Below are 41,836 nucleotides of genomic sequence, written 5' to 3'. Positions count from 1 at the left end.
CGAAGCATTCATAAAGAAATTACATCAGCGTTATGCGCCAAGTACAGATTTGGCCGAAGTGCCGCGTGCCCAACGACGTGTTCCCGCTAAGCAGTTAGAACACTACGCGCGATCGTCGGATCCGAAGCAGGCCATGCAGAATGCCTATGCAACGGGCCATTACACATTGTCCGAGATCGCCCGCTATTTCGGGGTGCACTACAGTACGGTGAGTCGGGTGGTGGGGCGGAGGACGGCGTGATGTGTTATTGCAAGGCCTGGCCCTTTTTGCCTGTGCCACTGCCTCTTTGCCTTGCCCTTTGCTGCCATTGCCACTGTGCCACTGCGATTCGATTAGTGCCACTGCGATTAGGGCTCAATTCGAAATTGAAACTTAAGATCGCTCGTTAGTCCTTCAAGATCGGGGAAAATTGTAGAGTATGTAATTCCAGCCAAAGCAAGATCGTCTGCCAGCTCGGGCTTCTTGTCTCGCGGTACTAAATATTCGATCAACGTTTCCGCTGCCGTCCATCCCTTTTCGTGAAAAATTGTACGCATGTCCCGATGATCGGCACCATGAAGCGTAAAGCACGCCTTCTGCGCCCGCATGCGGCCGTGGACTGTGGACGGAAAAATGGCGGCGGGGAGTTGAAGATAAGGGATATGGATAACGTTGCCTTTAGGATCAAGAACGGGTTCATCCTGCGTACCGAAAGCAAACTTGATGGTTTGTAGCACCTGACCTTGAGTCCAAGTAACAGGAAAACCGTTAACGTCGAGTACGTGCTCATTGAGAAATATCGGATTTAACGCAAATACTGTTCCGTCTGAACATTTTTCGACATCGCGTTTCGTAATCCAGTCGAGACACGAAAAGAAGACAGCTGTGTTCAGGCTTTCTGACCAGTCGAGAAGTCGTGTAGGGGCCAAATTGTGCTGCATGACGAAGAGCCATTGATCCAGACGATCAGTCGGAATATCTGCACCAAATCCTGGCGCCAATAGTCGGAAACGCGCCGTCAGCTCAAATTCATGTCGTTGATTGCCGTTACGGAGAATTGAGGGGACTAACTGCCAACTGGTCTTCTCATGTCCCCGGAACCACGGTCTTGCTATGAGTGGAAGATTCCATCGCTTGGTTTTGGTTACGAAATTTTCTTGAATTGTCGCTAGCAGAGATGTCTTCATTGCGCTCCTTGCTCACTCCGGAATTTCCGTTTCGTTAATCGTTGCTAGCTACTAAAAGCGTCATCCAGTCATTTTCCCGATGCTTGACCGCTTTACCAACGTGGACTTCACTTTAAGCAGCAACCGTGACGGCGATTGGTTCTCGCATGGGTATTTTCGAGAAACTGTAATGTTCTTGCCGCTGACTCTGGTATCTAGAAGAAAATGATTTCAGTCCATACAACTTAACTTTTCCTTCCGAAGAATCGCACTACAACAAGGAGGTTTGATTGATGAACCAATATTTCAGTTGTTTCCTTCGCTGTTGGAACATAGTAATTAAATATCTCTCAGGTGAACGACTCCTAACTTGTACGAAACGCCCGAATGGGGGCGACATCGTCACGCTACGTGCACTTCTTGTGAGCTCGTGGATGACTCCTGTAGCAATTTATCTTGATTGCCTATTCGGCAATAGTCACCAGATAGACATCATCCCTACTCTCGGAACAATTTTCGCTGCAAGTTACTTTGGTCTGTACGCACGCTTCGCGTCTCAATGGTCATACCTTGCCAACTTGTACAATCAAATCAAAGCAACCGAGACGGTAATAGCCGACGGCGATACGAAAGGATTGCGAGTAATCGCTGAGTGGAAGGCAGGGTTCATGGAAGACGCCCAAGACTTGCATCTCGCCACGAAAAAGAACGTTGTATCGACCATATTGATATGGGGAAGCGATAAAGCGGTTAGCAAAGCATTTGCCGATCATACGCCAGGCGGGAAAGAAAGGTTTAATGCACTAATAAAAGATGTCAAAGCTGCATACGACCTCCATGAAAAAGCGCTAGTAAAAAAAATCGGATCGGGCACGACGGCGGCATCCTAGATTAGATAGCAATGCAACGACGAACGCTGCCAGTCGAGGGCACGCATCAGATGGCCGTGCTCAAATTAACGGCTCGGAGTAATTAAAAAATAATCACTCCGACCCTTATCGACCCTGGGAGGGAAGTCAGAGTGTTCTTTCACATCGACGAAACCGGCAACTCCGGCAACAATCTTTTCGACCAAAACCAGCCGGTCCTCAGCTACGGCGTTATTTCCAGCTCGTTGAACGTAGATGTGCTGGGCCTGGAGCAACACAGGCGGATTCTGCACGCTCTTGGCACCGAGTCGTTGCATGCGAACGAAGTTGGCTGCCGGGGATTAGCGCAGATTGCAAGCAATCTAAACGAGCTACAACGCAGATTTGACTTCCGATTCGACTATTACTTCATCCATAAACCGTCCTTTGCGGTAGTCACGCTCTTCAATGCTGTATTTGATGCAGGCATCAATGAGGCAATGAAATGGGATTGGTATTGGACGCCGCTACGGTTCCTGCTGCTTGCCGCCCTTGACTACGTGTTGGACGAGGCACTCCTTCGAGAATCCTGGCGTTTGTGCCTGATAGGTCACGCACACAAAGAACGAGAGGCGGGTAACATTTCAGCGATGCTGGCGGAAATTCTAAAACGTGTGGACAGCAGCGACATCGACAAACGCATGAAGGAGGTGATATCGGACGCTCTGCGATTCGGAATCGCGCGTCCCGCGGAAATGGATTTTGGGATCTTCGACCAGACGGCGTTGGCACCCAACTCGATCGGATTTCAATTCGTGGTTGGTGCCATTGCGCATCGCCAGAAGAAGGCTGATCGTAAGGCCCTAGGGATCACCGTAGATAGGCAGTCACAGTTCAATCCGGCTCAACAGCGAACATTCCATTTTCACTCGAAAATCGCTGCATACTTCAAGGGTAAGGAAGGGGAGCGTGACCGATACTTGCGCCATCCATTCTTCGAGGGTGCCCGCGAGGGAGCGATGAGTATGATGACGCACTTTCCTGAGAGGCAATTGCACGTGTCCGAGAGCGGAAAGAGTATCGGCCTGCAGTTAGCGGACACATATCTTTGGCTTACCAGCCGCGTGATAAATGGAAAGGAAGTTCCGGATGAGCTGTCTCCCATACTCCAGGCGATATTCAGTAAGGGACAGCTCGATGGAATCTCGCTGCAAGCGATGATGAGAAGATGGACAGAGTTCGAGAAGAAGCTCCCGCCGTTCACTGCGCTTACGCCACAACAGCACTCTTTGGCCGCTGAAATGGTTGACGCGTACCGCCAGAAAGTGAAGTCGCTCAAGCTTTGACCATGTGCTCGGTTCAGTTGCGTAGCTAACCTGGAGAAGAGCCGCGGGGAAAGCTGTGCGTCATGTGACCCTCTGCCAAAGACACCTCCGCTTCGGGTCGAAAGCCGCCTTATTGGCCCGCGTACCTTGATCAATTAGATCTGTCCCCTTACTTAATACCGCAGTAGCCTGTCGCGATGGACTCCCTGATCGCCGCCGCTGCGCGAGCGCTTGCCGTTGGCGACGCGCTCGGCGCTCTTAAGCGTGTTGCCCTACGCGATGATCCGCCGGCGCTCGCCTTGCGTGGCATCGCGATGGCGCAGCTCGGCGAGTATTCGCGCGCTCGTGAGTTGCTTCGACGCGCGGCTCGCGGCTTTGGCGCGCACGAGGAGTTGGCGCGTGCGCGCTGTGTCGTCGCTGAGGCGGAGGTTGCGCTCGCGATGCGCGACCTGCGTGGCTCGCCGGGCACACTGGCGGCGGCGTCGGTCACGCTCGAGGCGCGCGCCGATCGCGCCAATGCGTTGCATGCGCGTTTGATCATGGTGCGCCGGTTGCTTCTGCTTGGTCGACTCGACGAAGCTGCGTCCGTGCTGGTTCGGCTCGATGCGCATGGTCTGTCACCGTCGTTGCTGGCGGTGGCCGAGTTGGCCGCGGCCGAAGTGGCGCTGCGCTCGCTGCGGACAGCACCGGCGCAGGCGGCGCTCGCGCGCGCCTTTGATGCGGCCGAACGTGCGCGGGTGCCGGCGCTGCTCGCGGAAGTTGCCGAGGCGCGCGCTGCGCTCGATCGTCCCGCGGCGCGGCGCGTCCATGCTGGGCGCGAGGAGTTGTTGCGCCTCGACGAAGTTGAAGCGCTCATCGCCTCGGGCGCGCTGGTGGTCGACGCTTGTCGTCGCGGGTTGCGCGTTGGCTCGACGTGGTTGCCGCTGGCGCGCCGGCCGGTGTTGTTCGCGTTGGCGCGTGCGCTCGCCGAGGCGTGGCCCGGCGATGTTGATCGGAGCGCGCTGATCACTTGCGCGTTTCGCACGCGCCGCGCCAACGAGTCGCACCGGGCGCGCCTGCGTGTTGAGATCGGCCGATTGCGTGCGCTCGCGGCGCCGTTGGCGCGCATCGACGCGAGCGCGGATGGCTTCGCGCTTACGCCGCGCGGCGAATGCGCCGTCGTCGTGTTAGTGCCGCCGATCGATGGCGATCAGGCGTCGTTGCTGGCGTTGCTCGGTGATGGCGCGGCGTGGTCCACCTCGGCACTCGCGCTGGCGCTCGGTGCCAGCCAGCGCACGGTGCAACGCGCGCTCGTCGAGTTGCAGGCCGAGGGACGGGTGCGCTCGATCGGGCGGGCACGCGCGCAGCGCTGGCTTTCGCCGCCGCTGACGGGATTCACTACGAACTTGTTACTCCCTGCGGCGCTGCCACTTGGGTAGATTGTTGTCACGGCGCCGTTACGAGCGCGCCAACATGAGGAACCAAGCGATGACCGCTTCCCGAAGTAAGACAAGTAACACAACACCGGAGCTACCCGCGCGCGCGGCCGAGATCGTGCGTGAGTACGGACCGTTCGCCGGCGTCGACAAGATCAACGGTATCACCCACGACGGTCGCCACGTTTGGGCGGCAACCGGGCCCAAGCTCATCGCCTTCGATCCCGCGAGCGGCGCGGTGGCGCGCACGCTCGACTGCGCCAGCGATGCCGGCACCGCCTTCGACGGCACGCACCTTTACCAAATCGCCGAAGCGCGCATCGACAAGATCGATCCCGCGACCGGCGCCATTCTGCGCACCATCGAGTCCAACCGCTTCGTCACTGGTGTGAGTTGGGTCGATGGTGAGTTATGGCACGGCACTTGGGAAGGCGACGAGAGCGAAGTCCGCCGCATCGATCCGCAGAGCGGCGCGGTGCTTGAGCGGTTGGAGATGCCGCGCGGTGTCGGCGTCAGCGGGCTCGAGTCTGACGGTGCGGAGCTGTTCTATTGCGGCGGTGGATCGAGCGGAAGGGTGCGCGCGGTGCGGCGTCCGAAACGAGAGAGATCGTGAACGGCGCCAACATTGGTTACGACAGGATTGGGCGGGTGAATGGCTCGCCCTCTTCCCTCACCCCAACCCCTCTCCCGGAGGGAGAGGGGTAATAATTAAGTCAGATGTCTCGGGGAGATCCTTGGATAGCAATTTGATGGGCCCGGCAGGGCTCGAACCTGCGACCAGGGATTCACTGTTTCCAGCTGGAGTGGACTATCTCACCGCCCCTGACTCTTGCGAGCCGTTGGGGCGCTCGAGACTGTGATTAAGGACGCTTTAGGCCTCAGGTAATCTCCGCACCGTACGCATGGGCGAGTAAAATGCCGAAGGAAGGTTCGCCATTCACCTAGCGCTCCGAGAAATTAGCTCCGTATGACGACCGTCAGTCTTCTGAATATCGGCTTTTCCATCCTAAGCGCGATGATCCTGTTCATCGCCTACGTTTTCTTCTTCAAAAACGTCAATAAGTCGTGGTACGCCATCAGCTCCTGCGCCGGATTGTTGATTAGCTTGAGCTTCCTGCAACTGGGGCACTTGGAGTTTTTTTTGAAGGGTGCCGACGTGTTACTGACACCAAGTTATCGCTTCTGGCTGTTTCTGGCACCCCCCATGTTTTTTTATTTCAGTCGGGCAACCCTGCTGCCCGAAGCACCGGCGCACCCGCTGCTGTTGTTGCACTTGGCCCCGGTATCGCTGAACTACTTGCTGCGATACGAGATCGCGGTGCCAATGATCTTCTTGGTGGGCATGGGTTACAGTTTCTGGTTGTCGAGTTTGATTTACGGACTGCGCACGCAACGCCAACGTTTCAAAATCGAGATGTTTTTCTTTGCTCTGTTTTCCATCTTCGCGTTGTTCGTGCTGCTGCTTGGCTTGTCCGTGCCTTATATCGATCACGGCTATTTCTATACGTTCTACACCAACAGTATCGGTCTGTCCTTCGTGTTGATCGTTGCCGCGCTGATGGTGTTTCCGGGCCTGCTGACGGAATTGGCCGAACTGTCTAAGCTGAGTTACGCGGCATCGACATTGAATGACGTCGACGTCCAGGCCAGTCTGAACAAGCTCGATACGTTGATGAAACAGGACAAGCTGTACCAGAACGAAAACCTGAATCTCGCCATCACCGCCGACGCGATGAATCTGACGCCGCACCAATTATCCGAATTGGTGAATCGGCAGTTTGGCGTTAATTTTTCCAGATACGTACGCGAAAAGCGGGTTGAGGCCGCCAAGGCCTTGCTGATCAACGAACCGAAGTCTTCGGTGCTGTCCATTGGCCTGGAAACCGGGTTCAGCACGCAATCTAACTTCTATGCCGCGTTCAAGGAAATCACCGGCATATCCCCCGGTGCCTTCCGTAAGTCTCCCGCCAAATAATCTCTGCCCCTGATGTTCCAGAATCATAATTCTGGAACCCCCGAATACCCTGTTTTTCTAGCAAAAAGAAAAATTTTTGGTCCAGTTTTATCAATCCGGAGTATCTAACCGGATTGTGTCCGTACGCTTGCCATTATTCCGGTAATGACGAAGGTCGTCGTTTCGACCATCGATACTTTTCAAGACCAGCGAGGCAATGCGTGAAAACCGCCAGAACCGTCAATGACGGCATTCGAATTTACAGCACGCTATTACTAGCGTCTTACGACTTTCTAATTATGCAAATACTGTCGCCGTATGTCTGGCGTTGCCATCCCAGACATTATCAAGATCTGTATCGCGCCTATATGTCTCGCAACCATGCCGACGTGGGTGTCGGTACGGGCTACATCCTGAATCGCTGTCAGTACCAACCGGGCGAGGTCAGGATCGGGTTGTTCGACCTACAGCAAAACTGTCTCAACTACACCGCCAAGCGTCTCGCGCGCTTTCGTCCCGAAACCTATCTCTGCAACGCGCTCGAACCGATTCGGCACGCTACTGATCGCTTCGACTCGGTCGCACTCGGCGGAATTCTGCATTGCATCCCTGGAGACATGGCGACGAAGAGCGCGGTATTTGACGTGCTCCGTCCGCTCATGAATCCCCGCGCCCAGGTTTTCGGTTACACGATTTTGAATAAAGACGTAACGAAGACGTTACTCAGCAGGTTCGTGTATTTCGTTTTACAGAAATTGAAGGTGATCAACGGCACGGAGGACTCCGCCAGCCAATTAGCGCGGGAACTCAGAAAGCGATTCCAAACCAGCGAAGTCAGTATCGTCGGATGTATAGCGATCTTCGTCGCGCAATCCCCCCTATCCGCCGCAAACCAACTTTAACCACAACATCGCACACACAGGAAAAAATTATGAAACAGCAAAACATCAGCAGTATCGCCACCCGCATGAATGTTGCGGCGACCCAGGCCGAGGTATGGCGCAAGGTAGGCTTTTACGAGCACGTTAAGAAAAAGCCGTCGTGGCTACTGCAGTTGAGCTTGCCAACGCCACAGGAGGTCGACGGTCGGCACGACAAAGTCGGCGATACCTGTCGCTGCCGATACAGCGACGGCGGTTATCTGACAAAGAAAATCACGCATATCATTGAACGGAGCCGCATCGAATTCGAGATCATCGAGCAAAGTATCCGCTATTGGAATAATGTGAAGCTGCTGGGTGGGTACATCGAAGTCGAGGGACGCGGCGAATCCGACAGCGTCGTTCACATGGTGACCTATTACGAAAATCGCATTCGGCCAAACTGGATTTCGTCATTTTTGATCAACTGGGTGATCAAAACCATGCATAAATTCGTAATCCGCGACCTGCAATGGCAATTGCAAAACAACCTAGTACTGGCGGGCGTAAGCGCCGATTGAACCAGGCATCACTGGGATAAATTTATGGCTGCCTTTTGTTACCAGACTAAACCCCTAGAAGTGAGCTCATGGGCAAGATAAAGGTCTACTACAACAGCGCCTGTCCCGTCTGCAAAGCGGGCATCGAAGATCAGCAGTGCCGCATGGCGGCGCAAGGCGTGACCGATCTTGAGTGGCTAGATGTTCATACACGTCCAGAATTGGCAAATGAACTCGGCGCCGATTTGGAGTCGGTACGAGAGCGGCTGCACGTGAAGAACACGGATGGATCGATCCGCGTGGGTGCCGATGCGATCACGACACTATTCGAGCAAACTCGCGGACAAAAGTGGTTGGCCAAGTTGCTGAAGCTTCCGGTCCTTCATTGGCTTATGGCCCGTGCTTATAACGGATTTGCTCGGCGGCTCTATCGCTGGAACCGGTCGAAGGGTCATTGGTGAGAATCTCGCCATGCTGAGGCAGACCTCAACCGACGGTTTGCCGCCACACGAAACAGTCGTCACTCGCTGGTTCGGTCCACAGTTCGATCGACTGCATCCGTTGTTGCAAGATCTTCACCGCCACGGTGGAACGTTGCGCGGTATTGTGACGATAGATCTGGGCCGAGGCGTGGCGGGATGGATAGGCCGGCGTTTGGCAAACAGACTCGGCATTCCTGCGGATGTATCCAAACGCGGTTTCGAAGTCGACATCCGTCACACCGCTGATGCGTTGCATTGGAACCGACGTTTCGATAACGGCGATCGGGTGTCTACCGTGTTTTATCCCGTCGGCACCTGGCCTAGCGGCCACTGGATCGAACGCACCGGCAAACTCCACATGACATTAACCGTCGATGTCATCAACGGCGGCTGGCATTGGCGCGCGCTTGGCTTCGATCTCGGTGGTTTGCGCTTGCCGATATGGCTGTTTCCGCGCTCTCGCGCCTACAAGCAAATCAAGGACGGTAAATATTTCTTTTCCGTCGCGTTTGTTGTGCCAGTGCTGGGCACCGTCTTGCGCTATGAAGGATTGCTTGCACCTGAAATCCACTCCGCACTGAGGAGCACTTCGTGATGGTGACACCAGAACAGATCCACGCCGGCCAGGCCGCCTTCACGAAATCCACGTTGGCCCTCTATGACCAACTGGTGCTGGGCGCGACTTGCCGCCTGATATGGCGCTGTCCCATCGAACGGACGCTGGAATTTTATCAACAACAACTGTCAGCGAATCATCTAGAGGTAGGTGTCGGTACCGGCTTTTTTTTGGATCGCAGCCGTTTTCCCAAGCCGACCCCAAGGCTGGCGCTGCTCGATCTCAACACCCACTGTTTGGCGCACACCGCCAAACGACTGACGCACTATTCACCGGAAATCTACCAAGCCAACATCCTGGCGCCGATTCAAATCAATATGCCTGGTTTTGATTCAATCGGCTTGAACTACGTACTCCACTGTCTACCAGGCGCGTTTCCGGAAAAAGGAATCGCGTTTGCAAATCTAAAGGCGTTACTTAATCCCGGCGGCGTCCTCTTCGGTTCAACAGTGTTGCACGGCGGCGTATCGCGCAGTCTATCGGCCAAAGCGTTGATGCGTCTGTGCAACGCTCGCCGTGTATTTTCCAACGAGCGCGACGACCTGAACGGACTGGTGCAGGCACTGGAACAACATTTAAAAGACGTACGTGTGGACGTCGTCGGCTGTGTCGCGCAGTTTTCCGGCCGAGCATAGTTCGGAAATCAAAGACTCGACGTGCGATTCAAACGAAGCGATACACGCAACGGTGAGGCGATTACACCAGCGACATGGAGACGAATCGATGGGACGATGGTCGTTGGTAGATTAGCCCACGCAGTAAGCACATTATGCATCGCGCGAAAAATTGCGTGCGTTCACCCGCGGAAGACCGCATGCACGTGTCGCAGCAACCACTATTATGATTTCCGGAAACCATAAAGTGGCCGCGGTTGGCGACCATAAGTTGGCCAGTCTAAATCGTCGTGGGCATACAGATACAGAATGCGGAGTCCCCGCCCACCCAGGTAACACGTTTTCTCTCGAATCCTACGGAATTTTATCGTCCTACTTAGGCGCCTTGATCGCAAACGGCTTGTCCTTTTCTCCCATAAAAACGACGACGAGAGTCACCGGTTCCGAACCTGGATTTTTTCCGTTATGCAGCGCGTTTACTACTTCGGCGAATCCTTGGCCGGCGCTGAACTGAAGCTGTTTGCCGCCTTCGTATTCAACCGTCAACGTGCCGGATATCACATACGCAAAACCCGGCACGGGATGCATGTGCCAGCCGGTTTCTGAGCCCGGCGGGAGTTGGACGCGAAGCATCGTCACTCCGGGTTGCGCAACCTGTGGATAGTGGATCGGCTGACCCAGTGAATCCACGGAGGTGGTGAGGAGCGGTAAGGCCTTAACCGTGTTGTTATAGGCGTTATCGCCACTGACGATCGTAGCCGTCAAGCCACAACCTGCAATGATTGCGATCAGCATTTGCTTCTTTTTCATGACGCGTGCGTTCCTCGCTAGTTACTTCGTGGTTCTTGATTCCTTTCTTTACAACGCGGCATTAGCGCGCGTGCGGCGTAAAGTCGTCACCGGTGTTTCTCCAAATACCTCCCGATAATAAGCGCTGAACTGTGGAAGATGGAAAAAACCATTTTCCAGTGCGGCGGCGGTTACCGATAAACTCCACCGACAACTTTTCTGACCTCCTCTATAGAGGAAGCGTGAATCACGGTATTTCTACCAGTAGACATGGAATTCGATTCAACCGGTTGCGGAAAATGGATAGTGTGACGGAAAGTGGATTTTTCGACAAACGCGGGATGGGCACAATGTTGCTGTCACGCGAGTAAAGCGGACGTTAACTTAAAGGAGATTACTATGGTTAATATCGCAACATCAGCCGTTTCGATTGTTCTCGTTCATGGCGGATTTGTCGACGGTTCTGGATGGGAAGACGTGTATCGTCTGCTTAAGAAAGATGGATACAACGTGGCTGTCGTACAAAATCCAACCATATCTTTAAAAGATGACGTCGCCGTAACCAAGCATACGTTAGAGGCGCAGGCTGGGCGGGTAGTTCTCGTTGGGCACTCATACGGTGGCGTCGTCATTACGGAAGCGGGCAACGACCCGAAAGTGGGCGCGCTGGTTTACATCGCGGCGTTCGCGCCCGACAAAGATGAATCGGTATCGGCCTTGACTAAAAATCCAGCACCCGGTGCACCCGTGCCGCCGATTCTACCGCCGAAGGATGGATTTTTATCCCTCGATACCGCGAAGTTTGCCGATAGCTTCGCGGCAGACCTTCCGCGCGACAAGTCTGAGTTCATGGCCCATTCTCAGATCCCTTGGGGAATAGATGCTTTGAATGGCGCTGTGAGTATTCCTGCGTGGAAATCTAAGCCAAGTTTCTATCTGGTGGCGACTGAGGATCGGATGATCCCACCGGACGCTCAACGCTCAATGGCCAAACGAGCGGGCGCGACTACGACAGAAGCAGCCGGCAGCCATGCCATCTATATTTCCAAACCAAAAGACGTAGTGGATTTGATCGAGAAAGCGGCGAAGGCAATAAATTAATCTAACGTCGCTTACCTTGGCAAATTCAGTCCTTGCCATCCCAAAAGATGGCAAGGACATTTGTATTCTGTGAATTAAAGTGCACTCACTATATTTGAATTTGCTCTCAGTCAATTTATTTCTGAAGCGTAATCCTATTTGGAACAACGTCGAATAAAAAATCAGTACGCGGCAAAAACGCGGAATGCCGATTGCATTCCGCGCTGGTTCTCAAACTAAGATTTTTGACGACGAGCGCGGTGCATCAATACTCAGCGGCTCCGCGCCATTCGCTTACATGCGTGGCCAACTTATGGTCGCATGCACAATAGTTATAACAGCGCGAGGAATTGGTGGGCCCGGCAGGACTCGAACCTGCGACCTAGGGATTCACTGTGTCCAACTGTTTCCAGTCGGAGTGGACTATCTCACCGCCCGTGACTCTTGCGAGCCGTTTGGGCGCGGGACGCTCGACGCCTGTTATTAAGGACACTGAAGTCCTCAGGTAGTCTCTGCACCTTCCGGAAGTGTACTTCCGGCTTGGCTCAGGATTGCCGTCGACCGAATCGTTACGGGTTCCCTGAATTCATCCCGTTCATCTCACACCTTTCGGTATGAGCGCACCGTTGTGATGAGTCCCCAGCTCTAACCAACTGAGCTACAGGCCCAAAAGAGGCGTTGATTCTACGCGTGGGCTCTCGTGAGGCAAATGTCTTGGGCAAGATTTTTTCGGGTTGCTTGGGTTGGGATAGAAATAACCCGAATAGGTAGCCCGGATGGAGGTGCGTAGCGCCGCAATCCGGGGAATGGAGTCCCCCGGATTGCGCTTCGCTCTATCCGGGCTACGAAAAAGAGACTCACTCCTACCACACAGGCGCGGATCCCTAGGGAAGCTAGCACTGCTGATGTTGAACATCATTCGCTCGGAAAGGACAAAGGGCCCTTGAAGGCCCTTTGGTACATCTTTACCTCTGCATGGCTCGACTAGTCGAGGAAACTCCGCAGATGCTCCGACCGGCTCGGGTGCCGTAGCTTACGCAGCGCCTTGGCTTCAATCTGACGAATGCGCTCGCGCGTTACGTCAAACTGCTTGCCGACTTCTTCCAAGGTGTGGTCGGTGTTCATACCGATGCCGAAGCGCATGCGTAGGACCTTCGCCTCACGTGGCGTCAGCGTATTCAAGATTTCCGTCGTCGCATACTTCAAGCCGGTGCCGGTAGCCGCATCGGGCGGCGCAACGGTGTTCACGTCTTCGACAAAGTCGCCAAGATGCGAATCCTCGTCGTCGCCGATCGGCGTCTCCATCGAGATCGGTTCCTTGGCGATCTTCAGCACCTTGCGGATCTTGTCTTCCGGCATTTCCATGCGCTCGGCCAGCTCTTCCGGCGTCGCTTCGCGACCCATCTCTTGCAGCATCTGCCGCGAGATACGGTTGAGCTTGTTGATCGTTTCGATCATGTGCACCGGAATACGAATGGTGCGAGCTTGATCGGCGATCGAGCGCGTGATGGCCTGACGAATCCACCAGGTCGCATACGTCGAGAACTTGTAACCGCGGCGGTATTCAAACTTGTCGACCGCTTTCATCAGGCCGATGTTGCCTTCCTGAATCAGGTCGAGGAACTGCAGGCCGCGGTTGGTGTATTTCTTGGCGATCGAGATCACGAGACGCAAGTTCGCCTCGACCATCTCTTTCTTCGCGCGCCGCGCTTTCGCTTCGCCGATCGACATGCGCCGATTGACTTCTTTCAACGCGCCGATCGGCAGGCCGGTACGCTCTTCGATCTGCCCCAACTTGTCTTGCGCCGACATGATTTCGTCGGCGTGGCTTTCGAGCACGGCTTCGTTAACATCGCCCGACTTCGCCGCTTTCTTGACCCAACGCTTGTTGGTCTCGTTACCGGGGAAGCTCTTAATAAAGTTCTTACGCGGCATCCGCGCTTTGCCGACGCAGATATCCATCACTACTTTTTCTTGCGCACGCGCTTGATCGACCAACGAACGCACATACTCGACCAGACGGTTAATCTGCTTCGAGACGAATTTGATCTGCATGAACTCTTCGGCGAGCTTCTTCTGCGTGCGCCGCAGCTCGGGGCTATCATGGCCATGCTTCTGCATGGTCTTGAGCAGGCCGGCATGCAGCTTGCGAATACGACCAAAGCGCTCGATCGCCTCTTCGCGATTCGGGCCGCCTTCTTCTTCGGTTTCACCGGTACCGCCGCCGGCGGCTTCGGCTGCTTCGTCGTCTTCTTCTTCGTTGCCGGTCTTCACCACCACTTCCGGCAACGGCATATCGGGCGCGTTCGGATCGACGAAGTCGACGACGAGATCGGTCAACCGCATTTGATCGGCTTCGACCAAGTCCATCATGCGCACGACTTCGGCAATCGCTGCCGGACATGCGGCAATGGCTTCGGTCGTTTGACGAACGCCGTCTTCGATACGCTTGGCGAGTTCGATCTCGCCTTCGCGCGTTAGCAATTCGACCGTGCCCATCTCGCGCATGTACATGCGCACGGGATCGGTTGTGCGACCGAATTCGCTGTCGACCGCCGATACCAATACTTGCTCGGCTTCTTCGACGGCCTCTTCATCTTCTTCGGCCGGCGCTTGTTCGGTTTTGAGCAGCAACGCATCCGGATCCGGTGCTTCGTCGAACACCTGGATACCCATGTCGTTGATCATATTCACGACCGCTTCGATCTGATCGGTGTCGTGAACTTCTTCCGGAAGATGGTCGTTAATCTCCCGATAGGTGAGGAACCCTTGTTCCTTACCCTGAATGATCAACTTCTTAAGTTGGGAGCGTTGTGTCTCTTGATCCATGTCTTGGCCTGTCTATGGGAACTATGTCGATTCGCGGATACAAAGCCGGAAAGTATAGCTTAAGTTTTACGACTACCCTAAATCTCTCGAGTGCTACGTATCTGAAACTGGTTCGGGCTTCTCCGCCAGCAAACGCGCCAATTCCACCTCTTCTGCCGACGTTAGACCATAAATTGGCTGTTTTTGCAGCAAATGGTCTACTTTCGCCTTCGTCGCCGCTTTTCGCAACTGTGCTAACACGCCACGGAATTCGGCGGCCACATCCTGCGACAACGCTGGATGCGTCCACATGGCCAGTCGAGCGACGCTTTGTTGGTGCTCACTATCACGAAAATGCTCGACAAGAGCCGCCGTATTAATGCTTGGCCGGTCACACACGACCCCGACAAGGGCTCGGAATACGGGCATACCCGGCAAATCCAGCTCTTGAAACGCCGTGCTGTCCTGAATCTGCGCCCCTAACTCCGGGTGCTGCACCAATAATGCTGCCGCTACCCGCACCACCGACGCTGGCTGCTTCGGCTGAGCCCCGTAGGCCGGTGCCCGTTGTCGCGCCGAGAAAGTCGGCGCAACCGGGTTACGTGCACCACCAAAAACTACCGCCAACTCAGCGACCGGAACCCGACTATATTCGCCCAGCCGATCGATCATCATCTGGCGAAATACACCCGCCGGTAGGTTAGACAACAGAGGTCGCGCGAGTTCTACCAAACGCGCGCGCCCGTCGAGCCGCGTAAGATCGACCTGCTTGGCGAGCGACTGAAAAAGGAAATCCGGTAACGGCATCGCTCGGCCCATACGTGCCGTAAATGCCTCACCGCCTTCCTGACGAACCAATGTATCCGGGTCCTCGCCGTCGGGCAGAAACAAGAAACTAACTTGGCGACCTTCGTGCAGCACCGGCATCGTCGTTTCCAGCGCCCGCCAGGCAGCTTCGCGTCCGGCACGGTCACCATCGAAACAAAATACAACCTCGGGCACGAACCGAAATAGCCGCTCCATATGCTCGCGGGTGGTCGCGGTTCCCAACGTCGCGACGGCATTGTCGATGCCCGCTTGGGCAAGGCCGACGACGTCCATATAACCTTCGACAACCAACGCACATCCGACACGCCGAATCGCATCACGCGCGCGAAATAGGCCGTAGAGCTCGCGGCCTTTGTGAAACAACGGCGTTTCCGGCGAGTTCAAATACTTCGGCTCGCCCTTATCGATGATGCGACCGCCGAAACCGACGATGCGACCGCGATAATCGTGAATCGGAAACATCACCCGGTCGCGAAACCGGTCGTATCCGCCGCCACCGTCCTTACGTACCGCGAGCCCGGCCTGAATCAGGATTTCGCGCGCCTCGGGCGTTTGGCCCAGATGGCGAATCAAGTGATCCCAACCGTCGGGCGCAAAACCGAGACCGAAAGCCGCGGCGGTTTCGCCGCTGATACCGCGACCCTTGAGATAGGCAATTGCCCGTGGCGCTTCGCGCAGTTGCGCGCGGTAGTAACGCGTCGCTTCTTCCAGCGCCTTCAACGACGCGGCGGTGTTGTCCGATTTAGCGCCAGCGTTCGCTACAACACTTTCCTTCGGCAACTGCAGTCCCACCCGGCCGGCCAATTCTTCGACCGCCTCGGGAAAGCTCATGTGTTCGTATTCCATGAGAAAGCCGATGGCCGTCCCATGCGCACCGCAACCGAAGCAGTGGTAAAACTGTTTAACTGGACTGACGGTAAAAGACGGGCCCTTTTCGTCGTGGAACGGGCAGCAGGCCTTATAGTCCTTGCCGGCCTTCTTAAGCGGCACGCGACTGTCGATCACCTCGACGATGTCTGCGCGGAGCAGCACTTCGTCGATAAACTGCTTGGGGATTCGGCCGGTCATCGACCTATTTTAACGCCGCCTCCGAACCAGTGAGACGGCGGATGAGAAAGGAATTTATCCGCCGAGGCGGGTACGAACGTTGGCGCTGACTTGGCCAACGTCGGCTCGGCCCTGGAGCTTGGGCTTCAGCACGCCCATCACTTTGCCCATGTCCTTCACGGAGGCGGCGCCGGTCGCGGCAATCGCCTCCTGAACCAACTGTTCGATCTCGGCAGGGCTCAATGCCTGCGGCAGGTAAACCTGCCAGATGGCGATATCGGCCTGCTCTTTTGCCACCAGGTCGGCGCGACTGCCCTTTTCGTACTGCTCGATCGACTCGCGCGACTTCCTGACCAGCTTGTCGACGGCTGCCAGCACTTGCGTATCGTCGAGGGTGATGCGCTCGTCGACCTCACGCTGCTTAATGGCCGCCGTCAGCAACCGCAACGTATCAACGCGCGACTGATTTTTGTCGCGCATGGCCTGCTTCAGATCGTCTTGAATGCGGTCTTTTAAGCTCAAGCGAGAACGCGGGGACGGACAGGAGCGTTCATACGCATCACCTTCTTCTGCTCGCGCTTGCGAGCGGCAGCGGCTTTGCGCTTACGGATTTCGGTCGGCTTTTCGTAATGTTCGCGACGGCGCATTTCGGTAAACACGCCTGCCTTTTCACAGGAGCGGCGGAAGCGACGCAGCGCGAGCTCGAACGGCTCGTTCTCTTTAACGCGGACGGAAGGCATCGAGTTCAATCACCTCGAAAAATGGGTTTTAGTCGGGAAACACTGCCGGGAAACGCGGGGCACCAAAAAGCAAAGCCCTGAATTGGCCGGAAGGGGCGCGATTCTAAGCCGTCCGATTGAGTTTGTACATTGGGGGGAGTCGAGTATTCGAGTACCCGCCAACGGACGTGTGCCGCTCCCTTCCCCCCAGAGGCAAGGGACCTGCTAAGTAAGTTCGGGGCGAGTAAATTTAGTGACATAGTTCAGTTAAGTTCAGTGCCATTGGCACCTAACAGATTAAGATGCACGGCATGCGTGTATTAGGTATCGAGACATCCTGCGACGACACCGGAGTCGCTGTTTATGACAGCCGCCGTGGCCTACTGGCGCACCTGCGTTATTCGCAAACCACGTTACACCTCGATTACGGCGGCGTCGTCCCGGAGCTGGCCTCGCGCGACCATATTCGCAAGGCTTTACCGCTAATCCGGCAGGTCCTGGAACAGGCCGGATCGGGGCAAAACGATATCGACGCGGTTGCTTACACCGCTGGACCCGGCTTGGCCGGCGCACTTTTGGTGGGAGCCGCTGTCGGGCGATCGCTGGCTTTCGCCTGGGGGGTCCCGGCGCTCGGGGTCCATCATATGGAAGGGCATTTACTGTCGCCGCTGCTGGAATCGAACCCACCATCGTTCCCGTTCCTGGCGCTACTGGTTTCCGGCGGTCATACGCTGCTGGCCGATGTGCGCGGGATCGGCGATTACACCCTCCTCGGTGAATCGATCGACGATGCTGTCGGCGAGGCTTTCGACAAGACCGCCAAGCTTCTCCGCCTCGATTATCCCGGTGGGCCGGCGATCGAGCAGGCGGCCAAGACCGGAAATCCGGGGCGATTCCGACTGCCGCGACCGATGACTGACCGTCCCGGTCTCGATTTCAGCTTCAGCGGCCTAAAGACCGCCTGTGTGCAAGCGGCCGCGGCGCAACCGCTCGATGCCCAATGTATCGCCGATATCGCCGCCAGTTTTCAGCAAGCGGCCATCGATACGCTGGCGATCAAGGTCGAGCGCGCCCTCGGGCAAACGCGGCATACGCGACTGGTAGTTGCGGGCGGCGTCAGCGCCAATCAGGTATTGCGGACACGTCTCGACGAGCTTAGCGGACGCCTTGGGATTCGCTGTTATTTCCCGCGGTTTGAATTCTGTACCGACAACGGCGCCATGATTGCTTATGCCGGTTGCGCCCGTCTTGCCGCCGGCCAACATGACGGACTCGAATTCCGGGCAAAACCGCGCTGGCGCATCAACGAGCTGGCGCCGATTTAATTCGCTGTCTTATCCTTCGGTCGACCGATCTTGCCCTCGGTGCCGTCCATTAGCTTCGTAATATTGGAACGATGGCGCCACAGCAACAGCACCGTCATCGCCACGCTCAGCACCATGAACCCTGCCACCGGCACAAACCAGGCGACATATAGCGGTAACAGTACGGCAGCGACCAGCGCCGCTAACGACGAATAACGAAACAAATAGGCCACCACGAACCAGGTCAGCAACAGCATCACGCCGACCGGCCACCACAGCGCCAGCCAAACGCCAAGCCCGGTGGCAACACCCTTACCGCCGCGAAAGCCGAAAAAGATCGGATAAAGATGACCGAGAAAAGCGCCGAGGCCGCAAAGCGCTAACACCATCGTATCGGTCGTCAGCCAGCGCGCCAGCAACACCGCCAACGCGCCCTTACCGAGATCGCCCAACAACGTCAGTATTGCCGCCTTCTTGCCGCCATAGCGCAGTACGTTAGTTGCGCCAGGATTACCGGAACCCACCGTACGCGGATCGGCCAGGCCCAGCGCACGTGTGACGATGATGGCCATCGGCATCGAGCCGATAAGATAGGCAATAACGGGATATAGATATTCCACGGGCGCGTATTGGAAGCGGCGACGGGCTCGCCGTCAAGACAGCGGGGCGAATTTTTGGCTATAGTGCGGCCACTATGGATCTCATCTATGTCCGCGACTTCAAAGTCGATTGCGTTATCGGCGTGTTCGATTGGGAACGCCGTATCCGTCAAACCATCACGCTCGATCTCGACCTCGCCGCCGACGTCGCCCGCGCCGCGCGCACCGACCGGCTGGAAGATACGCTCGACTACAAGGCGATCACTCAGCGATTGCATCAGTACGTCAGCGCCAGCGAGTTCCAACTGATTGAGACATTAGCCGAACGTATCGCCGAAATCTTGCTCAACGAATTTCACGTGCCATGGGTGCGCCTACGGCTCAATAAAAAAGGCGCGCTGCGCCAAGCCACCGACGTCGGCATCGTAATCGAGCGCGGCCGCCAACCCTAATGCCGCGCGTGTACGTTAGCATCGGTTCCAATGTCGACCGAGAAAAAAATATACGCGGCGCAATCCGCGCATTGCGTGCGCAATTCGGCGACGTCGCGTTGTCGCCTGTCTACGAAACGCCGGCGGAAGGTTTTACCGGCGACAACTTTTATAACTTAGTGGCCGCCTTCGACAGCGGCCTGTCGGTTGAACAACTGCGCGATGCACTGAGCACGATCGAGGCGGCGCACGGTCGCCATCGCGGCGACGAACGCTATGCCCCGCGCACGCTCGATATCGACCTGCTGCTATACGGCGACCTGATTCGTCACGAACACCGGCTCGACATTCCGCGCCGTGAAATTACCCAATATTCCTACATCCTCGGCCCCCTCGCCGAGTTGGCACCGGCACTGCGCCATCCGGAAACGGGCGAACGGTTTGCCGATCTGTGGCAACGTTACGACCCTAAAAACGGCCTGCGCCAAGTGGCGTTCGACACGGCCGGCGACAAATAGACGGCGCCCTTCCGTAAGCGAACGGCGGCGCCTACCCTAACCTTTATCGGCTGCAATTCGCAGCCGGGGTGAATATGGCCAGCCGTATAACAACCTGAGGAGGCGCCCTAGTGAGCACGAATCCGAACGTCTATGCCGCACCGACTGCCAAGCTGGACTCGAACCAGAAGCAGTGCCAAGAATGCAACGCGCTCATTAGCAAGAAAGCGGAGATCTGCCCAAAGTGCGGCGTGCGGCAGAAGGGTGCCGGCGGTGCGGTTAGCAAGGTCGCGTTACTGTTGATCACTTTCTTTTTCGGCGGCTGGGGTTTACACAAATTTTATCTGCGCAAGCCGGTTCAGGGCGTCTTCTATGTTCTATTTTGCTGGACCTTCATTCCAGGTTTGATCGCGCTTGTCGAATTCATCGTGTACGCCTGCACCAGCGAGGAAGCGCTAAACGAGAAATACCAAACGGCATCTTCCGGGGTGATGATCGCCGTCATCGGTGTCGTGGTGATGTTCGTCTTCATCGCGATTCTCGGGATCCTAGCGGCCATCGCCATCCCGGCGTACCAGGACTACACCTATCGCGCCAAAATTGCCGGTGTCATGGCGCAGGTCGAGCCGATGCGAGCGCAACTGCAGGAGCGCATTTTAAAATCCGGCGCGATACCGGCCAGCGCCGCCGACGCACCCGACATCGCGCCGGTAACAGTGCCGAATGTCGCGACCGCCACGCTCGGCGACCACGGCATCATCGTTATCAGCTTCGAATCGACGATGGGTCGGCAGATCGCCGGCAACACCATCGAGCTCGAACCGTATGCGGAGAACAATCAGCTTTACTGGCGCTGCACCGGCGGCACATTGCCGAACAAATTCCGAACGCAGAATTGTCGCAAGTAGGGCGGAACCGCTGACCGGGCGGGTGCATACCCGCCCGGTATTATTTTGCTTTCAACATTTGTTCGAGCGCGTCGGCGCTGAAACCATTCATGCGCTGTTTACCGACGAGGATGATCGGCACACCGGTCCCGTTGAGACGCCGATACTCGGCCATGCCAACTTCGCTCTTCTCGACATCGTGCTCGGTGAAGGGAATCCCTTTCTGACTCAGCCACGCACGCGCACGCTTGCACACACCGCACCACGTCGTCGATAACATCACCACTTGGCCGGCACCGACATCGCCCGGGTCGACGCCTGCAACCTCGGCGGCTCCGCTGAACGTGCGAATTTTTACCGACTCGGCGTTGGCCTCGACCGGTGGGTTATCGGAAAAATGGGTACGGCCGGCGGGGTCTTTCCATTTGTAAACGCCGGCATCAGCGACGGAAACGATCGCTATCGCAGCGCCGACGATTAATGGTGACCACTTCATCCGACAACCGAACGACCGCCGTCGACGGCAATAACTTGGCCGGTAATGTAACCGGCATCGCGGATTAAAAATAAAACGGTACGGGCGATATCGTCGGGATCGCCCAGACGCTTGAGCGGTGTGCGCGAGATCATGCGCTGCTTGGACATTTCGTCGGCGCCGCCCTGCGGCCAGAGAATAGCGCCCGGGGAAATGGCGTTGGCCCGCACCTCGGGCGCGGCATCGCGCGCGAGCGCCTTGGTCAACGTGATGAGCCCGGCCTTAGCGATGCTGTAAATCGGATGATCCGGCAACGGCCGCTCGCCGTAGATGTCGGTGATGTTGATGATCGAGCCGGCGTATCTTTTCAAATGCGGCAACGCCGCTTGCGCCAAAAAAAACGGCGCCTTGAGGTTGGTGGCAACGATGTTGTCCCACTGGTCTTCGGTCGCTGCGCCGAACGGCGTCGGATAGAAGCGCGAAGCATTATTGATCAGCGCATCTAAGCGGCCGAACGCTTCGACCGTCTCGTACACCAAATTCTTCAGCAACTTCTCGCTGTTACTCAAATCGCCGCGCACCAACATCACTGATTCCGGACGTTGTCGGTGCAGCTCGGCTTGCAACGCGTGGGCTTCGGCCTCGGACGAGTGGTAATGAATCACGAGCCGCATACCTTGCGCATGCAGCAGTCGAGCGACGGCGGCACCGATGCGATGGGCACCACCGGTAATGAGCGCAACCTTATCTTGCAATGCAGCCTGTGCCATGCGTCGCTCACACGCCATTCGGTTATACTTGCCGCGGCCTGCCGCACCGCGCACGCCGTCATTCCACAATACTCGTCCGATCCCTAAACGCCAACAGAAATGTCACACCGGTCACGCGGTCCTATCGAACTGTCGTCCCCCAGCCGCGAAGAGCAGGAAATCAGCGCGCGACTGACTGCCGTCATCGAGCAAGAGATCGCCCTGAGCGGATCGATCTCATTTGCCCGCTTCATGGAGCTGGCGCTCTACACGCCGGGGCTCGGCTACTACGCCGGCGGTAAATCGAAACTCGGTGCCGCCGGCGATTTTATCACCGCACCGGAGTCGTACCCGCTGTTCGCGCGCTGCCTAGCGCACACGGCAATCGACGTACTACAAGCGCTCGGCGGTGGCGACATTCTTGAAGTCGGCGCCGGTAGCGGCAAGCTCGCCGCCAGTTTGTTAGCGGAACTCGCCGCGCGAAATGCGCTGCCCGACACTTATTATATTCTAGACATCAGCGCCGACTTGCGCGCGTTGCAGGCGCAAACCTTGCGCGCGCAGGTGCCACAGCTATTCGAGCGCGTGCGCTGGCTCGATAGTTTGCCGACGGCGGGATTTCGCGGATTGGTTATCGGCAATGAGCTACTCGATGCAATGCCGGTGGAGCGCTTTCGCGTTGACGCGGATCAAATTCGACAATTACGCGTCGCCCGGCAAGGCGGTCAATTCGTCTGGACCGACGGCATCGCCAGCGAGGCGATTCGCGAACGTGTCGCACCGCTCGCGCTGGCATCGGATTATGAATCGGAAATTTCCTTGGCCGCCGAAGCCTGGGTTCGTAGCATCGCCGATGTGCTCACCGCTGGTGTCCTGCTGTTGATCGACTACGGCTTTCCACGCGCTGAGTATTATCATGCGCAACGCAACGCCGGCACACTCATGTGTCACTACCGGCACCACGCGCATGCCGACCCACTGATCTTGGTTGGCCTACAAGACATCACCGCGCATGTCGACTTCACTGGCATTGCCGAGGCGGCGCATGACAGCGGCCTCGGTGTGCTCGGTTACACATCACAAGCGGCGTTTCTCATTGCCAGCGGTATTGGCGAATTGATAACAGCGCCGGACACCGACGTGCGCGCGCATTTAGCGCTGACGGATCAGATTAAGAAGCTGACGCTGCCGCATGAAATGGGCGAGCTGTTCAAGGTGATTGCATTGGGGCGTGGGCTGGAGCGTCCGCTGCGTGCGTTCGCATTACAGGATCGGCGCGGGCGCTTGTAAACATCCCCAGCGAATTCATAGCGGGCTCCCCTCCCCCCTTGCGGGGGAGGGGTCGGGGGAGAGGGGTAACATTACCTCCCCTCTCCCTTGTTCTGTTCCCGCCTCACCCCCGCAAGGGGGGGAGGGAGACGCCCGAATTAGCCTTCGTAGAACTCTTTACTACTGAACCTTCACTACTGCACCTTCAACAACTCGATCTCGAACAACAGCGTTTCGTCCGGGCCGATATTGCCGCCGGCGCCGCGCTCGCCATAGGCCAAGCTCGCCGGAATTGCGACTTCCCACTTGGCGCCTTCCTTCATCAGCGGCAGCACTTCCTGCCAGCCCTTGATCACCCCGTTAACCGGGAACGTCGCCGGCTCGTTGCGCTTGTAGGAGCTATCGAATTCGGTGCCGTTGATCAGCGTGCCGCGATAATGCACCGACACGGTGTCGGTCGGTTTCGGCGACTTACCGCTGCCTTCCTTCACGACTTTGTATTGCAAGCCGCTGTCGAGCGTCTTCACGCCCTTCTTCTTTTTGTTATCGGCGAGGTACGCATCACCGCGTTTCTTGTTTTCCTCGGCGGCGACCTTTTGCTTCGCCATCGCCTGCTCACGATATTTCGTCATTGCTGCCTCGCGTTCTTCCGGCGTCAACGCCGACTTGTTGCCGCTCATAGCGTCTTCGATACCGCGGGCGAACGCCGACGGGTCGATTTCTTTGGCGCCGGCCTTCATGTTCTCGCCCATCTGATAGCCGAACGAATAACTGCTCTTTGCTTTGTCGTCCGGCAACTTCACCGGATCGGCGGCAAATGCACCGACACTGACGGTTAACAGCACGGTGCCTATCACTAACGATTTCATAAAGTTCTCCTGGTTATTTAACGTTTTGATCCTGTCGTTACCTATTTTCATACGGCTACCGCAAAAAGATCGTGCTCGTCGGCACGCGTCACCCGCACCGTGGCAAACGCACCGACGCTCAAGTTGCCAGCATTCTCGACGTAAACACGCCCATCGATCTCCGGTGCGTCGGCGCTGGAACGGGCAATGGCTGTGCCTTCGGGCGCAATCTCGTCGACCAACACCGTCAGCGTCTTACCAATTTTGCGCTGCAACTTCTCCGCCGAAATGCGCGCCTGTACTTCCATGAAGCGCGCCAAGCGTTCTTGCTTTAGCGCTTCCGGCACTGGGTCGGCCAAGGCATTGGCGGTCGCACCGTCGACCGGCGAATAGGCGAAGCAACCGACGCGATCGAGCTGCGCCTCTGCGAGAAAATCGAGCAACTGCGTGAAATCGGCATCGGTCTCGCCCGGAAACCCGACGATAAACGTCGAGCGCACAGTAATTTCCGGGCAGATCGAACGCCAGCGCTGGAGCCGTTCGAGCGTATCTTCGGTCGCGGCCGGGCGCTTCATCAGTTTCAAGATGCGCGGGCTCGCATGCTGGAACGGCACATCGAGATATGGCAACAGTTTGCCGTCGGCCATCAACGGCACGACTTCATCGACGTGCGGATACGGATAGACGTAATGCAACCGCACCCACACGCCGAAACTAGCGAGCGCCTGCGTGAGCTCGATCATGCGTGTCTTCAGCGGCCGACCTTGCCAGAAACCGGTGCGGTATTTGAGATCGACACCGTACGCGCTGGTGTCTTGCGAAATCACCAACAGCTCTTTGACACCGGCCTTAACCAGATGCTCCGCTTCTTGCATAACCTCGCCGACCGGCCGGCTGACGAGATCGCCGCGCATCGATGGGATGATGCAGAACGTGCAGCGGTGATTGCAACCTTCGGAGATTTTAAGATAAGCGAAGTGCTTGGGCGTGAGCTTGATGCCTTGCGCTGGAATGAGGTCGGTGTAGGGATCGTGCGGCTTCGGCAAGTGCTTGTGCACATGCGCCATGACTTCGTCGGTCGCGTGCGGCCCGGTGACCGCCAGCACTTTTGGATGCGTGCGCTGCACCACATCGCCTTTAGCACCGAGACAACCGGTAACGATGACGCGGCCGTTTTGTTCGAGCGCTTCGCCGATCGCGCCTAACGATTCGTCAACCGCGGCGTCGATGAATCCGCAAGTGTTGACGACCACAAGGTCGGCGCCTTCATACGACGGCGAGATTTCATAACCCTCGGCGCGCAACTGCGTCAGGATCCGCTCGGAATCGACCAATGCCTTCGGGCAGCCGAGGCTGACGAAACCGACGCGGGGAGTCGCGCGCGTACGCGTTTTTCGGGATGTCTTCATGGGTGTGATTGGGTAGCGCAACTCAGAACGAGTAAGAAAGTGATTTCCAGCTTCAGTTCCCCTCTGCTTTCAGGAGAGGAGTTTACGTGCCGGCGATCGTTTGTTACCGGCTCCAAAGGCCAAAGGCGTGCGGCAGCGCGTGATTCTACTCCGGGCGCGGCGATATTGCCGCTTTAATGGCACCGATCCGACGTTCGCGGATGCGCTCGCCGATGGCCGGACCGGCCAAACCCAGGCTTAGCGCCTCGGCCGCGACCGCGGCGGTATCCACCGCCTGCGCCGCGGCAAACGCCTGCGCCAATAGTGCCCGCTGCGGATACGGCCGGTTTTCCAAGCCGGTACGGCCGCGGGCGTCGGCCTCGCAGGCGGTGGCAAACTGGTCGACCCGCTCCGGCCGGCGGAATGCATCGAGCGCTTCCAGCAGTTCGAGCACGGTTCCCGGGCGCAGCTCGGCAAACCGATGGCACTTGCCATGGTGGCGCGCGACCAGCACCGCCAAGTCGCGATAGTCGTTCGGCACGCGAAAACGCTGGCAGAAATCGACGATCAGATGGGTACCGCGTTCTTCATGGCCGTGATGGCGCGGCAGAATGTCGGCCGGCGTGGTCGCTTTGCCGAGATCATGCAGCAACGCGGCGAAGCGAATGCGGGTGTCGTCCGTGAGCGCAGCCGCCTGATCGATGACCAACATAACGTGCACACCGGTATCGATCTCCGGATGATGCTGTGGCGGTTGCGGCACGCCGTACAACGCCTCGATCTCCGGAAACAAACGCGCGAGTGCGCCACCGTCGCGCAGCACGGTAAAAAATTGTGCCGGTCTCGATTCAGCCAACGCGCGCTCCAATTCCTGCCACACGCGCTCGGGCACGAGATGATCGAGTTCGCCGGATTCGCTGATGCGGCGCATGAGCGCCAGCGTTTCATCAGCCACGCGGAAACCGCGATCGGCGAAGCGTGCGGCAAAACGCGCGACGCGCAAAACGCGCAACGGATCTTCGACGAACGCCGGCGACACGTGCCGCAGAATGCCGGCCTCGAGATCGGCGGCACCGCCGAACGGATCGATCAATCGACCGCTACTGTCTTCGGCCATCGCATTGACCGTGAGATCGCGCCGCTGCAGATCGTCTTCCAGCCGCACGTCTGGCGCGGAATAAACCGTGAAGCCTTTATAACCGCGCCCCTGCTTACGCTCGGTGCGCGCCAGCGCGTATTCCTCTTTGGTCGTCGGATGCAGAAACACCGGAAAATCGGCGCCGACCGGCTTAAAACCGCGCGCGACCATCTCTTCGGGCGTGCTGCCGACGACCACATAATCGCGGTCGACCACCGGCAAACCGAGCAACCGATCACGCACGGCGCCGCCCACTAAATAAATTTCCATTGCCTGCCTCACCCTTCGTCGGCGCACCAACACCATGCGCGACATTCGTCGGAAAATTGTCCGCGTTGTTCGGACGCAACCGCCGATTTGTCAATGTCTATGGGAAACTGCGCGCACCTCGCCATCTGCGCCTCGCCGTCTAAACTCAGTAGTAACGAATTGTGGCATAGCACCTACTCAAAGGTCATTCATGTCCAAACTCCGCTTGCTGCCCATCGCTCTGATCGCGCTATCGATACTCGGCTGCGCCAATTTTGGCTACTACGCTCAAGCCGTGAACGGCCACTTCGATATGTACCTGCAAACACGGCGGATCGACGATCTGTTACTCGATCCGAACGTCGATCCGGCGCTCAAGCGCAAACTTTCGGAGGTGTTGCGCATCCGCGAATTCGCCAGCCGTGAGCTCGGACTGCCGGATAACGACAGCTATCGCGCCTACGCCGATCTCAAACGGCCATACGTGATTTGGAACGTATTTGCCACACCCGAACTGTCGATGAAGCCCAAAGAGTGGTGCTTCCTGGTCGCCGGTTGCAACGCGTATCGCGGCTATTTCTCCGAGCACGAGGCCGAAGCGTTTGCGGCAAAATTGCGCGCTGAAGGTTTCGATGTGCATGTCGGTGGCATTACCGCCTACTCGACGCTTGGCTGGTTCCGCGACCCGCTGCTGAACACCACCATCAATCGGCCGCTGATCGATATCGCCGGCCTGATCTTTCACGAGCTCGCCCATCAAAAATACTTCGTCGCCGGCGATACCGCCTTCAGCGAATCGTTCGCCATGACCGTCGAGCTCGAAGGCATGCGTCGCTGGTTGCAAACCAATGCCAGCGGCGGCGAATATGAAAAATACGAAACCCGTTTGAAGCGCCGCCAGGAATTCGCCACGCTGGTGCTAAAACACCGCGATCGGTTGGAAGCGGTGTACGAATCCGATCTCAGCGTAGCTAAAAAGCGCGCCGGCAAGGCGCAGGTGTTCGCCGATCTGCGCACCGAGTATGAACAACTGAAGGCAAGCTGGAACGGCTATAACGGTTACGACGGCTGGTTCGCCGATGATTTGAACAACGCGCACCTGGTGTCGATCGGCATGTACCACCGCCACATTCCCGCGTTCCAGGCAATCCTGGCGCGGCAGCAAGGCGACCTCAACGCGTTTTACGAAGCGGTGAAAGTGCTCGGTCACTTGCCGAAGACCGAACGCACGGCAGCGCTGGATGCGTATGTACCGATTACCACCGTAGAAAAGTCGGAGTTGTTGCCGGCGAGCGGACAGTAAATCGATATAGGCGACCCCCGCGGTTTCAAAAAGGCGCGTGGGTGGTTGAAGCTAACTATCCTAAATTTTTTAAATAGCTCGGCACGACGCTTTCAAACGTCTTCGGCTCGATGTCGAACACCGAGCGCAGTACGCTTCCTCCCGCGCAAATTCCATCGACCGTGAGCGATCTATAGTTATCGAGCGAGAACGGTTTGCCCGGCGCATAGTCGAGCAACGCCGCCTGCCAGCGCGACAATCGATCGCCTATGCCAACAACGCACACACGCCGACCACGCACCTCGGCAATGTATTCCACCAACTCGCGCAGCCGGTAAATCTTGGGGCCACACAAGTCGTAGCGCTGGCCGTAGGTGCCGTATGCGTCGATGGCGATTTCGAAAGCGCGCGCGACGTCGTCGACGTACACCGGTTGCAAGCGCGCATCGGCGCAAGCGAGCGGAAACACGCCCGGCGCCAACTTGAGCAAACCGGCGAAACGATTGGTGAAGCTGTCGTGCGGACCGAAGATGACTGCCGGCCGAAAACTGGTGACGCGCACATCGGGCGCCGCCGCATGCGCGGCGTCCTCACCGCGCGCTTTAGTGCGCAGGTAATGGCTCGGCGCGTCGACCGCGGCACCGAGCGCGCTCATATGCAATAAGCGCGCGACCCCGGCTTCGCGACACGCCTCGGCCACGGTCGCCGGCAAGTCGACATGCGCGCGCACGAAGCCGGCGCCGGAATGGCCGCGCTCATTGAGAATGCCGACGAGATTGACGACGACGTCCATACCATCGAACTGGCGACGCAGAAACACCGGGTTATGCACGTCGCCATCGACCAGTACCAAACTGGGCAATACCAGCAAATCGCGGTGGGCCGCGCTGTTGCGCGTGAGCACGCGCAACCGATGACCTGCCGGCGCCAGCCGCTGCGCCAGCGCGTGGCCGACGAATCCGCTACCGCCGAGGAGGCAAATGTTGAGCGGAGTCACCAAAGAATGATACCCGGGGTTTTCATTTTGTTATCTGCGGAAAGGCGATCACAGAAATGAACGCGCCACCCTGACGCGCGTCGCCAAAGAGTCAATGAAAGAGAGTGATGGCGCGAATCCATTTGGTGTCTGCTCCTAAAAGACGGTAACAAAATGAAACAAGCATCGAGCCAACCACTTCCCTCACCCCAACCCCTCTCCCGGGGGAGAGGGGTTTTAAGCCCTTCTCCCTCCGGGAGAAGGGTGGGGATGAGGGAAACGTGGCACCGTATTTTCATTTTGTTACTGTCTCTAAGAAGAACCGGCGCGTCCCGCTGCAATCGTCGGCATGCGTGTGGTGAGTCGCGTCGGGTGGCGGCCGAGGCGATGATCGTAGACGACAGCATAAGCCAATACGTTCTTCACATAGCCGCGGGTTTCGTTGTACGGAATGGTCTCGACCCAAATATCGGCGTCGACCGAGGCGGTCGGCATCCAGCTGTCAACACGATTCGGACCGGCATTATAGGCGGCCGTTGCTAACAACTGATGGCCTTGATAGCGCTCGAGCACTTGCTTCAGATAACCGATGCCGAGACGCAAATTCTGCTCGACATTGAGCAATGCGTCCGGCACCGAACCGCCGAGCTTCAACCGTTGTAACGTCGCCCGGCCGGTCGCCGGCATCAGCTGCATCAGCCCGAGCGCGCCGGCGGGCGAACGCGCGTCGACTACGAACGCGCTTTCTTGACGAACGACGCCGTAAATCCAGCCGGCATCGACGCCGTACTCGTTGGCATTGGCCTCGATGATGCTGCGATACAGCAGCGGAAAACGCAGATCGAGATCGTTGGTTTGGCCACTCAAGACGGCGGCTTGAATCGCCCGATCGTGCCAACCCCACTCGCGGGCAATGACGGCGGCGACTTCGAGTTGGCGCTTATTGAAATCGCGAATGGCGAAATTCCACTGCCGGCGGGCATCGACAATCTGGCCTAAGGTGTATAGCTCCTTGGCGGCTTTAATCGAGGCGCGCGATAGTAGCGGCGTAACTTCTTCCGGCGTCGGATTGGCGGCAACGTGCTGCATGGCGTAGGGCGCTTCCGCCCGGTCGGCGGCGAGGAAGCCGTAGTAATCGCGCTCGCCCGCTAACGCCAGATACATCTCACTGGATTGTTGCTTGTCGCCCTTCTGCTCGGTGGCGCGCGCGGTCCAATAGCGCCAACGCGATTCGTGCTGCACTTCTTCCGGCAACGCGGCGATGAAACGGCGCACCGTATCCCATTCGCCGGCGCGCAGCGCCGAGTACACGCGCCACTGCTGCAGCGCCGCATCGTCCGGGCGCACCGACACCGCCGATAACCACTGCAACGCCGACGGCGAATGACGCTGCGCTGCCAGCAAAGCGATGTAGCGCAGCACGTAATCGTCGTCCTCGCCGAAGAATTGATACTTGGCCTTCAACCGCTGCCATTGCCGCATCGCTTCGTCTTCGTCGCGATAGGCGAGCCGAACGACACCATGCGTCACCACCATGCGCGCCACCGGTGTCTCGACAAAATAGTCGATATTTTCCAGCCCGCGTACCGGATCGCGGTGCATCGATTGCCAACGATCGAGCCATACCCGCTCTTTCGGCGGCAGATACGAAGCGAGCTCGGCGGCAACGCTGACGTTACCGGCCGCCATCGCTAGTCGAGCGCGTTCCCACACTTTGTCGCTCGTCATGTAACCGGCTTTCTTCCAAGCGGCGAATATCGGCTCGCAGGCCGGCGACAAACGTTTACCCGTGGTCCATAAACGTTCGATGCGACCCATGACGGTTGCCGTCTGCTCACCGCTTTTCAAGCGTTGCGTCAGCTGCCAGCACAATAGTTCGGTGTCGCCGGGGACATCGGCGTATTCCTTAATAAATGTTTTCCAGTCGCCGCGCTCGGCCAACACCCGCAGCCAGCGTTCGCGCAGCCACTCGGCGAGCGGGGTATGGGCATTTTCGTCGAGGAATTTGCGGATCACCGGCGCGCGTGTTTGTGGCAGATGCTCCTTCAGGTATTCGTATTGCACATAGCCATGCAACACATAACCGTCGAGCTGACGATCCAATGCTTGATAGCGCGCATCGTTGCCCGCACGCAACGCATCGAGCGCCGCCAGAAAGACTTGTCGTTGTTTTTCTACATCGACCGCGGCTGGCTCGGCAGCAAATACCGTACCGGCAAACAACAAGAAAAAAGAAGTAATGACGATTCGAGGCATCATGAAAATATAATAGCCGATCCCCTCGCGAGCCCCTAAAGAGAACCCCATGGAATCGATCAATCCTGCGACAGGAGAACGAATTCAACAGTTCCCGACACTCGATCCGGCCGCTATCGAACGCGCGATCGCCGAAACCGCCGCGGCGGCGGCATGGCAGGCGACCTCGTTCGCCGAGCGTGCCCAGATCCTGCGCAATGCCGCGGTCGAGCTGCGCGCGCACGCAACCGATCATGCCCGGCTGATCACGCTCGAAATGGGCAAGCTTATTAAGTTTGAGCAATATATAAGGTCGTCGCCAAGATGAAGGAGTTACCGACCGACGATCCGCTATTCGGCAAGGATTCGATTCGCCAGGAGGGCCGTAAGATTCATCCGATGTATTTGCACGAGGTGAAGAATCCGAGCGAGTCGCAAAACGTAGGGTTCCCCTCCCCCGCAAGGGGGGAGGGGAACGCTTCGTTAAGCTCTCGCTATGAACACAATCTTCGGCGTCCCCACCCAAGCGCTCTTCGGCCAATTACTAATAAGGTATAAGGACAGGCGCGCACCTCGCTCATTGTTTTTTGATCGGCGCACTTCCTGCTCGACCGGTGCTGCCATTGTCCTGGCTGACAAACGCATACTCTTGATCTGTCAGCGGCATCCGCTGTAACACCATCCGCGCAAATCCTTTCCACCGTCGCCACCCAGCTCATAGGCTTCTCAGGCAATGCGTCCGCCGAAACGGATTCGCCGTGACTGGCCGCCCGCGGCAAGACGGCTGTCGTTTCCGGCATGGCCACATGCGCTGCGGGCTGCACATTGCCGGTACTTGCCGCTAATTTCGGAACCGGCGGATAAAGCAGACGCGCGCCGCCCCAACCGCCGAGAAAACCGAACGCCGGCAACGCAAATGAGCGCAACAGAGAAGTTCGCGAAACGAGGATTGCCATATAAATTGCTCCGATACGGTTGGCATTGCTTCAATTCGTGCTGGCGTTCGTCGAAATTAATTTTTTAGTAGCAGGCACCTGACTCGCTACATTGCCAATACACAATCATGGTTTCGTAATCGTGCACACGAACCCATTCACCTTCACCCTGCCAACGACGATCGACGATATCGGTACCATCCCAGGTCGAGGCAAAGCCATATTCCCAACCCGGATCAACCCGGAACGTATCCCAATCCTGGTCTGGCGGAGTGTTATCCCACGGCGCCAGCCATTTTGTCTCATAGATTCCTGCGCAATCATTCGGCGGATCGTTCTGAATCCGCCATTCACCATCACCGCACCACTTGCGCGAAGTCCAGACCCAGGCGTCCGAACAGAGGTCGGTAATAGCGATACCAGGATCGGGGTGAAGGGCCAATAAATAATTAGAGAAGGTAAACGGAAACGATTTATTTTTTTGTCGTACCAGAAGCACAACGCATAAATGCGAACGGCGCCTTGCCGTTAAGCAAGACGCCGTTCTTGTGCAACTTACTGCAAAATTAACAACGCACGGAACCGGTGCCGCGGTTATTTATACGACGGTAACTCCACGATATAAGTATCCACGGCGCCGGAATTGCCCCAGTCACTTCCAAAAATAACGCGCGTCCCGCTCGGGCTGATCGATGCATGCGCCTCGGCCCAATAATCCATCTGCCCTTCCTTACCGAAAGTGCGCGAGTGCGCGATGCGGCAAATGCTGCCGCCAGGATTAGTGTTGGCGAGCAAAATCTCATTGTCGAGCACGCCTGAACCGCTGGCGGTGCCGGTGGCAGAGACCGCGACCCAACCCGGCGTAGCGAGCTTGAAGCCAACGGTCGACACATGCGTGCCGCTCATGGGATACGGATAGCCGGTGTCGGGACCGATGACGACGCGACCACTGCCATCGGTCATGTCGTGCGTGACCAACGAGCCGACGTAGGTTCCGTCAAAAGCGACGGCGTTATACGTGTCGTGTCCGTTCGCCAAGCGACCGAGCGAGGCATGCTCGGCGTTATACGCAAGGTTGAGGTCGAGCTTCAACACCAGCTTGTTGTCGTACACCTTGCCGTTCCAATAGGCGAGATTACCGCTGGCCGAGGCCAAGGGCGCATTCGAATCGGTCGGCAACGTTGCAGTACTCAGCGTATTAGTATCGATACGGTAGAGATGTGCTTGATTACTGCTGTTGCACTTGAGCCCGATCACATTCGAGTCCCACGACATCGTGCCGTGCGAGTCGGCCGAGATATTCTCTCCACAAGAAAACGTATGCACGACATCTTTCGCGCCGCTCGAAACGTGATAACGAATCAAGTTGGTACCGGACGGATAAAAGAACACATCCGGATCCGACGTATGCCAATACACCTGTTCGATGTCCGCCGGTGCGATGTCGAGTATCTTGATGAAGCCGTACGGCGCTTTACCTTGATACAGCTCATGCCGGCCACTGACGTTGCTGGTGTGATACAGGATCAGATATGACTCGTCGGCATTCCATGCTTGCGTCGTCGAGTACAGCGGCTTCAATACGCCGCCGCTGCCGACAGCGGTAATGCGTCGCACGGTCGTGCCGAACTGCGGATCGAGGTAAGCGGAGCCTTTGCTCGGCTGGGTAACGGTCGTCATCGGGTGCGGCGCTTTGTCGGTCACGAGGCCGCTACAAAAATCACCACTGCTGGACGTAGTGGCGGCGAAAGTCGCGGCCACACTACGCGCTGCTGCCATCGACACCACGCAGTTGCCGGTACCTGTACAAGCGATGCCGCTGCCGCTCCAACCGCTGAAGGTATAGCCACTCGCCGCGACAGCCGTCAGCGTTACCGATGTATCGGCGGTGTAACTCTCGCTGCAATCGCTACCGCAATTGATGCCGGCCGGAGTCGACGTGACTGTGCCGGAGCCGGTACGGGTGACGTTCAAATTGTAGGTAGACGCACTGTTCTGCGCGAAGGTCGCCGTTACTGTGCGCGCCGCGCTCATCGCTACTGTGCACGTTGTTGTTGCCGGGCATGAAATCCCACTGCCGCTCCAACCGCTGAAGGTATAACCCGTTGCCGCGGCGGCGGTCAGCGTCACTGATGTGCCAGCGGCATAGTTCTCGCTGCAGTCGCTGCCGCAGTTAATACCGGCGGGCGCTGACGTCACTGTGCCGGAGCCGGCGCGATTCACATTAAGTGTGTAGTTAGCGGTCGGCGGAGGCGGCGGCGTGCCCTGCACGAACGTTGCCGTCACTGTGCGCGCCGATGTCATCAACACTTGGCAAGTCCCGGTTCCCGGGCACGAGATACCAGCGCCGCTCCAGCCTTGGAAGGTGTAACCGGTTGCCGGCTTTGCGGTCAATGTGAATACGGTGCCTGCGGGATAAGTGTCATCGCAGTCGGTACCGCAATTGATCCCAGTAGGCGAAGACGTCACGGTGCCGGAGCCTGAAACATTTACCGACAACGTATAGATCGGGGACGGAGTTGGAGTTGGCGTGGGAGTGGGAGTTGGTCCGGGAACTGGTACTTTCTTGGTGAACGTCGCGCTAACGGTGCGCGCGGATGTCATCGATACCTGACACGTTCCGGTGCCGGGACAAGAAATGCCACTGCCGCTCCAACCACTGAACATATAACCGCGCGCCGGCTTGGCAGTCAGCGTGAACACCGTTCCCGCCGGGTAAGTCTCATTGCAATCTCTCCCGCAATTAATCCCTGTGGGCGCCGACGTTACTTTGCCGGGGCCGATAACGTTCACCCATAACGTGTAAAGCGTGCCCTGCGCTCGAGCTTCGTTGCTGAGAGCGAATGACAGGACGATTGAGAGAACAGCGAGTAAAAATAAAGCGCGGTGCTGAAATAGATTTTTTATCATTGCTAATACTTCTCCATACGAGGGACCCAAAGATCCGTGTGTGCGTCGGAACGTATTAACTAAACATCCCTTCGCACGCTGCTCAGGAGAAAGGTATTAGTTATTGTTCTCTGATCGGAATATAAAAAAGTTACTGTCCGAATAGACAGTGAAAATGGATTGACGGTTTTCACTTCTTGATGAGCGGTGAATAAGCGTATTTTTATTATTGCGAATAAAAATACGACGCGAGGCGAATTTCGAATCTACTAGGAAGCAGCAAGGGGAAAAAATTTACGCAGTATTCCCTCCCCCGCTTTCGCGGGCGAGGGTTAGGGAGGAGGTAATATCGATCCAGCGTATTATTGAAACGACTTCTAGTAACTTATTCTTTGAGTCTGTAATTAATCGTTCCGTAGACGTGCAATAGAAGCGCCGACAGAATCGCAAGTCGCTTCGTGATGTCTCCAAATCATTTTTTGGGTTCAGATGCACCGTCAGTTCAGGTAGGGCAGGAAACAAGGTAGTCCGCGCCACCCCACCGCCCTCGTTTCTACGATCGAGTTTCCCGTTTAAATCATGGCGATAGACGGTAGTCGTGACGCGGTGACTTTTCGCGTTCGTTGACCAAGCGACCGTAAAAAGTCCTACGTACGCCGCTGCCCTGAAATAGTTCAACTATGCTCGAATAACGAATAATTCGAGGCTGACCATGGAACAAAAACGGCAGGCACCGCGGGTGCTGATTGTCGACGATGCGCCGGCGGTCGGCGACGTATTTGGGATGAAGCTCGAACGCGAAGGTTATGTCGCGGTGATCGCGCAAAATACCGAGCGTGCCCACCGGTTGCTGGAAGCCGAGGAGTTCGACGTCATTCTGCTCGATATCCGCCTGCCGGATGGCAGCGGTCTCGAGCTGCTAAAGCGCCTGCGTCAACAGCGGTCGCTGCTCGACACTCCCATCATCGTGATCTCCGGCCTCGATCAGACCAGCGACGTCGTCGACGCACTGCGCGAAGGGGCCAACGATTACATCACCAAACCGTTCGATCTCGCGGTCGCGTTCGCGCGTGTTCGTACCCAAGTTGCCGTAAAGCGCCTCAAGGAAGCGAATGATCGGTTTTTGCATATCGCCGGCAACGATCTCAAAAAACCGCTGATGTCGTTGCTCGATGCGGCGCGACAGCTGTATACCGAGCATCAACCCGGCTCGACCGTGACCGCGCAGGACCATAAGACCTTCGCCAGCATCATCGAATCCGCCGAGCACATGCGTGAAGTGATTACCGATGTGCTGGAATTGCGCGCACTGCGCGACCGACGCCTGCGCGTCGAAAAACTCGAGACCGACCTCGGCGCAATCGTACGTCAGGCGGTGGCGCATAGCAGTGTGTTGGCGAAGATCAAAGGTATCGAACTGCGCATGGAGTTCGAACGCGAGTTACCGAATATTTACGCTGACGACGCTCGCATCATGCAGGTGTTGGAGAACTTGATCAGCAACGCCATTAAGTTCAGCCCAGCAAACACTGCCACCGCCATACGCACAAAGCGCGACCAAGACTGGGTACTGTGCGAGGTGGCGGACAAGGGCCCGGGCGTACCGGAGCAGGAAGTGAAACTGCTTTATACCGACAACGTGCAGATTAGTAATTCATCAACCACTGGTGTAAACAGCACCGGTATGGGGCTCGCGCTTGTGCGCGAGATCGTATTGCTGCACGACGGGGAAGTTGGCATGCGCAACGACGCCGGCGGCGGCGCAACGTTTTGGTTTCGGCTGCCGATGGTTGAGTCGGTGTATCTCAGCTGAAGTTGTAAAACCCATCCTCTCCCACCCCCCTTGAAGGGGGGAGGTTGCGTAGTCGACGGGCTTCAGTAAGTACCATTCCACTCCAACCCGTTTAGTTGTGTTGCTCAACACCTCAACAGCCGTGTGAGTCGGGGGGTGGGTTTTATGGCAGCGATAACCGAGTAAAAAACCCACCCCCACCCCAGCCCTCCCCCTGAGGGGGAGGGAGCTAGAGCGTGCCGCGGCTTAAGTAAGTGCCATTCCACCCCGATCCCTATTCAGATCAAAAGAACACGACACCCGCAGCGGAGGAGCGAACTGTGCTGGTTGTGGCAGTTGTGACGTTCTCCAGGATCAGGCGACTCGTCCCATTTAACAGGAATTCCAGCCGCCGCTGATAAAGTGCGTTCGGCAACAGCCCGGTCACGACCATCTTGCGGTTTTGCAAGCTCAGAGGTCCGAGAATCAATTTCTTCGCCAGCGTGATTGATTTGTTGAAAACCACCAGCGGCCCCGACCCGAGCGCCACAGTCACGCTGGCAGAATCGTCATAGACCAGCGCCATTTGTACACGCTCGAGTTCCGTGGTGTTGGCACCGACGGTAACGGCGTGCAGGAATTGCTCGTCGAGCCGCGGCCGTTGTGGCACGGCAACTTCCACGCGCCACGCCGCCTTCGACTCCGGCACGAGCGCGCTGTTGTTGCTATCGTTTGCCTCATCTGGATACGTGTAAACCCACTTACCGTTGAGCAAGAACTTATCGGTATAGCCGCCACGGCCGTCTGGCAGCGCAAAGCGGTAATCGACCGTAGCGCCCTTGCCGCCGATCTTCTTGAGCGTGGCGTCTCCGGGTAACAACGTCTGAACCTTCGCGTACGCGCCGCCGTTGCTGAAGGTGAAATAGTTACCGGACAGATTCCAAACACCCGCGCCCGATGATTGACCGCTATTGTCCGTCGGCTCGTTCACCATGTGAAACAACACCGATTTCCGAAACCCCGCCTTGTCGAGAGTGGCCGAACGCACTCGATCAAACACCAGCGTCACTGGGTGATCGGTGTTGGCGAACGCGGGCTGGAGGAACACGATGCTGCGCACGAACCCGTTTTTCGAATCGAGCTTGTCGAATTTATAGGAACGACTGGCGTTGCCGCGCATGTAAGTAAACTCCGCGCGTCGGTCGAAGCTATTGGCGCCATCGTCGGCAGTGCCGATCAGGTAGTTGCGGCCCGTGGGAGTAGTAATGTCGTTCAACGTCGGATAGGCGATACCGTTGTTGTACTCCCAGATTTGCTGTCCGCCGTCGTTGGCGTAGCAATTTTCGGGCACCCGGCAATAGGTCTCGGTCGGATCGTAAACCGTCAGAGTGTTGTGGGCGATCGAGCGGGTGTAGTAGTGCTTCCAATGATCGTCGCCGTAGACCTCATACGAACCGGAATCGACCAACAGCGGTGCCTTGTAGAACAGCGTGAATGCGTTCTCATCGAGATGGTGGTGGTTCTCGTTTTTGAACAATGACGATTTGAATTCGAGCAAGGTCGCGTTCTGGTAGTCCCAGGTATCGCGGGCGAGCATGTAACCGCTGGGCTCGAACTTCGTGCTAAGCGGAAGGTTAGCGACAGGAACGGACAGGTTAGGGACCGACAGTATCAGCTCGAGCGGGTGATATCCGCGAAAACGTTTACCGGCGATTTGTTGGTCGTAAAACTGTTTGGCGAAGGGGTTGTTTCCGTAGCGCCAGCCACTCAGCACCGGCAAGGCAACGAGGTCCTGAAAATAATCCTTGCCATAAGCATCGCCCGACGCCGGATAGGTACCGTCGGCGCGCAAACCATAGATCGGGCCCAAGTGCGCATTCTTTTGCCATGATCTGACTTGGAGCAGCGGCAGTGTATCGGCCGACGGTTCCAGCGCCGAAGTCAGCAACGCATGAAGCTCGACCCGCGCTTCAATTACCGCCGCGCCGTACACCCACCCCATATGATGCCCGCCAGCGGCTGCGGTCCGATCGGTTGCTTGCAAGAGCCAATACGATTCGGTCCGGAGTAGGTCCAGCAATGAACCGAACTCGCCGGGGAATTCATCCGCGAGGGCGATGACCGCGGGCAGCGAACGTGATACGTCGCCGGCGAAGTGGCCGGATACAAAATAGTTGGCGACGCTCGGCGTGGTCGCGCCCGTCATATCCGGTGTCGTGCCGCAAACGATGCCGCCGGTGGTCATGTGGAGATGGTTGTTCGTACCGCAGACCACATCGCCGATGCCACCGTCGCTGATAAACGTGTTGCTAATCGCCGAGTGCAGCCTGTTGCGTTGGTCGCTCGAAAGCTCGTTATAGAACCAATCGTAAAGCACGCCCATCGCCCCCAGCCTGCCGCCCTGCAAATATTCGCCGTAGGCTGCCGCGTTCACCGCCGCCACCTGGTCGGCATACTTAAGCGCGGCCGTACGAAACACCGGATTGCCGGTAAGCCGGTAGGCCAGTCCCAATTGCAGCGCCAATTTGCGAATCGCATCGGGATGCCCCTTTTCGCCAAGATCGACGACCGGCTCGTTATTCACCAGCTTGTACGCGGCGCTGCGGGTCTGCTCCTCGATGCGCGCCCAAACCTCGATCAAACGCTTGTCGGGCGTGAGCATGTTGAGCACTTCCCGCGGCGCTTGGCCTGGCGTGACATCGCTCAGTTTCAACTTGGTAATTTCGTCGCCCTTCCGTCCGCCCCATACGACGAAGGGTTTATTAGTGAGCGAGAAGTCCGATACGGTGAGCGTTCTGACGTCCTCTGGCGCGCCATTGACCGAAACAGCAAGGGTCTTATTGGGGATGTTCCAGCGTATACGGAACGTATGCGACCTATTTAACTCGAGCGTGTAACCAACGGCGGCAAGGTAGGTTTCGCCGTAGGCATTGCCGCGAACCAGCGCTACCTGCAACCCGTTGGAGTTGTCAGCACGACGCACCACCATATAGTCGGAGTTGCCGTTGTTGTCGCGAACCTTGTCGTCGCGAACCACGACAATACGTGCGTCTGTTTGATCGAACGTCGGATTTTTTGCGCTCATATACAAATCGAACGACAGCTCGCCGTTAAGCGCCGGAGACCGCCCGAGCGGAACGATCGGCACCTGTGTCTGCGGGTCCAACAATTCGTTGATGCGACTTTGTGTGGTGTACGTGCGTGGCCGTTCCGATCGTAACCCGGGATACTGAGCCAGGGCGTCGGCCGCCGTGAAGACAAACGTGGCCAAAATGGACAATGCGGTAAGTAGAACGCGGAAGTGTCTAGCTCTCATGGTACTAACTCCCTTTTTTATGTATTGAGAAACGGCGAGCGTACGCCTCGATGATGCGAGTTTCGTCTAGACAAACGGGATTAGACGTCGCAAACGATTGACGAAGCTCAACCACCGGCGGCAATACCCTGGCATGCGTGGTGGACATCGTCAGGGTGAGTGCAACCGTGCGGCGTTGATTGAGTGTGAATCGGGTCCGGCTTGCGGCAACACTGTGCATACCTATATATAAAAGCATCTACCCAAATAAAGAGGGATCGATCTTCATTCCCGTTGTCACTCGAGCGAAATTGCGGCCGGCGATATCGACGATACCGCACTCGACTGGGTGAGTTCGAACATGGATCCTAAAACGTTATGGTTATCCTGTGGCCGATATAGAGCCACGCTTCTTACCTACTGTCTACCAACGAAGGTGCCGCTAGATGGGGAGATCATGGAGAAAAACGAATGCAGGGATACTCGAACTCTGGAGCAAACTCTACCTATCGGAGGAAGAAAAGAACCTCTTATAGTCGTTATGTAAAAGTAAGGGGTTGGATACGAATGGTACTGACTTAACCGAATGATGACTAAATTCACCCACCCCGGCCTTATTAGCAGGTCCCTTCCCCTTCAGGGGGAAGGACAGGATGGGGGTGGGTTGTGGTCGCTACTGCAAAAAACCCACCCCCAGCCCGGCTGTTCCCGCCCGGTGCGCACGATAATCATGTGCGCCCGTTCGGCGGCGCAAGTGTCCACTGAACACTTGCGCCGCCTCACACCCCTGAGGGGGAGGGAGTGGCGGCTGACACGTTTCGGCTTTTGCTTAAGAATAAGTACCATTCGGGTCGGATACAAATAGCACTTACTCATTAGACTTTCGGAGGCTCGCCCTCTTTACATTCTGGTCCAGACAGCTTGCCGTTGTTGGATATTACGACTTTGCAATTTAGGTAATAAGAACCGGGTTTTGCTAAGAAAATCTCGGCCGTAAAGTAAAATACGTTTTCTTCTAATCTGAAATCTTTGAAGCCAGATCCAGCAAGATCTTTTCTCCTGACATCGATCGTCATGTTATCTATCTGAAACTTGCATACATCCATTCGATGGACCAGCTTATCGCTTATCGGTTCTATGGTCTCAAGTCGAAGGCAAGGATATGCGAACGTATCAAATACCACGTATCGAAGAAGAAAATCATTAATCCGTTCCACTTTGACTTCCCATACGGGCGTCGGTACTGGATATTTCTCGGAGGCGGAAGCATGTACGGTCGTGCATGCCGCCAACAGCAAAGTGCAAACGATTTTCTTGGGCATACAGGTATTCCTCTCTTCAGAAAGGCAAGTGGACGTCGTCGATCCAAAAGGTAGGCTCTGGTCTACAGAAGTGGCCCCACAAATTAAGACAACCCGATAAGTGAAGTTTCTGCTCCAATAACCGAGGCCGCAAGGCTTCATCATCATCCGGAGCACGAACAATGAGAAGACCCCGAAGAAACCACACCGCCGCCTTCAAAGCCAAG

At 56.9% G+C, this 41,836-nt stretch carries 38 protein-coding genes; 19 read left to right on the top strand and 19 right to left on the bottom strand.

All coding sequences use genetic code 11. The annotated features are described in order from the left end of the window. Positions 1 to 348: 348 nt before the first annotated feature. Entirely contained in the window at positions 349 to 1,167 is an 819-nt protein-coding gene (locus tag HY308_04895) for an FRG domain-containing protein (protein ID MBI3897620.1), read from the bottom strand. Positions 1,168 to 1,580: 413 nt separating this feature from the next. Between HY308_04895 and HY308_04890 the strand changes: the two genes are divergently transcribed. The 10 genes from HY308_04890 to HY308_04845 all read left to right on the top strand — a co-directional run bounded on the left by HY308_04890 (position 1,581) and on the right by HY308_04845 (position 9,841). Further along, positions 1,581 to 2,036, top strand: coding sequence for a hypothetical protein (locus HY308_04890; GenBank protein MBI3897619.1), 456 nt, complete (start codon positions 1,581 to 1,583; stop codon positions 2,034 to 2,036). Between the two features lie 131 nt (positions 2,037 to 2,167). After that, on the top strand, positions 2,168 to 3,340 hold the full coding sequence (locus HY308_04885) for a DUF3800 domain-containing protein (GenBank protein MBI3897618.1): 1,173 nt from the start codon (positions 2,168 to 2,170) through the stop codon (positions 3,338 to 3,340). A gap of 176 nt (positions 3,341 to 3,516) precedes the next feature. Continuing rightward, entirely contained in the window at positions 3,517 to 4,737 is a 1,221-nt protein-coding gene (locus tag HY308_04880; GenBank protein MBI3897617.1) for a helix-turn-helix domain-containing protein, read from the top strand. Positions 4,738 to 4,786: 49 nt separating this feature from the next. Continuing rightward, on the top strand, positions 4,787 to 5,347 hold the full coding sequence (locus HY308_04875; protein MBI3897616.1) for a hypothetical protein: 561 nt from the start codon (positions 4,787 to 4,789) through the stop codon (positions 5,345 to 5,347). 354 nt (positions 5,348 to 5,701) lie between these two features. After that, on the top strand, positions 5,702 to 6,709 hold the full coding sequence (locus HY308_04870) for an AraC family transcriptional regulator (protein ID MBI3897615.1): 1,008 nt from the start codon (positions 5,702 to 5,704) through the stop codon (positions 6,707 to 6,709). A gap of 200 nt (positions 6,710 to 6,909) precedes the next feature. Continuing rightward, a complete protein-coding gene (locus tag HY308_04865) occupies positions 6,910 to 7,590 on the top strand; it encodes a class I SAM-dependent methyltransferase (protein MBI3897614.1) in 681 nt (226 codons plus the stop codon). Between the two features lie 29 nt (positions 7,591 to 7,619). Continuing rightward, on the top strand, positions 7,620 to 8,129 hold the full coding sequence (locus HY308_04860; GenBank protein ID MBI3897613.1) for a hypothetical protein: 510 nt from the start codon (positions 7,620 to 7,622) through the stop codon (positions 8,127 to 8,129). A gap of 68 nt (positions 8,130 to 8,197) precedes the next feature. After that, the gene (locus tag HY308_04855) at positions 8,198 to 8,569 is read left to right on the top strand and encodes a DUF393 domain-containing protein (GenBank protein ID MBI3897612.1); all 372 of its coding nucleotides are present in this window, start codon (positions 8,198 to 8,200) and stop codon (positions 8,567 to 8,569) included. Positions 8,570 to 8,579: 10 nt separating this feature from the next. Continuing rightward, entirely contained in the window at positions 8,580 to 9,185 is a 606-nt protein-coding gene (locus HY308_04850) for a DUF4166 domain-containing protein (GenBank protein MBI3897611.1), read from the top strand. Continuing rightward, entirely contained in the window at positions 9,185 to 9,841 is a 657-nt protein-coding gene (locus HY308_04845; protein MBI3897610.1) for a class I SAM-dependent methyltransferase, read from the top strand. The genes HY308_04850 and HY308_04845 overlap by 1 nt, the downstream gene beginning before the upstream one ends. Positions 9,842 to 10,192: 351 nt before the next feature. Here the strand turns inward: HY308_04845 and HY308_04840 are convergent, their stop codons facing one another. Both HY308_04840 and HY308_04835 read right to left on the bottom strand, forming a co-directional pair. Then, complete coding sequence (locus tag HY308_04840) at positions 10,193 to 10,630, bottom strand: cupin domain-containing protein (GenBank protein MBI3897609.1); 438 nt, start codon at positions 10,628 to 10,630, stop codon at positions 10,193 to 10,195. 48 nt (positions 10,631 to 10,678) lie between these two features. Next, complete coding sequence (locus HY308_04835; GenBank protein MBI3897608.1) at positions 10,679 to 10,789, bottom strand: hypothetical protein; 111 nt, start codon at positions 10,787 to 10,789, stop codon at positions 10,679 to 10,681. Between the two features lie 219 nt (positions 10,790 to 11,008). Between HY308_04835 and HY308_04830 the strand changes: the two genes are divergently transcribed. Beyond that, the gene (locus HY308_04830) at positions 11,009 to 11,710 is read left to right on the top strand and encodes an alpha/beta hydrolase (protein MBI3897607.1); all 702 of its coding nucleotides are present in this window, start codon (positions 11,009 to 11,011) and stop codon (positions 11,708 to 11,710) included. 963 nt (positions 11,711 to 12,673) lie between these two features. Here the strand turns inward: HY308_04830 and rpoD are convergent. The 4 genes from rpoD to rpsU all read right to left on the bottom strand — a co-directional run bounded on the left by rpoD (position 12,674) and on the right by rpsU (position 17,112). After that, positions 12,674 to 14,518 carry an RNA polymerase sigma factor RpoD gene (rpoD, locus tag HY308_04825; GenBank protein ID MBI3897606.1) on the bottom strand — a complete coding sequence of 615 codons (1,845 nt, stop codon included), beginning with the start codon at positions 14,516 to 14,518 and terminating at the stop codon, positions 12,674 to 12,676. 93 nt (positions 14,519 to 14,611) lie between these two features. Further along, positions 14,612 to 16,393 (bottom strand): DNA primase, encoded by a 1,782-nt coding sequence (locus tag HY308_04820; GenBank protein ID MBI3897605.1) that lies wholly within the window; start codon positions 16,391 to 16,393, stop codon positions 14,612 to 14,614. A 54-nt stretch (positions 16,394 to 16,447) separates the two neighbouring features. Continuing rightward, the gene (locus tag HY308_04815) at positions 16,448 to 16,894 is read right to left on the bottom strand and encodes a GatB/YqeY domain-containing protein (protein ID MBI3897604.1); all 447 of its coding nucleotides are present in this window, start codon (positions 16,892 to 16,894) and stop codon (positions 16,448 to 16,450) included. Further along, positions 16,891 to 17,112, bottom strand: coding sequence for a 30S ribosomal protein S21 (gene rpsU, locus HY308_04810; GenBank protein ID MBI3897603.1), 222 nt, complete (start codon positions 17,110 to 17,112; stop codon positions 16,891 to 16,893). The genes HY308_04815 and rpsU overlap by 4 nt, the downstream gene beginning before the upstream one ends. A gap of 290 nt (positions 17,113 to 17,402) precedes the next feature. Between rpsU and tsaD the strand changes: the two genes are divergently transcribed. Next, positions 17,403 to 18,416 carry a tRNA (adenosine(37)-N6)-threonylcarbamoyltransferase complex transferase subunit TsaD gene (tsaD, locus tag HY308_04805; protein MBI3897602.1) on the top strand — a complete coding sequence of 338 codons (1,014 nt, stop codon included), beginning with the start codon at positions 17,403 to 17,405 and terminating at the stop codon, positions 18,414 to 18,416. Here tsaD and plsY read toward each other — a convergent pair. Then, positions 18,413 to 18,973 carry a glycerol-3-phosphate 1-O-acyltransferase PlsY gene (plsY, locus tag HY308_04800; GenBank protein ID MBI3897601.1) on the bottom strand — a complete coding sequence of 187 codons (561 nt, stop codon included), beginning with the start codon at positions 18,971 to 18,973 and terminating at the stop codon, positions 18,413 to 18,415. The two genes, tsaD and plsY, sit on opposite strands and share 4 nt — an antisense overlap. 116 nt (positions 18,974 to 19,089) lie before the next feature. Between plsY and folB the strand changes: the two genes are divergently transcribed. The 3 genes from folB to HY308_04785 all read left to right on the top strand — a co-directional run bounded on the left by folB (position 19,090) and on the right by HY308_04785 (position 20,830). Further along, positions 19,090 to 19,446: a dihydroneopterin aldolase gene (gene folB, locus HY308_04795; GenBank protein ID MBI3897600.1), complete on the top strand. Its 357-nt coding sequence runs from the start codon at positions 19,090 to 19,092 to the stop codon at positions 19,444 to 19,446. Continuing rightward, entirely contained in the window at positions 19,446 to 19,943 is a 498-nt protein-coding gene (folK, locus tag HY308_04790; GenBank protein ID MBI3897599.1) for a 2-amino-4-hydroxy-6-hydroxymethyldihydropteridine diphosphokinase, read from the top strand. Before folB ends, folK begins: the two co-directional genes overlap by 1 nt. A gap of 110 nt (positions 19,944 to 20,053) precedes the next feature. After that, a complete protein-coding gene (locus tag HY308_04785; protein ID MBI3897598.1) occupies positions 20,054 to 20,830 on the top strand; it encodes a pilin in 777 nt (258 codons plus the stop codon). 40 nt (positions 20,831 to 20,870) lie between these two features. Here the strand turns inward: HY308_04785 and HY308_04780 are convergent, their stop codons facing one another. Both HY308_04780 and HY308_04775 read right to left on the bottom strand, forming a co-directional pair. Further along, on the bottom strand, positions 20,871 to 21,305 hold the full coding sequence (locus HY308_04780; GenBank protein MBI3897597.1) for a glutaredoxin family protein: 435 nt from the start codon (positions 21,303 to 21,305) through the stop codon (positions 20,871 to 20,873). Then, positions 21,302 to 22,054 (bottom strand): pteridine reductase, encoded by a 753-nt coding sequence (locus tag HY308_04775; GenBank protein ID MBI3897596.1) that lies wholly within the window; start codon positions 22,052 to 22,054, stop codon positions 21,302 to 21,304. Before HY308_04775 ends, HY308_04780 begins: the two co-directional genes overlap by 4 nt. Positions 22,055 to 22,153: 99 nt before the next feature. On the opposite strand from HY308_04775, the gene HY308_04770 reads away from it, so the two are divergent. Further along, complete coding sequence (locus tag HY308_04770) at positions 22,154 to 23,323, top strand: SAM-dependent methyltransferase (GenBank protein ID MBI3897595.1); 1,170 nt, start codon at positions 22,154 to 22,156, stop codon at positions 23,321 to 23,323. Between the two features lie 173 nt (positions 23,324 to 23,496). Here HY308_04770 and HY308_04765 read toward each other — a convergent pair whose 3' ends face one another. The 3 genes from HY308_04765 to HY308_04755 form a co-directional block, all read right to left on the bottom strand. Further along, positions 23,497 to 24,171, bottom strand: a complete 675-nt coding sequence (locus tag HY308_04765; GenBank protein MBI3897594.1) for an FKBP-type peptidyl-prolyl cis-trans isomerase — start codon at positions 24,169 to 24,171, stop codon at positions 23,497 to 23,499. 47 nt (positions 24,172 to 24,218) lie between these two features. Further along, positions 24,219 to 25,559 carry a 30S ribosomal protein S12 methylthiotransferase RimO gene (gene rimO, locus HY308_04760; protein MBI3897593.1) on the bottom strand — a complete coding sequence of 447 codons (1,341 nt, stop codon included), beginning with the start codon at positions 25,557 to 25,559 and terminating at the stop codon, positions 24,219 to 24,221. A 145-nt stretch (positions 25,560 to 25,704) separates the two neighbouring features. Then, on the bottom strand, positions 25,705 to 26,946 hold the full coding sequence (locus HY308_04755; GenBank protein MBI3897592.1) for a multifunctional CCA addition/repair protein: 1,242 nt from the start codon (positions 26,944 to 26,946) through the stop codon (positions 25,705 to 25,707). 190 nt (positions 26,947 to 27,136) lie between these two features. Here HY308_04755 and HY308_04750 point away from each other — a divergent pair, with 190 nt between their 5' ends. After that, positions 27,137 to 28,228 carry an aminopeptidase gene (locus HY308_04750; GenBank protein ID MBI3897591.1) on the top strand — a complete coding sequence of 364 codons (1,092 nt, stop codon included), beginning with the start codon at positions 27,137 to 27,139 and terminating at the stop codon, positions 28,226 to 28,228. A 55-nt stretch (positions 28,229 to 28,283) separates the two neighbouring features. Here HY308_04750 and HY308_04745 read toward each other — a convergent pair whose 3' ends face one another. After that, positions 28,284 to 29,204, bottom strand: coding sequence for a complex I NDUFA9 subunit family protein (locus HY308_04745; protein MBI3897590.1), 921 nt, complete (start codon positions 29,202 to 29,204; stop codon positions 28,284 to 28,286). A 291-nt stretch (positions 29,205 to 29,495) separates the two neighbouring features. Then, complete coding sequence (locus HY308_04740; protein MBI3897589.1) at positions 29,496 to 31,442, bottom strand: transglycosylase SLT domain-containing protein; 1,947 nt, start codon at positions 31,440 to 31,442, stop codon at positions 29,496 to 29,498. A gap of 46 nt (positions 31,443 to 31,488) precedes the next feature. Here HY308_04740 and HY308_04735 point away from each other — a divergent pair, with 46 nt between their 5' ends. Continuing rightward, positions 31,489 to 31,746 (top strand): aldehyde dehydrogenase family protein, encoded by a 258-nt coding sequence (locus HY308_04735; protein ID MBI3897588.1) that lies wholly within the window; start codon positions 31,489 to 31,491, stop codon positions 31,744 to 31,746. Positions 31,747 to 32,438: 692 nt separating this feature from the next. Here HY308_04735 and HY308_04730 read toward each other — a convergent pair. Both HY308_04730 and HY308_04725 read right to left on the bottom strand, forming a co-directional pair. After that, positions 32,439 to 32,852, bottom strand: a complete 414-nt coding sequence (locus tag HY308_04730) for a hypothetical protein (protein ID MBI3897587.1) — start codon at positions 32,850 to 32,852, stop codon at positions 32,439 to 32,441. 95 nt (positions 32,853 to 32,947) lie between these two features. Next, positions 32,948 to 35,056, bottom strand: coding sequence for an InlB B-repeat-containing protein (locus tag HY308_04725; protein ID MBI3897586.1), 2,109 nt, complete (start codon positions 35,054 to 35,056; stop codon positions 32,948 to 32,950). Between the two features lie 898 nt (positions 35,057 to 35,954). On the opposite strand from HY308_04725, the gene HY308_04720 reads away from it, so the two are divergent. Then, positions 35,955 to 37,055 carry a hybrid sensor histidine kinase/response regulator gene (locus HY308_04720; GenBank protein MBI3897585.1) on the top strand — a complete coding sequence of 367 codons (1,101 nt, stop codon included), beginning with the start codon at positions 35,955 to 35,957 and terminating at the stop codon, positions 37,053 to 37,055. Positions 37,056 to 37,317: 262 nt separating this feature from the next. Here HY308_04720 and HY308_04715 read toward each other — a convergent pair whose 3' ends face one another. Together HY308_04715 and HY308_04710 are read right to left on the bottom strand one after the other, a co-directional pair. Beyond that, positions 37,318 to 40,329 (bottom strand): heparinase II/III family protein, encoded by a 3,012-nt coding sequence (locus HY308_04715; protein MBI3897584.1) that lies wholly within the window; start codon positions 40,327 to 40,329, stop codon positions 37,318 to 37,320. A gap of 854 nt (positions 40,330 to 41,183) precedes the next feature. Beyond that, the gene (locus HY308_04710) at positions 41,184 to 41,630 is read right to left on the bottom strand and encodes a hypothetical protein (GenBank protein MBI3897583.1); all 447 of its coding nucleotides are present in this window, start codon (positions 41,628 to 41,630) and stop codon (positions 41,184 to 41,186) included. Positions 41,631 to 41,836 lie beyond the last annotated feature (206 nt).

Source organism: Gammaproteobacteria bacterium (assembly GCA_016199745.1).
GTDB lineage: Bacteria > Pseudomonadota > Gammaproteobacteria > Acidiferrobacterales > Sulfurifustaceae > JACQFZ01.
Note: the sequence above shows the minus strand (reverse complement) of the source record. Positions and strands in the feature narration are given on the sequence as shown.

Bases quoted from the DNA above. Each gene is read 5' to 3' on its own strand.
- HY308_04895 (MBI3897620.1), bottom strand. From the start codon at position 1,167: ATGAAGACATCTCTGCTAGCGACAATTCAAGAAAATTTCGTAACCAAA.
- HY308_04890 (MBI3897619.1), top strand. From the start codon at position 1,581: ATGACTCCTGTAGCAATTTATCTTGATTGCCTATTCGGCAATAGTCAC.
- HY308_04880 (MBI3897617.1), top strand. From the start codon at position 3,517: ATGGACTCCCTGATCGCCGCCGCTGCGCGAGCGCTTGCCGTTGGCGAC.
- HY308_04875 (MBI3897616.1), top strand. From the start codon at position 4,787: ATGACCGCTTCCCGAAGTAAGACAAGTAACACAACACCGGAGCTACCC.
- HY308_04870 (MBI3897615.1), top strand. From the start codon at position 5,702: ATGACGACCGTCAGTCTTCTGAATATCGGCTTTTCCATCCTAAGCGCG.
- HY308_04860 (MBI3897613.1), top strand. From the start codon at position 7,620: ATGAAACAGCAAAACATCAGCAGTATCGCCACCCGCATGAATGTTGCG.
- HY308_04855 (MBI3897612.1), top strand. From the start codon at position 8,198: ATGGGCAAGATAAAGGTCTACTACAACAGCGCCTGTCCCGTCTGCAAA.
- HY308_04850 (MBI3897611.1), top strand. From the start codon at position 8,580: ATGCTGAGGCAGACCTCAACCGACGGTTTGCCGCCACACGAAACAGTC.
- HY308_04845 (MBI3897610.1), top strand. From the start codon at position 9,185: ATGGTGACACCAGAACAGATCCACGCCGGCCAGGCCGCCTTCACGAAA.
- HY308_04840 (MBI3897609.1), bottom strand. From the start codon at position 10,630: ATGAAAAAGAAGCAAATGCTGATCGCAATCATTGCAGGTTGTGGCTTG.
- HY308_04830 (MBI3897607.1), top strand. From the start codon at position 11,009: ATGGTTAATATCGCAACATCAGCCGTTTCGATTGTTCTCGTTCATGGC.
- rpoD (MBI3897606.1), bottom strand. From the start codon at position 14,518: ATGGATCAAGAGACACAACGCTCCCAACTTAAGAAGTTGATCATTCAG.
- HY308_04820 (MBI3897605.1), bottom strand. From the start codon at position 16,393: ATGACCGGCCGAATCCCCAAGCAGTTTATCGACGAAGTGCTGCTCCGC.
- rpsU (MBI3897603.1), bottom strand. From the start codon at position 17,112: ATGCCTTCCGTCCGCGTTAAAGAGAACGAGCCGTTCGAGCTCGCGCTG.
- tsaD (MBI3897602.1), top strand. From the start codon at position 17,403: ATGCGTGTATTAGGTATCGAGACATCCTGCGACGACACCGGAGTCGCT.
- plsY (MBI3897601.1), bottom strand. From the start codon at position 18,973: ATGCCGATGGCCATCATCGTCACACGTGCGCTGGGCCTGGCCGATCCG.
- folB (MBI3897600.1), top strand. From the start codon at position 19,090: ATGGATCTCATCTATGTCCGCGACTTCAAAGTCGATTGCGTTATCGGC.
- folK (MBI3897599.1), top strand. From the start codon at position 19,446: ATGCCGCGCGTGTACGTTAGCATCGGTTCCAATGTCGACCGAGAAAAA.
- HY308_04780 (MBI3897597.1), bottom strand. From the start codon at position 21,305: ATGAAGTGGTCACCATTAATCGTCGGCGCTGCGATAGCGATCGTTTCC.
- HY308_04775 (MBI3897596.1), bottom strand. From the start codon at position 22,054: ATGGCACAGGCTGCATTGCAAGATAAGGTTGCGCTCATTACCGGTGGT.
- HY308_04770 (MBI3897595.1), top strand. From the start codon at position 22,154: ATGTCACACCGGTCACGCGGTCCTATCGAACTGTCGTCCCCCAGCCGC.
- HY308_04765 (MBI3897594.1), bottom strand. From the start codon at position 24,171: ATGAAATCGTTAGTGATAGGCACCGTGCTGTTAACCGTCAGTGTCGGT.
- rimO (MBI3897593.1), bottom strand. From the start codon at position 25,559: ATGAAGACATCCCGAAAAACGCGTACGCGCGCGACTCCCCGCGTCGGT.
- HY308_04755 (MBI3897592.1), bottom strand. From the start codon at position 26,946: ATGGAAATTTATTTAGTGGGCGGCGCCGTGCGTGATCGGTTGCTCGGT.
- HY308_04750 (MBI3897591.1), top strand. From the start codon at position 27,137: ATGTCCAAACTCCGCTTGCTGCCCATCGCTCTGATCGCGCTATCGATA.
- HY308_04740 (MBI3897589.1), bottom strand. From the start codon at position 31,442: ATGATGCCTCGAATCGTCATTACTTCTTTTTTCTTGTTGTTTGCCGGT.
- HY308_04735 (MBI3897588.1), top strand. From the start codon at position 31,489: ATGGAATCGATCAATCCTGCGACAGGAGAACGAATTCAACAGTTCCCG.
- HY308_04720 (MBI3897585.1), top strand. From the start codon at position 35,955: ATGGAACAAAAACGGCAGGCACCGCGGGTGCTGATTGTCGACGATGCG.
- HY308_04715 (MBI3897584.1), bottom strand. From the start codon at position 40,329: ATGAGAGCTAGACACTTCCGCGTTCTACTTACCGCATTGTCCATTTTG.
- HY308_04710 (MBI3897583.1), bottom strand. From the start codon at position 41,630: ATGCCCAAGAAAATCGTTTGCACTTTGCTGTTGGCGGCATGCACGACC.